General features: G+C 36.0%; 46 protein-coding genes (1 of these 46 running past the window's edge). 15 read left to right on the forward strand and 31 right to left on the reverse strand.

Annotation, left to right across the window (positions count from 1 at the left end; all coding sequences use genetic code 11):
- A protein-coding gene (locus tag ASG31_RS09470) for an RrF2 family transcriptional regulator (RefSeq protein ID WP_056031138.1) crosses the window boundary here: on the reverse strand, positions 1-365 show its 5' portion. 43 nt of this gene lie to the left of the window's left edge; only the first 365 of its 408 coding nucleotides appear in the window; the start codon lies at positions 363-365; the stop codon falls past the left edge of the window.
- A 164-nt stretch (positions 366-529) separates the two neighbouring features.
- Between ASG31_RS09470 and ASG31_RS09475 the strand changes: the two genes are divergently transcribed.
- Both ASG31_RS09475 and ASG31_RS09480 read left to right on the forward strand, forming a co-directional pair.
- Positions 530-958, forward strand: coding sequence for a DUF4268 domain-containing protein (locus tag ASG31_RS09475; protein ID WP_056031145.1), 429 nt, complete (start codon positions 530-532; stop codon positions 956-958).
- 91 nt (positions 959-1,049) lie between these two features.
- Positions 1,050-1,919, forward strand: coding sequence for a tetratricopeptide repeat protein (locus ASG31_RS09480; protein ID WP_056031149.1), 870 nt, complete (start codon positions 1,050-1,052; stop codon positions 1,917-1,919).
- Between the two features lie 61 nt (positions 1,920-1,980).
- Here ASG31_RS09480 and gldG read toward each other — a convergent pair whose 3' ends face one another.
- The 6 genes from gldG to ASG31_RS09510 form a co-directional block, all read right to left on the reverse strand.
- Positions 1,981-3,648: a gliding motility-associated ABC transporter substrate-binding protein GldG gene (gldG, locus tag ASG31_RS09485; protein WP_056031152.1), complete on the reverse strand. Its 1,668-nt coding sequence runs from the start codon at positions 3,646-3,648 to the stop codon at positions 1,981-1,983.
- A gap of 3 nt (positions 3,649-3,651) precedes the next feature.
- Positions 3,652-4,380: an ABC transporter permease subunit gene (locus tag ASG31_RS09490; protein WP_056031154.1), complete on the reverse strand. Its 729-nt coding sequence runs from the start codon at positions 4,378-4,380 to the stop codon at positions 3,652-3,654.
- A gap of 321 nt (positions 4,381-4,701) precedes the next feature.
- Complete coding sequence (locus tag ASG31_RS09495; protein ID WP_056031157.1) at positions 4,702-5,259, reverse strand: CopD family protein; 558 nt, start codon at positions 5,257-5,259, stop codon at positions 4,702-4,704.
- Between the two features lie 94 nt (positions 5,260-5,353).
- On the reverse strand, positions 5,354-6,553 hold the full coding sequence (locus ASG31_RS09500; protein WP_131725527.1) for a hypothetical protein: 1,200 nt from the start codon (positions 6,551-6,553) through the stop codon (positions 5,354-5,356).
- Between the two features lie 201 nt (positions 6,554-6,754).
- On the reverse strand, positions 6,755-7,951 hold the full coding sequence (kbl, locus tag ASG31_RS09505; RefSeq protein ID WP_056031162.1) for a glycine C-acetyltransferase: 1,197 nt from the start codon (positions 7,949-7,951) through the stop codon (positions 6,755-6,757).
- 580 nt (positions 7,952-8,531) lie between these two features.
- A complete protein-coding gene (locus ASG31_RS09510) occupies positions 8,532-9,209 on the reverse strand; it encodes a TIGR02117 family protein (protein WP_056031164.1) in 678 nt (225 codons plus the stop codon).
- A gap of 424 nt (positions 9,210-9,633) precedes the next feature.
- Between ASG31_RS09510 and ASG31_RS09515 the strand changes: the two genes are divergently transcribed.
- From ASG31_RS09515 to ASG31_RS09530, 4 genes are all read left to right on the forward strand, one after another.
- Positions 9,634-10,092 carry a hypothetical protein gene (locus tag ASG31_RS09515; RefSeq protein ID WP_056031167.1) on the forward strand — a complete coding sequence of 153 codons (459 nt, stop codon included), beginning with the start codon at positions 9,634-9,636 and terminating at the stop codon, positions 10,090-10,092.
- A gap of 110 nt (positions 10,093-10,202) precedes the next feature.
- Positions 10,203-11,288, forward strand: coding sequence for an efflux RND transporter periplasmic adaptor subunit (locus ASG31_RS09520; RefSeq protein ID WP_056031169.1), 1,086 nt, complete (start codon positions 10,203-10,205; stop codon positions 11,286-11,288).
- A gap of 15 nt (positions 11,289-11,303) precedes the next feature.
- Entirely contained in the window at positions 11,304-14,465 is a 3,162-nt protein-coding gene (locus ASG31_RS09525) for an efflux RND transporter permease subunit (protein WP_056031172.1), read from the forward strand.
- A complete protein-coding gene (locus tag ASG31_RS09530) occupies positions 14,458-15,927 on the forward strand; it encodes a TolC family protein (RefSeq protein ID WP_056031176.1) in 1,470 nt (489 codons plus the stop codon). Before ASG31_RS09525 ends, ASG31_RS09530 begins: the two co-directional genes overlap by 8 nt.
- 396 nt (positions 15,928-16,323) lie before the next feature.
- Here ASG31_RS09530 and queG read toward each other — a convergent pair whose 3' ends face one another.
- Complete coding sequence (gene queG, locus ASG31_RS09535; protein ID WP_056031179.1) at positions 16,324-17,262, reverse strand: tRNA epoxyqueuosine(34) reductase QueG; 939 nt, start codon at positions 17,260-17,262, stop codon at positions 16,324-16,326.
- Positions 17,263-17,371: 109 nt separating this feature from the next.
- On the opposite strand from queG, the gene ASG31_RS09540 reads away from it, so the two are divergent.
- Positions 17,372-17,650 (forward strand): rhodanese-like domain-containing protein, encoded by a 279-nt coding sequence (locus tag ASG31_RS09540; protein WP_056031182.1) that lies wholly within the window; start codon positions 17,372-17,374, stop codon positions 17,648-17,650.
- Positions 17,651-17,993: 343 nt separating this feature from the next.
- Here the strand turns inward: ASG31_RS09540 and ASG31_RS09545 are convergent, their stop codons facing one another.
- The 3 genes from ASG31_RS09545 to ASG31_RS09555 form a co-directional block, all read right to left on the reverse strand.
- A complete protein-coding gene (locus ASG31_RS09545; protein ID WP_056031184.1) occupies positions 17,994-19,988 on the reverse strand; it encodes a S9 family peptidase in 1,995 nt (664 codons plus the stop codon).
- 236 nt (positions 19,989-20,224) lie between these two features.
- Entirely contained in the window at positions 20,225-20,569 is a 345-nt protein-coding gene (locus ASG31_RS09550) for a phage holin family protein (protein WP_056031432.1), read from the reverse strand.
- 202 nt (positions 20,570-20,771) lie between these two features.
- Positions 20,772-21,194: a PaaI family thioesterase gene (locus ASG31_RS09555; RefSeq protein WP_056031189.1), complete on the reverse strand. Its 423-nt coding sequence runs from the start codon at positions 21,192-21,194 to the stop codon at positions 20,772-20,774.
- 112 nt (positions 21,195-21,306) lie between these two features.
- On the opposite strand from ASG31_RS09555, the gene ASG31_RS09560 reads away from it, so the two are divergent.
- Positions 21,307-21,861: a hypothetical protein gene (locus ASG31_RS09560; RefSeq protein ID WP_056031191.1), complete on the forward strand. Its 555-nt coding sequence runs from the start codon at positions 21,307-21,309 to the stop codon at positions 21,859-21,861.
- Positions 21,862-21,922: 61 nt separating this feature from the next.
- Positions 21,923-23,230, forward strand: a complete 1,308-nt coding sequence (locus ASG31_RS09565) for a DEAD/DEAH box helicase (protein WP_056031196.1) — start codon at positions 21,923-21,925, stop codon at positions 23,228-23,230.
- Between the two features lie 57 nt (positions 23,231-23,287).
- Here the strand turns inward: ASG31_RS09565 and ASG31_RS09570 are convergent, their stop codons facing one another.
- Positions 23,288-24,178, reverse strand: a complete 891-nt coding sequence (locus tag ASG31_RS09570; protein WP_056031199.1) for an SMP-30/gluconolactonase/LRE family protein — start codon at positions 24,176-24,178, stop codon at positions 23,288-23,290.
- A gap of 183 nt (positions 24,179-24,361) precedes the next feature.
- Here ASG31_RS09570 and ASG31_RS09575 point away from each other — a divergent pair, with 183 nt between their 5' ends.
- From ASG31_RS09575 to ASG31_RS09595, 5 genes are all read left to right on the forward strand, one after another.
- Positions 24,362-24,706 (forward strand): MerR family transcriptional regulator, encoded by a 345-nt coding sequence (locus tag ASG31_RS09575; protein WP_056031435.1) that lies wholly within the window; start codon positions 24,362-24,364, stop codon positions 24,704-24,706.
- Between the two features lie 72 nt (positions 24,707-24,778).
- Entirely contained in the window at positions 24,779-26,071 is a 1,293-nt protein-coding gene (locus ASG31_RS09580; RefSeq protein ID WP_056031202.1) for a helix-hairpin-helix domain-containing protein, read from the forward strand.
- A gap of 47 nt (positions 26,072-26,118) precedes the next feature.
- Positions 26,119-26,553, forward strand: coding sequence for a hypothetical protein (locus ASG31_RS09585; RefSeq protein WP_131725528.1), 435 nt, complete (start codon positions 26,119-26,121; stop codon positions 26,551-26,553).
- 67 nt (positions 26,554-26,620) lie between these two features.
- Complete coding sequence (ade, locus tag ASG31_RS09590; RefSeq protein WP_056031214.1) at positions 26,621-28,249, forward strand: adenine deaminase; 1,629 nt, start codon at positions 26,621-26,623, stop codon at positions 28,247-28,249.
- Positions 28,250-28,414: 165 nt separating this feature from the next.
- A complete protein-coding gene (locus ASG31_RS09595; RefSeq protein ID WP_131725529.1) occupies positions 28,415-28,960 on the forward strand; it encodes a hypothetical protein in 546 nt (181 codons plus the stop codon).
- Positions 28,961-29,036: 76 nt separating this feature from the next.
- Here ASG31_RS09595 and ASG31_RS09600 read toward each other — a convergent pair whose 3' ends face one another.
- From ASG31_RS09600 to ASG31_RS18555, 19 genes are all read right to left on the reverse strand, one after another.
- Positions 29,037-29,651, reverse strand: a complete 615-nt coding sequence (locus tag ASG31_RS09600) for a PH domain-containing protein (protein WP_056031220.1) — start codon at positions 29,649-29,651, stop codon at positions 29,037-29,039.
- 135 nt (positions 29,652-29,786) lie between these two features.
- On the reverse strand, positions 29,787-31,175 hold the full coding sequence (gene lpdA / locus ASG31_RS09605) for a dihydrolipoyl dehydrogenase (RefSeq protein ID WP_056031223.1): 1,389 nt from the start codon (positions 31,173-31,175) through the stop codon (positions 29,787-29,789).
- 159 nt (positions 31,176-31,334) lie between these two features.
- A complete protein-coding gene (locus ASG31_RS09610) occupies positions 31,335-31,607 on the reverse strand; it encodes a hypothetical protein (RefSeq protein WP_056031225.1) in 273 nt (90 codons plus the stop codon).
- 132 nt (positions 31,608-31,739) lie between these two features.
- On the reverse strand, positions 31,740-33,050 hold the full coding sequence (locus ASG31_RS09615; RefSeq protein ID WP_056031228.1) for a PQQ-dependent sugar dehydrogenase: 1,311 nt from the start codon (positions 33,048-33,050) through the stop codon (positions 31,740-31,742).
- A gap of 109 nt (positions 33,051-33,159) precedes the next feature.
- Positions 33,160-35,823: a beta-glucosidase gene (locus tag ASG31_RS09620; protein WP_056031231.1), complete on the reverse strand. Its 2,664-nt coding sequence runs from the start codon at positions 35,821-35,823 to the stop codon at positions 33,160-33,162.
- Positions 35,824-36,094: 271 nt separating this feature from the next.
- Complete coding sequence (locus tag ASG31_RS09625; RefSeq protein WP_056031234.1) at positions 36,095-37,537, reverse strand: alpha-L-fucosidase; 1,443 nt, start codon at positions 37,535-37,537, stop codon at positions 36,095-36,097.
- 371 nt (positions 37,538-37,908) lie between these two features.
- Complete coding sequence (locus ASG31_RS09630; RefSeq protein WP_082504525.1) at positions 37,909-38,892, reverse strand: TIGR01777 family oxidoreductase; 984 nt, start codon at positions 38,890-38,892, stop codon at positions 37,909-37,911.
- A gap of 131 nt (positions 38,893-39,023) precedes the next feature.
- Positions 39,024-39,482 carry an SRPBCC family protein gene (locus tag ASG31_RS09635; protein ID WP_056031237.1) on the reverse strand — a complete coding sequence of 153 codons (459 nt, stop codon included), beginning with the start codon at positions 39,480-39,482 and terminating at the stop codon, positions 39,024-39,026.
- Between the two features lie 94 nt (positions 39,483-39,576).
- A complete protein-coding gene (locus ASG31_RS09640) occupies positions 39,577-40,389 on the reverse strand; it encodes a DCC1-like thiol-disulfide oxidoreductase family protein (protein ID WP_056031241.1) in 813 nt (270 codons plus the stop codon).
- The gene (locus ASG31_RS09645) at positions 40,389-40,754 is read right to left on the reverse strand and encodes a hypothetical protein (protein WP_056031245.1); all 366 of its coding nucleotides are present in this window, start codon (positions 40,752-40,754) and stop codon (positions 40,389-40,391) included. The genes ASG31_RS09640 and ASG31_RS09645 overlap by 1 nt, the downstream gene beginning before the upstream one ends.
- A gap of 197 nt (positions 40,755-40,951) precedes the next feature.
- Complete coding sequence (locus tag ASG31_RS09650; RefSeq protein ID WP_056031248.1) at positions 40,952-41,254, reverse strand: hypothetical protein; 303 nt, start codon at positions 41,252-41,254, stop codon at positions 40,952-40,954.
- Between the two features lie 80 nt (positions 41,255-41,334).
- Positions 41,335-41,838: a GbsR/MarR family transcriptional regulator gene (locus tag ASG31_RS09655; RefSeq protein WP_056031251.1), complete on the reverse strand. Its 504-nt coding sequence runs from the start codon at positions 41,836-41,838 to the stop codon at positions 41,335-41,337.
- Positions 41,839-42,060: 222 nt separating this feature from the next.
- Positions 42,061-46,587 carry a TonB-dependent receptor plug domain-containing protein gene (locus ASG31_RS09660; protein ID WP_056031254.1) on the reverse strand — a complete coding sequence of 1,509 codons (4,527 nt, stop codon included), beginning with the start codon at positions 46,585-46,587 and terminating at the stop codon, positions 42,061-42,063.
- 3 nt (positions 46,588-46,590) lie between these two features.
- Entirely contained in the window at positions 46,591-49,359 is a 2,769-nt protein-coding gene (locus tag ASG31_RS09665) for a hypothetical protein (protein ID WP_056031257.1), read from the reverse strand.
- A gap of 67 nt (positions 49,360-49,426) precedes the next feature.
- The gene (locus tag ASG31_RS09670; protein WP_056031260.1) at positions 49,427-51,997 is read right to left on the reverse strand and encodes a vWA domain-containing protein; all 2,571 of its coding nucleotides are present in this window, start codon (positions 51,995-51,997) and stop codon (positions 49,427-49,429) included.
- Positions 51,998-52,009: 12 nt separating this feature from the next.
- Positions 52,010-52,528 (reverse strand): RNA polymerase sigma factor, encoded by a 519-nt coding sequence (locus tag ASG31_RS09675; protein WP_056031263.1) that lies wholly within the window; start codon positions 52,526-52,528, stop codon positions 52,010-52,012.
- A gap of 244 nt (positions 52,529-52,772) precedes the next feature.
- Positions 52,773-53,582, reverse strand: a complete 810-nt coding sequence (locus tag ASG31_RS09680; protein ID WP_056031265.1) for a DUF4249 domain-containing protein — start codon at positions 53,580-53,582, stop codon at positions 52,773-52,775.
- Positions 53,583-53,585: 3 nt separating this feature from the next.
- Positions 53,586-55,919 carry a TonB-dependent receptor gene (locus tag ASG31_RS09685; RefSeq protein WP_056031268.1) on the reverse strand — a complete coding sequence of 778 codons (2,334 nt, stop codon included), beginning with the start codon at positions 55,917-55,919 and terminating at the stop codon, positions 53,586-53,588.
- A gap of 163 nt (positions 55,920-56,082) precedes the next feature.
- On the reverse strand, positions 56,083-56,241 hold the full coding sequence (locus ASG31_RS18555; RefSeq protein ID WP_157844457.1) for a hypothetical protein: 159 nt from the start codon (positions 56,239-56,241) through the stop codon (positions 56,083-56,085).
- Positions 56,242-57,125: 884 nt separating this feature from the next.
- Between ASG31_RS18555 and ASG31_RS18730 the strand changes: the two genes are divergently transcribed.
- Positions 57,126-57,281, forward strand: coding sequence for a hypothetical protein (locus ASG31_RS18730; protein ID WP_157844458.1), 156 nt, complete (start codon positions 57,126-57,128; stop codon positions 57,279-57,281).
- The last annotated feature ends 390 nt before the right edge of the window (positions 57,282-57,671 follow it).

Below are 57,671 nucleotides of genomic sequence, written 5' to 3' on the forward strand. Positions count from 1 at the left end.
AGTGAAGCGTCTCTTACTTCAATTAAAACATCGTGTAAACTGCAGTGATCTTCGTTGCAGTCGGCACATTTTTCATAAAAATTGAGACTTACACACGGCAGCATTGCAATTGGACCGTTGACAAGCCTGATAATTTTTGCAAGACTTACATTCTGAGGATTTTCTTTAAAAAGATAACCGCCACCTTTTCCTTTTTTACTGTCGAGGATGTCTGCTTTTTTCAGTTCGAGGAGAATATTTTCCAGAAATTTCAATGGAATTTTCTTGTGATCTGCAATTTCTGAAATAAGAATTGGGCCTTCATTTCTCTTTTCCACGAGATATGAAAGTGCCTTAAAAGCATATTGAGATTTTTTTGACAGCATTACAGCAAAAATAGGAAAAAAAGTTGGATGTTAGGAGGTGGAAGGTTGAAGATGGGAGCACGAAGCATAAGGGAGCTTAGATTAATCCTGTGAATTTTATTTACAATTATTTTCACTTCAAGCTTCCAGCTTCCCTCTTCCAGCAAAAATATTATCTTTGTCTCATGTTCAGTAAAGAAGAAGCACAGCAATTAAAGAAAGAATTTTGGACGGCATTCGGGAAATCATTTCCGCGAAAATGGATTTTGTACAATACCAAAATCAAGGATTTTTCGTTTAAATTTTCCGCCGACAATAAAAAAGCCGAAGTTTCTCTGGATATCGAAATGAAGGATGAAGTTTTCAGAGATGCGTATTACAACAAGATCTGGTCGTTGGAAGACATTCTGAAAGATTTCATCGGCGATTTTCATAAAGAAGAATTTTACACTCTCGAAAACGGAAAAGTCATCAGCAGAATCTGGGTAGAAAAAGAAGGAGTTTCTGTTTTTAACAAAAATACATGGCAGGAAACCTTCGAGTTTTTTGTTGAAAAAATGGATGGTTTTGAAAGGTTTTATTATGAGTATGAGGATTTTATAAAGGATGTTTAATAGTTAATTTTAAAAAATAAAAGCAAAACACAAATGAAAAAACAATTAACAATATTGATTCTGTTGGTATTCAGTTTTCTGTCTGCACAGAATGTATTTAAATCAAAAAAGCAAAATATACTTAGCGAAGTATTATGCTCATCAAAATGATGATAAGAAAGCCTTGGCTAATTATCTAGAAGCTATTAAAATCAATCCTAAAACTCCAACCAGCTACGAATATCTTACCGCTGCCACAATTGCATTTAAGTTAAAAAATAATAAAACTGCAAAAAAATTGCTTGCTCAAAGTATTTCAAACCAGTTAGCTCCTATCGATTTCATTAAGGAATTTGAAAGTCTTCAACGTTATAAAGATTATGAAGAATTTAAAGATGTTTTAGCTCAATATGACGATTTAGAAAATCAGTATTTCCGTACACTTAAAAATCCTAAAGCATACATGGAAATTCAAAATCTTATTGCTAAGGATCAACTTGTAAGAGAAAATGATGAGCTTTTCAATAAATTAGCTAGAAAAACCGATTCAACAAATATCACAGAGCTGATGGAATTAACCAAAAAATATGGTTGGGAAAAACGCGGTTGGGTTTTATTATGGCATCACCGCGGAATTTCTAATGATCGAAAATTTGTCTGGGATTTTTTTAAGCCTTATCTGGAAAATGCAATTAAAAAAGATAATGTGAATAAAGATTTTTTTGTTGATTTTGAAGAGTTCGACAAGTCATTTGATGCATATCTAAACAAAGAGAGCAAAGGAGCGATATACACTTTGCGTAGTTTGGGAAATTTAAATGGAAATACAGAATATTATGATATACAAAATCTTGATAAAAGAAGGAAATCGGTAGGTTTGCCACCCTTATATTTTGAGTACTTTCTTGACAACAATTCAGAACTTCCAGAAGGTTACGAGTATAATCCCGAAAATTTACTGAAAGATCTAGAAAATCTATAATTATTATTTTTTTTATAACACAAAAAAAGAGAAACCCGCAAGTTTCTCTTTTTCTATATAATTATCCAAATTTCTTCTTTCTCAGCCAGAAGAATAATCCTCCTAAAAGTCCGATGATTGCTAATGGAAGCAGCAAATTCAGCCACTGCCATTTTGCTTTTTCTTCTGTGATTCTGTACCTGTCTAGAAGACGCTCTTCGATGTTTCTGTTTCGCAGTTCTATCAGATTGCTGTCATCCAGGAGATAGTCGAGGGCATTTCTGAGGAACTGCTCGTTTCCGAACTGTTCATCTGTCAGCCTGTCGATTCCAAGCGGTAATGGCTGACCTTTTACAATTTTGTTTCTTGCTAAATCTCCGTCTGCAATCACGATCATTTTGTTTTCCGGACTTTCAGATTTAAAATTAGGATAGCCTTTTCTTTCAATTCTTGAAGCGTACGCGGAATTGAATTTACCTTCCAAAGCCACCGCAAAAATCTTCGGTGTACTTGGTCTTTCCATCTGCCCGAGGCTGTCGACACTCGCAATTTCCTTTAACTCAACATAGTTTGGAACCTGTTTCAGTAAAGTTCTCTCGCTGGATTCAAAAAGAACCTTTGTTTTAAACTTTTTCCCGCCCAAAGTATCAATCGATGTCGGAAATTCAAATTTTACGGGATTGATATTTTTAGTAATCGGATTGTTGTTTTCAGCAATTCCCAAAGGAAAATAAGGCCACGGAAGACTGCTGAACTGCGGGTTTCCATTAATTTCACCCGTAACAATTTTCATCAGAGCATACTTTTTAACATCTTTCACCAAAGCCGGATTTAATCTTAAACCATAATTGAAAAAGAAGTCTGTCATATTAATATCTACAGGGAAAGGCATGAGTTTTTTAGACCTCGTCAGTGTATCCATTTCAGCATTTACAGCATCAATCATCCACAGCGTTTTTCCGCCGTTCATAATGTATTGGTCGAGGATCAGCTTTTCGCCGTCTGTAAAGGCTTTCCGTGGTTTGGCGATTACTAAAGCATTCATCTGTTTCAGCATCGGCAGATCTTCCAGTGAAAGTTCTTTTGTATTTTTTGGAATAACCGGCCCTGCCTGATAATTTTCATTGGCAATCTGCATGAAACTTTCAAATTCAGACGGACTCAGCTCGTCCTGATTCACCAAAACACCAATTTTCTTTCTCTCATCCGTTGCAACAGCTTTGATGTTTGATGCAAGATTATACTCCAGATTTTCTATTGATTTTCTCAACTGATCCTGAGCATTGATATTACTCTGGTGTACAATTAAAGGAATCGAAATCCCTCTTCCCTGATACTTTACAACAGCATAAGGATAAACTTCAATCTGCGTAATCTTTCCTTCTTTTTCGTCCGGAAGAATAGATTTCTGCATTCCCATGGCCATCAGGGTGTCTTCAGGAATTCTGTTTTTAATAGGATCTGTAAACCTGAAATCTACGTTTGAATTAATTTTCCTGAACTCTTCCAGCATAAATTTGGTTTCATTCTGAAGCTGTCTGAAACTTGCCGGAAAATCTCCTTCAAGGTAAACTTCCACCATCACAGGTTTTTTGATGGATTCCAAAACTTTAACGGTGCTGTCTGAAAGCGTGTATCTTTTCTCTTTGGTAAGGTCTAATCTGATACCTGAAAAAGCAAGTACAATTACCAACGGCAGAATTACAAAAAGTAAAATTCCGAGGTGCGATTTAAATTCTATCTTCTTCATGTTCTACTTCTTTTTGGTGATAAAATAATTAGACAAAAACAATGTAATTCCGATAATCAAAATAAAGTAGGCAACGTCTTTAAAGTCGATCAAACCTCTTGTAAAACCCAGGAAGTGTTGGTAAAAACCTACATTCTGAAGAATAAAATCTGCACCTCCTAAAAGTTTATAGCTAGCCAATTGTTCGATTCCGAAATACAAAATGAAAGACATGAAAACCCCCAGTAAATAAGCCATAATCTGGTTCTGGGAAATGGATGAGGCCAAAATCCCGACTCCTGCGAAAGCTGCGATCAATATGATTAAACCCAAATAACTTCCCATCGTCATTCCCATATCGATATTACCGGTGGGCACGCCTAAAACATAGACTGTATAAAGGTAAATGAGTGAAGGAATTAAACATAAAATCCCGACAACCCAAACCGAAAGAAATTTTCCTGTAACTAAATCTGATATTTTCAGCGGTTGTGAAAACAGCCAGTTTAATGTTCCGGTTTGCTGCTCCTCAGCAAAAGTCTTCATCGATAATGCCGGAATAATAAACATTAAAAGCCACGGCACCAAAACGAAATAGCTCTGCAGCGAAGCAGAACCAATGTCGAAAATATTGGAATCATTCTCGAAGAAAAACAGAAACAGCGTCGTTATCAGACTGAAAGCAGCGATGATAATCCACGCGCTCCAGTTCCCGAAATAACTCCAAAGTTCCTTTTTTAAAATTGCAAACATAAATTAATTTGATATTTGAGGTTTGATATTTGAGATTATTGCGGCATTACGAGGAATGTGGCATCTCAATTTTAACCATTTTCTTTACTTATTAAATCATCTTCGATACTTTTCAGATCGAAAATCAAAATTTTTACTCGCTATTGAGTTTTTTTGATTCAAAATTGAATCCTTTATACTCAAATTTGAATATTTGACAGTGAACGTTGAATATTTTTGATTCAAATCTGAATCTATTTTGCTCAAGTTTGAGCCTTTTACATTAAACATTAAGTGTTTTTGTGTTGTCAGCAAGACTTTCAACTTGGTTCTTTTTCCTTTTTACTTGTCTCTTTTTCCTTTTCCTTTATTCACCAACTTCACCGTCATCATAATCAAAAATACAAGAACGAAAAATCCGCAGATTAATTGCCACCAATATTCGATAACCATTGATTTTAAAATTACTGTGAACACGACCAGAAACAATATAAAAGTGGCTATTTCATTGGCCTGTCTCAGTTTTATATTTGCAGTTTCAAGCGTATTTCCGTTGAGGGCTTTTAATTTTAATACTTTTTTCCAGCACCAGAAATGGTAAACAGCCAATCCGATGAGGAATGTTAATTTCAAATGAAACCACGGCGTTTTCATTAAATTAAAATTCAAAAAGATCATAACTAAACCGCATACAGTCATGATGACACCAGCCGGAACGGTAATAATATTCCAGAGTCTTCTCGCCATGAAGGTGTATTGTTCTCTGAGAATATTTCTTTTCGTTTCATCAAAGGCATCGGTATCTTTATAGTACACAAAAATTCTGACGAGATAAAAAATTCCCGCAAAATAAGAGACCATAAAAATAATGTGCAAAGCCTTGATGATGGTATACAGCATCGTAAAAATTTGTGGGCAAAGATAAGTTATTTCAGAAAAAAAGCGAATTTAATCTGAAATCTTTAGGATAAAATAGTAATGATTGAAGAATTTTTCAGGTTTCCCAACCACCAACTACTGTAACAATATATCCTTTTTTACTTTTCTTTATTAAATAAGTTTTTCCATAAGCAACTTCATCAAATTCTAAAATATAAGTATCTTTCAAATCAAGACATTTAAACATCTTACTGTAACGTTGGACAAGTATGTTAAAAGGACTTGTTTTTTGAAATTCCTGATATTCTTTTGATGTTAAAAAAACTACTTTTTCACCATAAGTATTTATTCTCAGTAAATTTTCGTCGTCAGTAACAATTATTCTCACTCTTAGCTTATCTACAAAATCTTTCGGCCTAGTAGAAGATTGTTTGTTTAACTCCTCCTGCTGTTTTTTAATATCATTTTTGAAATTTTCAATATCTACTTCGAAAGCATCTTCCCACGCTTTTTCTGTTTCTAAAAGAGTGTAGTTTCCATAAATAATAGCTTCAAAAATTTTAGTAAAATCATTTTCGACGGTAGCATACTTAGGATTTAAATCTTCAGAATCGGAAATCCCATCACGATCAGAATCTTTCGAAAAAGGATTTGTAAAATAATTCATTATTTCATCCAAATCATTCCATCCATCTTCGTCACTGTCTTTTAAAATTTCTTTTAAATTAATGACTACTAACGCATTATTTTTAACCGTTTCATAAACCGGACCGCCACCCGGAAGAGATAACGGCTCTGTCATTCTTACAATATCTGCCTCAATCTGAAAATGATTTTCATCTTTCCATAACAGAAAATTTGAATTAGATTTAAAAACAAAATTACTTTCTTTATACAGACCTGTAAAATAATTCTTCCAAGTCTTCCCTTCGTCATTTGAAATTTTCAAATAATATGCAGGATTGAAAGAATGTTTTAAAACATAGAGAATTCCGATTTTTCTACCAATTTTTCCTGTCTTAATAATTAAAGGCCTTGGTATCTCATAATATTTTCTCTGAAAAGCAAGTTTAGAGAGTGAATCTTCTATTTTATAAAATCCAAGTATTGAATCGGGTACTTTATTTAAAATTGCTTTATTGTACTCCAATTCCAAAGAATCTACAACAGCGTCTATTGAAGCAGGGTTTTTCACTGTTTGCACTTTTATAAAATCGAATCTTTTTTTAAGTGCATTGCTTTTCAATTTTGTATTTTCAATAAGTTTTTCCGAAGTTGAGTAGCTTGCCTGAACACTGTCTTCGTATTTAGTCAACAAACTGCATTTACAAGCCGAAGATCTTTGTGACTGCGCTGTATTGAAGACGATTAAGAAGGTTATCAAAAACAGTTTTTCAATCATGGTGTTTTTTATTTTTTATAACGATAATTATAGCTTAAATATTTAAAATCGAAGAAATAAAAAAACGGAATTTCAAAAAAATGAAACTCCGTCAAATATCTTTAAATTAAAAGTTTAGGAAATCACTCCCAACTCCTTTCCTACTTTCTCAAAACCTGCAATTGCTTTATCCAAGTGTTCTCTGGTATGAGCCGCAGAAAGCTGAACTCTGATTCTCGCTTTTCCTTTGGGAACAACGGGATAGAAGAATCCGATTACGTAAATGCCTTCATCCATCAGCTTTTCAGCCATTTTCTGAGCCAAAGGTGCGTCGTACAGCATCACCGGAACAATCGCAGCATCACCATCAGGAATATCAAAACCTTTGGATTTCATTTGAGTTCTGAAATATTCTGCATTTTCCATTACCTTGTCACGAAGCGATGTATCGTCTGAAATCATATCCAAAACTTTCAAAGCTGCCCCAACAATTCCGGGCGCCAATGAATTTGAGAATAAATACGGTCTCGAACGCTGTCTCAGCATATCGATGATTTCTTTTTTACCCGACGTAAATCCACCCAAAGCACCGCCCAAAGCCTTCCCTAAAGTGGATGTAATGATGTCTACTCTACCCATTACTTCATTGGCTTCGTGTGTTCCACGACCTGTTTTTCCGATAAAACCTGTTGCATGAGAATCGTCTACCATTACCAGAGCATCGTATTTATCTGCCAAATCGCAAACACCTTTTAAATCAGCAACAATTCCGTCCATTGAAAAGACGCCGTCTGTAACGATGATTTTGAATCTGTGATTTTTTTCTGAAGCAGCAATTAATTGAGCTTCCAAATCTTCCATATTATTATTTTTATAACGGTATCTCGCTGCTTTGCAAAGACGAACGCCGTCAATAATCGATGCGTGGTTCAATTCATCTGAAATAATCGCATCTTCTTCAGTAAAAAGTGGTTCGAAAACTCCGCCGTTGGCATCAAAACACGCTGCATACAAAATGGTATCTTCAAGACCTAAAAAGTCAGCAATTTTTTGCTCCAAATGCTTGTGAATATCCTGAGTTCCGCAGATAAAACGTACAGAAGACATCCCGTAACCGTGAGACTGTATCATTTCCTGAGATGCTTTTATCACATCAGGATTGTTTGATAAACCAAGGTAATTGTTGGCACAGAAATTCAGAAGTTTCTTGCCGTTGGCTTCTATTTCGGCACTTTGCTGTGACGTGATGATTCTTTCCTTTTTAAAAAGACCATCAATTTCGATATTCTGTAATTCGTTCTGTAGGTTTTCAAGATACTTTCTAGAGATCATTTTTTGATAAATTTTAGGTGTGCTAATTTAACAAAAAAGACCTCTGTGCGGAAGTCTTTGTAAGTTTAATTTTTCTCTATCTTACTTCTGTCTTGTAAAAACAGCTTCTTTAAATGTATTTGCCCGGTTCACACATTTATCATCAACAGATGAAAAATGGATATTTTCTCCCATAATCTCAAAAGTGTAATTTCCTTTTGCACCTACTGCGCAGGGCGGTCCGCCGGAAACCTTTTCAAAAAAAATATCATTTCCATTTTGAGTCTATTTCATACTTTCAATCATCGCATCTTTTAAATAAGCTTCGCAATGTGTTTTGGTAAATTTCACCACAATTTCATTCGGTTCGGGGATATTTGCCATCCCTTTCCAGGAGGTCTCTTCTAAAGATTTTGTTTTTTCGGAATTACAGGAGAGATTGAATCCCAACGACAGGAAAAAAAGCCGAAATAATTAATAATTTTAAAGTTTTCATAGTATTTTTTTTAAAATTAATTGAATAAAAATATAATTAATTTCTTTAAAAAACTATTTATAGAAAAATTAAATTATTCCACAGCAAATCATTTGACTTTATAAATTATTGATAATGCTGGAAAATTCCCCGATCGGAAGCCGTCCAGAATGCAGCTTTTTGTCCGGCAGCTTTCAGGGCATCATTTGACCACGTGTTGCAGGTGTACAGAAAACTGTAAGTTCCTTTTGCATCGTAGAAGGCATCATTATCATCGTAAACTGCATCGGTTTTTATAAACATATAATTTCCTTTGGCATCTTTATCGAATTTAGCATCAACAAAATTCACCAAATCCTGATATTGTTTTTCAGAAATCATTATTTTTTTGCAGTCGTCTGCTTCTTTCATTTCATTGTAAAAACTGCAGTGCATAGCAGATTCACTCAACCAGAAAGCTGCCTTGAAAGCCGTTGAAGCTTTAAGGTCTGCCCACGTTGGCGTATCCAGATAAAAACCCTTGTCACCCCATCCTATTCCCACATATTTATAGTCAGTTTTCTTTGATTTCACGTTTTCAAAACTGATTTTTTCGCTCCAGTCTTTAATATTATTTTTCACAGGCATCACAATATCTGTATGCACGCCGTTGGTGTAGATGTAGATCGGGATATTTTTAGGATCGTTGGTTTTCTTTTCTGAAATTTCAATGTATGGTAAAAGCCACGCCAACATAGCATAAAGGACAATAATACCTAACAATATTCCTATTACTTTTAACAGAATAAAGATCATTTTTTTCATCTTGAATTATTAATAAAATTTCACAAATAGTTTTACACGAAAAGTTTTGCGAAAAGATGAGAATTTTTTATCTTTAGAAAACAAATCTCCACAAATATGCAGAAAAAAAGCAAATCTCAGAAAAAATTTAAGTTAAGAGTGAAAATTGCGCCAAAAAGAAAGCAGACAAGACGCTGATTTTTTTCTTACTTAATTCTTTACCTGGCCAGATAAATTCTTTTTTCTACGTTCTCTGAAAGGGAACTGACAATATCAAAAAATATTGTCAGGAATTTTAACCCCTTTTATTTTTACACAAAAAACTGTCTTTCAGCAGTTTTCAGGGAATTGTCTCCCTAAAAATCTCCGCAATAATCATTTTTAATATTTTTTTAATCTTTAGTTTAAATTCAAAATTAAAGCATTATCTACCTTTGTCCCCGGAATGAAAAGAAGTCTCTACCAATATTTTTTCTTTTTACTGCTTGTGATTCTGGCTTGCGGAGGCACGGGTTCTCTGCACAGTCGCAAACACGTCGCACAGGCATTTTCCAAAAAAGAGATTCCTACTTTCCGCAGTGCATCTGCAGAAAAAAAACAGCATTCCCAACACAATAAATTTGCAGTTCCGCACAGAAGTTCTTCTCAATACACACGAGATTATCCTCAGCAGCAGAACATTTTAGGGGAACCGACAGACTATGATTCTGAGGAAGAAGATAGTTCTGAAACAGAATCCAATTCCGAACTTTCAAAAATTGCAAAAGCAGATCTGCGGACTGCCATTTTTGCATTTGTCAATACATTTCACACCAACAAAAGTGCGGTTTACTTTGCACATTCAGATTTTCAAAACTTTCCTGTAGATCCACTGTATATTCAGTACAGCGTTTTCAGATTGTGATTTCATGAGTATTTTTTACTAAAACTTTCCTGCACATCAATATCTGGTGTCGCAGAAGTATTCTCAATTTATTTCAAATAATTTACCGTAAAAAAAACTTACTCATGATAATGGTTAAGAAAAGTCTTATGTATGTAAGCATGTGTCTGTCTTTGGTTTTGGCAAGCTGTCATTCTGAAAAAGAGGAAAAAACCGAAGCGACGACCTACAAAATTACAAGTCCTCTCGTACAGGACACACTCATCGATAAAGCCTACGTGGCGCAGATCCGTTCTATCAATCACATCGAGCTTCGGGCTCAGGAAAAAGGTTATATTCAAAAAGTGTACGTTGACGAAGGTCAGTTTGTACAGAAAGGTCAGATCCTTTTTAAAATTCAGGCAAATCTCTATCAGGCAGATGTAAGCAAAGCTCAGGCAGAAGCCAGATATTCGCAAATTGAATATCAAAACACTCAAAATCTTGCCGATAAAGATATTGTTGCTCCTCAGGAAAAGGCAATGGCAAAAGCAAGATACGAAAAAGCTCAGGCAGAAGTTGCCACGATGCAGACGCACCTTCAGTTTACAGAAATCCGTGCTCCGTTCAGCGGAATCGTTGGTCGTTTTCACGTGAGAGTAGGAAGTCTTGTCGATGACGGTGATTTGATTACCGAACTTTCAGACAACAGCAAAATGTGGGTTTACTTTAATGTTCCTGAAGCTGAATATTTAAGCCAGTTGGGAAACAGTAAAAATGGAGAAAAGCTTCACGTAAAACTTCAGATGGCAAATGGTGAAATGTTTCCGCAGGAAGGAATCGTGGAAACCATCGAATCAGATTTCGACAATGAAACCGGAAATATCGCCTACAGAGCAACATTTTTAAACCCAGAAAAACTCCTGCGTTACGGACAGACCGGAAACATCATGATCACCACTCCATTCAAAAATGCGATGTTGATTCCTCAAAAAGCAACTTATGAAGAGCTTGAGAAAAAATACGTGTACGTCATCACAAAAGACAACGTTGTAAAAGCCCGTGAAATCAAGGTTGCTGCAGAACTTCCGCATATCTACGTCGTACAGTCCGGATTGCAGAAAGATGACAGAATTTTACTGGAAGGTTTGAGAATGGTTTCAGAAAACCAGAAAATCAAAACCCAGTTCATCGCTCCACAGAAAGTATTGTCAAATCTTGATCTGTACGCAGAGTAACCAAATCAGAAAATCATGTTTAAAAAAATAATACACAGACCGGTATTTGCAATAGTAATATCGGTGATCATCCTCTTTGTAGGTGGTCTTTCTATAAAACAGCTTCCCACTGAACAGTTTCCGCAGATTGCCCCGACTACCGTTGCTGTAACTATAGCTTATCCAGGTTCAAGTGCTGATGTCTTGGTTAAATCTTCTTTAATTACCATAGAAAACGCCATCAATGGAGTCCAGGGAATGCGTTATGTAACGAGTGACGCAACAAGTGCCGGTGAAGCTACCGTCAACGTAGTTTTTGAGCCGGGAACAGATCCCAACCAGGCGGTAGTTTTGGTTAAAACAAGAATTGATCAGGTGATGCCGCTTCTTCCTATTTTGGTACAGAAAGAAGGTGTTGTGGTAAACCCGATTCAACCAAGTATGTTGATGTATGTGAATCTTTACAGCAAAAACAAAAGCATGGACGAAAAGTTTCTTTACAACTATGCTACAGTCAATATTATTCCTGAAATCAACCGTATTCACGGGATTGCAAAATCCCAGATTTTGGGAAGCCGAAGATATGCGATGCGTATCTGGCTTAATCCCGACAGAATGCGTGCTTATGATATTTCGACGGATGAAGTGATGAAGGCTATTGGCGAACAGAGCATCATCGGACGTCCCGGAAGAATTGGGCAAAGTTCGGGAATTGAAGCCCAGTCTTTAGAATATGTTCTAACCTACAAAGGTCAGTACAACACTCCTGAACAGTACGAAAACATTATCGTACGAGCCAATTCTGAAGGTGAAAATGTAAAATTAAAAGACGTTGGAAAAGTTGAGCTGGGAAGTGAATTTTTTGATATTTATTCTAATCTTGACGGTCATCCTTCCGCTTCAATCGTTTTAAAGCAAAACTACGGAAGTAATGCCAATGACGTTATTAAAGAGGTAAAAGCCAAACTTGAAGAAATGCGTCCGAACTTCCCACCAGGCGTAGATTACAAAGTTTCTTACGACGTTTCTCAGTTTCTTGATGCTTCTATTGAGCAGGTTGTTCATACCTTGAGAGATGCATTTATCCTGGTTGCCATCGTGGTTTTCATCTTTTTAGGTGACTGGAGATCAACTCTGATTCCCATTATCGCCGTGCCGGTTTCATTAATTGGAGCATTCTTTTTCATTCAGTTGTGTGGATTATCAATAAACTTAGTAACACTTTTCGCACTGGTTTTAGCCATCGGAATTGTGGTGGATGATGCCATCGTCGTCGTCGAAGCCGTTCACGCGAAAATGGAAGAGAAACATCTCACACCGTATCTGGCTGTAAAAGAAGTAATGGGAGAAATTTCGGGAGCGATTATCGCAATTACTGCAGTAATGGTTTCGGTATTCTTACCGATTTCATTTATGACAGGACCTGTGGGAACTTTCTACCGTCAGTTTTCAATAACGATGGCGAGCGCAATTGTGATTTCAGCAGTAGTTGCTTTAACGCTTACTCCTGTTCTTGCAGCAATGATTTTAAAGAATAATCACGGTCAGGAAAAGAAAAAGAATCTCTTCACAAAATTTATAGATTCTTTCAACAGAGGTTTTGATAAACTGACAGGAAAATACACTTCATTCCTGAGAAAAATTGTGAGCCGAAAAGGACTTACCTGGGGAATTCTTGCCGTTTTCTGTGTTGGAATATTTATCGAAAACAAAACGTTACCGGGAGGATTTATCCCAAGCGAAGATCAGGGAACCATTTATGCGATTATCCAGACGCCGCCGGGTTCTACTTTAGAGCAGACCAATAAGGTTTCGAGAGATTTACAGGCCATCTGTATGAAAGTTGACGGTGTAGAATCTGTTTCTTCACTTGCCGGTTACGAAATTATGACGGAAGGTCGTGGTTCGAATGCCGGAACGTGTCTGATCAACCTGAAAACATGGGGCGACCGTGAGCATTCTGTGAAAGAAGTAATGGAAGAAATGGAAGAAAAAACCAAAGGCCTGGGCGCCACTATTGAATTCTTTGAACCTCCTGCTGTTCCCGGTTTTGGATCGTCTGGCGGTTTTTCGATGAGACTTTTAGACATGAACAGAACTACAGATTATCAGGATTTTGATAAAGTTAATAAATCTTTCATTAAAGAACTTAAAAAGAGAAAAGAACTGACCGGAGTTTTCACTTTTTTCGCAGCCAACTATCCGCAATATGAATTGGTTTTCGATAATAATGCAGCGATGCAGAAAGGCGTTTCTATAGGAAAAGCGATGGAAAACCTGAATATTTTAGTGGGAAGTACCTACGAACAGGGCTTCATCAGATTCGGGCAATTCTTCAAAGTTTATGTACAATCCGGGCCGGAATTCAGAAAACTGCCTACAGATATTTTAAATCTTTATGTAAAAAACGACAGAGACGAAATGGTTCCCTACTCCGCCTTTATGAGCATGAAAAAAACGCAGGGTCCGAACGAAATCACACGCTACAACATGTACAATTCCGCAGCGATTCGTGGACTACCTTCTGATGGTTACACTACCGCAGATGCAATTAAAGCAATCAATGAAGTAGCCGCAAAAAATTTACCTCACGGTTATAAAGTGGCTTGGGAAGGACTTTCTTTTGACGAAGCTAAAAAAGGAAATGAATCTGTCTACGTCTTTTTAGTCGTTCTGATTTTCGTTTATCTGGTTTTGGCGGCGCAGTACGAAAGTTTTATTCTTCCGTTTGCCGTGATTTTATCGCTACCCGTCGGAATTTTCGGTTCCTTCTTTTTACTTAAAGCGATGGGACTTCAGAACGATATTTACGCACAGGTCGGGCTCATCATGTTGATTGGTCTCCTGGGTAAAAATGCAGTTCTAATCGTAGAATTTGCCGTCCATAAAAGGCAGGAAGGACTATCCATTTTTGAAGCAGCAATCGAAGGATCGAAAGCACGTTTCAGACCAATTTTAATGACCTCATTTGCATTTATTGCTGGTTTGATTCCCCTAATCTTTGCACACGGAGCGGGAGCCATAGGAAATCACACCATCGGAGCATCTGCAATGGGCGGAATGGTTTTCGGAACCGTGCTCGGCGTTGTCATCATTCCTGGATTATACTATATTTTCGGAAAAATGGCTGATGGCAGAAAGATGATTAAAAATGAAGAATCATTACCTCTAACAGATGATATGATCCATTATGAATAAGAAAAACATATATAAAAACGCAGGTCTTGCAGTCCTGATGTTAAGTTTAGCTGCCTGCAAACCGATGGAAGTTGCGAAGCATGTTGAAAACAAAAACGTTCCGGAAAACTTCGGGACAGCAGTGAGCGACAGCACCAACACCGGAAAACTAAGCTGGAAAGAATATTTCGCTGACGAAAAACTGCAGAGTTTAATTGAAACAGCCTTGCAAAACAATCAGGAACTGAATATCACTCTTCAGGAAGTGGAAATGTCGAGAAATGAAATCCGTGCGAGAAAAGGAGAATATTTACCTTTTGTTGGCGGAAAAGCCGGAGCTGGCGTCGACAAAGTGGGTCGCTACACCAACATTGGCGCCATGGAAGCGAATACGGAAATCAGACCCGGAAAAGAAATGCCGGAACCACTTTTTGATTTCGGAATCGGTGCTTATGCCCATTGGGAAACCGATATTTGGGGTAAACTTCATAATGCAACGAGAGCACAGGTTCAGAAATACCTTTCAACGGTTGAGGGACGAAATTTTATGGTCACCAATATTATTTCTGAAATCGCCAATTCTTATTACGAACTTTTGGCCCTTGATAATGAATTAAAGATTCTGGAGCAAAATATTAAAATTCAGAATGATGCTTTTCGTGTTGTGAAAATTTTAAAACAAAATGCCAGAGGAAACGAGCTTGCCGTAAAAAGATTTGAAGCTCAGGTTTTGAAAACGCAAAGTATGCAGTTTGAAATCCGTCAGAAAATCACGGAGACTGAAAACAAGATTAATTATCTGGTTGGAAGATTTCCTCAGCATGTAGAGCGTTCTGAAGATCAGTTTGATAATCTTGTGCCACAGACTGTTTTTGCAGGAGTTCCATCAGATCTACTGGAAAACAGAGCAGATATCAAACAGGCTGAATTCCAGCTGGCAGCATCAAAATTTGATGTGAAATCTGCAAAAGCGAGATTTTATCCTTCATTAGATATTACTGCCGGAGTTGGTTTTAATGCTTACAATCCTGCTTATCTGTTCGATATTAAATCTTTGATTTTTAATCTTGTAGGCGACCTCACTGCACCGATTATTAACAGAAATGCGATAAAAGCGGGTTATGCGAATGCCAATGCGAGACAGATCCAGGCAGCATTTGAGTATGAGCAGAAAATACTGAATGCTTATGTGGAAGTAACCAATCAGCTTTCTAATATCAAAAATCTGCAGAGCAGTTATGAGCTGAAATCTCAGGAAGTGGACGCTTTAACCAAGTCTATTGACATTTCAAATGACCTTTTCAAATACGCAAGAGCCGATTATATGGAAGTTTTACTTACCCAAAGAGATGCGCTTGAAGCTAAGTTTGAACTGGTAGAAACTAAAGTTGAACAGCTGAAGGCAACTGTAAATTTATACAGAAGTTTAGGTGGCGGATGGGATCAGCAACCCGTTCAGAACCCGAACATTATCAAAAGGTAATTTCATCATTATCATTGTTTTTTTTTCGTAGCTGTCCTGATGTATTGGGGCAGCTTTTTTATGTTCTTTTGTCTTGAAACAAAAGAACCAAAAGTTCAAGACTTGGAAACTGCGGCTAAAATTTCAAATTATTTTCTAAAATTTCCAAACTCGGCCGGAAACAACGTCTTGAAATCATTAAGAAATATTTTTGCCGCCACTCAAACAGTGGAAATTTCTTAACGAAAATAATTCAAAATTTCTTAACGCCTTCGCTTCCTATGTCGTTAAAACTACGTGAAAAGACTTGAGAATTTGAATCTTATATACTAAACTATATTTACACCTCACTTAAAATTTGCTCGTAAACCCTTAATAAAACTTAAGAATTTAATGACCTTAATGGTTTAAAATTATTCAAATTGAATTACCATTTAAAAACTCAATATTCCTTTTCAGACCCGCAAATTTTGTACGTTTTACGGGAGATTTTCTGAAGATTTCAGAGAATAATTCCTGAGTAATTTCCTTCCACTCGCCTTTTTTCAGGTTTTTAAGGAAATCATTCGGTTTAAATTTAGGCTGACTGTGCGGAGCGGCAAAACGGTTCCACGGACAAACATCCTGACAGACATCGCAGCCAAACATCCAGTCATCCATTTTATCTTTAAAATAATCGGGGATTTCGTTTTTTAATTCGATAGTCGCATAGGAAATACATTTGCTGCCGTCAATAAGTTTTTCAGAAATAATAGCATCCGTTGGGCACGCATCGATACATTTTCTGCAGCTTCCGCAATGATCGGTGGTTGGATGATCAGATTCAAGTTCGAGATCGCAGATAATTTCAGCTAAAAAGTAAAACGAACCGCTTTGTTTTGTTATTAAATTCGCATTTTTCCCCACCCAGCCAATTCCTGATTTTCTTGCCCAGCTCCGTTCCAAAACAGGCGCTGAATCTACAAAAACACGAAAAGAAAATTCACCTATTTGTTCCTGAAGTTCAGCAACCATATCCCTTAAAATTTCCTTGATTACTTCGTGGTAATCTTCAGCATATGCATATTTTGAGATTTTAAAATTGTCTAAAGTGGAAATTTTTTCTTCAGGAAAATAATTATAAGACAATGAAATAACAGATTTCGCACCCTCCACCAATAATCTCGGATCAAGCCTTTTGTCGAAATGATTTTCCATGTATTTCATCTCGCCGTGGTAGTTATTTTTGAGCCAGTTTTCGAGTGGTCTGGCTTCCTCTTCAAGAAATTCTGCCTTCGAAATGCCACAATCCTGAAAGCCAAAACTTTTTGCTTTGGATTTGATGAGCTGACTGTATTTTTCGGCGTTGGCATTCATTATTTACCTTGCAAAACTAAGATTATTTTATAAATTTGTGTGACTTTGATTTTACATAAATTAAAGCATCCACAAAAATCATTTTATCAACATTAAATATACTAAAATTATGTCATTAGAAGAAGTAATAAAATCCGGAAACTACGCATTAATAGACGTTCGTGAACCTATGGAACTGGAAATGGACGGAAACATCGAAGGTGCTAAAAATATCCCTTTGGGCGAAGTGGAAGACAGACAGGATGAAATTCTTTCTATCGAAAAACCGGTCATCCTTTTCTGCAGAAGCGGAAACAGAAGCGGAAAAGCTTTGGAATACCTGAATTCTCAGGGTTTGAAAGAAGGTTACAACGGTGGCGGATGGGCTGATTTGAAATCGGCTTTGTAAAAATGTAAAGGGAATTGAAAGGTTCCTTTTTTTGTTTAAAATACCCGCGATAAACCTTGTCAAGATTAATCTACAGACTGATTATAACCTTGACAAGGTTTTTTAAAACCATAACTTCTTTTCAATGAAAATCCACACAAGTCTGATGAAAATAATCTACAGGGTTCAAAAAAATCATTCCTGAAATTTTATTTTTGACTTGTCAATAACAATATTTAAATTCTGTGGTTCTACAGCTTCCAAACTCAGCTGAACTTCTGCATCGCCAAATCGGTTTAAGGCACTTTTCACAATATAGAACAAAAGCGGATTTATGAAAAAAAACCGCTTTTTAAGCTTTTAATTACAAAGTTTCTTTCAGCCAGTCAAAAAATTCTCTCTGCCAAACCAAACCGTTTTGCGGATGAAGTACCCAGTGGTTTTCGTTCGGGAAATAGACGAATTTTGATTTTAACCCTCTCAGTTTTGCTGCCTGGAAAGCTTCCTGACCTTGCTCATATCCAACTCTGAAATCAATTCCGCCTTGGAAAATCATGATGGGTTTGTTCCATTTATCTACAAAATTGCTTGGATTAAATTCTGTGTAGGCTTTTGGTAAAGGTTTTTCCCACGGAGAGCCTAAATCCCAGTTGGCAAACCAAAGTTCTTCGGTCGTTAAATACCATGATTTCATATCAAACAATCCGTCGTGAGCAATGAATGTTTTAAATCGGTTATTATGAACTCCTGCCAACATAAAAACGCTGTAACCACCGTAACTTGCGCCAACTGCCGCTACTCTATCACCGTCAACATACGGTAAAGTTTTGGCAAAATCTGTCGCTGCCAAATAATCTCTGATCGGTTGTCCGCCCCAGTCTCTGGAGATTTCTTCGTTCCATTTTGTTCCCCACCCCGGCATTCCGCGGCGGTTTGGTGCTACCACGATGTATCCGTTGGCTGCCATTAATGCAAAATTCCATCTGGTGCTGAAAAATTGTGTTAATGCTGATTGTGGCCCACCCTGACAATACACTAAAGTTGGATATTTTTTGTTTGGATCAAAATTCGGCGGGTAATGAAACCATACGCCCATTTCTTTTCCGTCTGTGGTTTTCACCATTTTCAGTTCAGATTTTCCCTGTGCTAATTTTGTATAAGTATCTTTATTGGCGTCGGTAATCTGCTTTAATTCTCCGTTTTTAAGGTTGACCGAGAAAATTTCTGACGCGTGATTGATGTCTGTTTTAGAAACTAAAAGCGAACTCTTCTGGTCTGCAAAAATTTCATTCACATCAAAATCACCTTTAGTAATCTGCTGAACTTTTGAATCTTTAGGATTTAAAGAAAACAACTGCTTTGTACCTCTGAAAGCCGCTGTAAAATAGATTGATTTTGAATCGCCGCTCCAGAACACATCTCCCGTCACAGATTCGTCCCAGGCTTTTGTAAGGTTTGATAACTTCCCTGATTTCCAATCCATCATTTTGATATCGTTTTTATCAGCTTCGTAGCCATCTCTCTCCATACTCTGCCAAAGCAAAGATTTTCCGTCCGGACTGAATTTCGGATTCACATCATATCCTTTATTCGTTTCAGTTAAATTTTTAGTTGTTCCTGAAGCCAAATCGTAGGCAAAAATATCAGTGTTAGTACTGGTAGAATATTCTTTACCGCTTTTTGGTTTTGTCACATATAAAAGTTGAGTAGAATCCGGACTGAAAACGAAATCTTCAGCTCCACCGAAAGGTCTTTGTGGTGAATCCCAGGTTTTTCGTTCCAGCAAATCTTTTGCTGAATCTACAGTTGCAGAAGTATTCACTACAAAAACATGATTGTATTTTCCTTCATTGAAATAATCCCAATGCCTGTGATTCAAATCGGTATACACCTGCGCAGTCGTTTTTGGAGTATCGGAATATTTATCTTTTCCCATTAATTTTTCAACCAAAACCTGTTTGCTGAACGCAATCTTCTTGCCGTCCGGAGAAATAACAATATTGTCCACCTCGCCGATGGTGTAAAATTCTGTCCATGTTTTTCCACTGTCTTTAGAAAGGGATATTTTGTCACCTTCCTGAGCGTACAAACCGTTTTTATCCCACTGCACGAGTGCTTTTTTACCTAAATCAATTTTGGAAGACTGATTATTTACGGCATTCAAAAAATAGCTTTCGTTTTTTGTTTTTTCAGTTTTTAAATCGACCTGTCCGACTTTGTACATCAGTGAATTGTGGTCCGGAGAAACTGCCTGAACTCCAACTTTCTTTAAAGTCCAGAGAATTTCAGGAGTCATTACTTGTTGTGCATTCATTAAAAGAGGTGCTGCCAAAGCGAGCAGACTGTGTTTTAATTTCATAAAAGAATCATTTTAAAAGAATTTCAGAATTTTCATTCATCAATTCATATTAATTTCAAAGAAGGCCAAAGTTAATGTTTAAAATAAAATTGAGCGAGGAAATTGTGGATTTAGTTTAGTTTGAACATTAATTTCAACCAACCATATTCGCGAATATTACTGACAAATTTAAAAAACCCTGCCAGCGTTTTGATCGCTGGCAGGGTTGTATCATATTAGAAATGTATCTAAATTATTTAATCCTTGTCAGCAAACATTGAATTCGCCAAAGATGTAATGATAGAAAGCAAAATACTGAAAATAAATGCCCACCAAAAGCCATCGACTTTCATGAAATCAATGAAATAATCAGCAACTAAAATAATAATTGCATTAATGACCAAAGCGAAAAATCCGAGTGTAATAATCGTTAACGGAAGACCGAAAAGACTGAGAATAGGTTTTAAAATTAAGTTTAAAACGCCTAAAACAATGGCAAATATTACCGCCCCGCCAAAACCGTCAAAATGCACACCTGATAGCACTTTTGTCAGTAGAAATGCTACGATTGCGGTGATGAAAAGTCGGATGATTATGTTCATATTTTTATGTTTAAATTTATTTTCAGTTAGCCAAAATTTCATCAAAATTAATTACCCCAACCCTAAAGGGAGTAATTTTGATGAAATTTTTTAAGATATTTTTCCACCCTTTAGGGTTGGGGTAAAGAAAAATGTCTTGAAAATTTGTTAAAGATTTTTTTGACAGTCTTAACAAGATTTATTCCAATAGTCTGCTTTAATTTTATTTAATTTTCATCATCGTAACCAAAGACGTTGCGACATGGCTTTCAGTAGAATCATCTTCATTCACGGTATAAATTTCAGTTCGGATGACACTTATTTTAGTTCCTCCTTTTACGACAAACGCTTTTGAAACCAACGCATCGCCGATCGCAGGACGAAGATAATTTACTTTCAATTCGACTGTCACCACATAGGCATCTTCGGGATAATGGCTTACCGCTGCGTAACCAGAAGAAACATCTACCAAAGACGCAATCATTGCACCATTGAACATTCCGGCAGTTCGGGTCATCATTTCCATTTTTGGAATTTTAATGGAGACGAAATCGGTTTCTACTTCCAGAAGTTCGGCATTGTAGAATTTCAACGTTTCTGAACGGTTGAAACTGTCGGTGATGAGTTTTATTTTTTCGGGAGTCATGCTGGGTTGGAGTGTTTGAGTATTAATGCAAATTTCTATAATTTATTTTAAAATAGTTTACTTATTTTTGTTGAATTCCTAAAAATTTGTTTCACTTGAACCAAAACTTTAAATGAAAAATTTACTTTTATTATTTTCAGTATTCACTTTAATCGGTTGCAAAAAAAATCCAAATAGAATTGAAGAGATGAATGCAAATGGTGGTAAGAATTATATTAAAAAACACTTCAAAAATAATTCAAAAGTAAAGTTGGAAGTGTTTGATAAGGAAACAGATTTAGTAATAACTGAAACTGATTTTAAAGACAGTCTTATCGTAAAACTTATTGAATATTATCCAAATAAAAAACCGAAAATCATTGCTAAAATACTTAAAAATCCAAATGTTTTTAATGGAGAGTGCTATTTAGAAAATGGAAAAAAGGAAAGCGAAGGTTCATTTTTCTATAATTATAAGAAAGGAGAATTAGTTAGGGTAAGTGATTGGATTTTTTACAATCCGAATACACAAGAAGCAGATTCAATCTGTAATTATTTCAGTAATGGAGACATTTCTGTTCTCACAAAGGTTGACAGAGTGTCCAGTGACAAAATAGTGACAATTCAATATTTCAAAATTAAAAATTCTAAAAATTCTAATGAATTGGAAATTGAAAAAGTACAATAACCCACTAAAAAGATAACTGGCGCAAAATGCAAGCTACAACAAAATCCCCTACCTTTGCAAAATGGAATTAGAAGCTATTTACAAAAAACTGCAGATTCAGGATATGAATCAGATGCAGAAATCTACATATAAAACTACCGAAAACAATACAGATGTTGTTTTACTTTCGCCTACCGGTTCGGGGAAAACGCTTGCTTTTTTGTTTCCGGTTCTTAGAAATTTGAAGAAAGAAGCTACGGGAATTCAGGCTGTCATTCTTGTTCCGTCCAGAGAACTGGCTTTGCAGATTGAGCAGGTTTTCAAATCGATGGGTACCGATTTTAAGGTGACGGTTTGCTACGGCGGTCACGATAAAAAGATTGAAATGAATAATCTAAAAGAAGCTCCTGCTGTATTAATAGGAACTCCCGGTAGAGTTGCATATCATCTTAAAAATAAAAACATTGAGGTAAAAACCATTAGAAATCTGGTTTTAGATGAGTTCGATAAAGCTTTGGAATTAGGCTTTCATGAAGATATGGAATACATTATCGAAAACATGTACAATCTTTACCAAAGAATCCTGACTTCAGCAACCTCAATGGATGAAATTCCGAAGTTTACAGGTTTAAAAGATGAAAAAATCGTTGATTTCTTAAAATTAGGAGAAAATAAACCTGATATTCAGCTGAGAAAAGTGATGACGCTTTCCGAGGAAAAACTCGAAACTTTATTTCATTTGATCTGTAAAATCGGAAATAAAAGAACGCTGATTTTCTGTAACCACAGAGAAACCGTTGACCGTATTGCCGATCTGCTTTTGGATAAAGGAATCGCCAGAGAAACTTTCCACGGGGGTATGGAACAGGACGAAAGAGAGCGCGCTTTGCTGAAATTCAGAAATGATACGGCGAGAGTTTTAATCACAACCGATTTGGCTGCACGAGGTTTAGACGTTCCTGAAGTTGAATCAATTGTTCATTACCAGTTACCGACCACAGAAGACGCTTTTATTCACAGAAACGGCCGTACTGCGAGAATGAATGCCAAAGGTTTTGCCTATTTGGTGATAACAGAAGATGAAAAATTCCCTTTCATCAGAAAAGATACGCCTGAAGAATCTGTAAAAGAATTTTCTAAAGTTCCTGCCAATCCGCCATTTCAGACGATATACATCAGCGCCGGAAAAAAAGATAAAGTAAACAAGGTAGATATCGTAGGATATTTACTAAAAAAAGGCGAACTGCAGAAAGAAGATTTAGGTCTTATTGAAGTGAAAGACACAACGTCTTATGTTGCAGTTTCCAGAACGAAAGTGAGAGATTTGCTTAAAAAATTAAGCACTGAAAAACTGAAAGGTAAGAAAGTGAAAATGGAGGTGGCTTACTAGGTTTAGTCTAAGGTTAAGGCTGATTAAAAGAACCTTAACCTTAACCTTAACCTTAACCTATTTCATAGCAGATGTTTTTGTAGGCAGAGTATAAACCGATTTTGAAGCTGTAATAAACAGAATATTATTTTTTTCTCCGCCAAAAGTTACGTTCCCTGTCCAATCTTCAGGAATTTTGATGTGGTGAACTTTTTCTCCCTTGTTATTAAAAACCGTAACGCCATCACCGGTCAGATATAAATTCCCTTGTTTGTCTAAAGTCATTCCGTCTGAACCTATGTCGCAGAATAATTTCTTTTCAGACAATTTTCCGTCTCCTAAAATATCGTAAACATAGATTTTTCCGGCATCAATATCTGAGACGTAAAGTTTCTTCAATTTGACACTTCCAATAATCCCATTGGGTTGTACATAAGTTTCCAGCTTAGAAATTTTTCCGCTTTTATTTCTGTAATATAAATTTTTCTCAGGAATTTCGACTTTGAAGTTTTCCCAGTAATCTCTTTTGTACAAAGGATCTGTAAAATAAATTCCTCCATTTCCATCCAGCCAGAGATCGTTTGGACCGTTTAATCGCTTTCCTTCAAAACCTCTGGATAAAACTTGAACAGATTTATCTTTTTTGATTTCCCAGATTTCACCTTCGTTATCTGAACAGGTAATTAAATTGTCGTTCTCATCAAAATAAGTTCCGTTGGCACGACCTGTTTTGTCTAAAAAGAGTTCGATTTTGTCTGTTTTCCAGTTCCATACAAAAATTTTGTCGTTAGGCTGATCCGTGAAATAGACATTTCCTGATTTATCGGCTGCGGGACCTTCGGTGAATTTAAACTGATCTGAAATTAATTTCGGTTCGGTGTTTTCAAACATAGCATTGTAATTTGTTGATTTGCAACTGAGAAATGCTAAAAACAAACCAATCAAGGCCGCTTTCATTATATTTTTCATTCTTCTGAATTTAAAGTTTACAATTTACGACTTGCGAAGTGGATTAAAAAATAATTACCTTTGAAAATTCTGATTCAGGCAAAAGAAGTGTTTCCCTTGAAAACTTTGTCAAAGTTATCAGCATCATGCAGAAACTTTGACAAAGTTGACAACGGCAGGAGCTCAAAAATCAAAATTAAGTTAATGAAGATCAATTTACCAGACAAACTCTACTACTCTATTGGCGAAGTCGCCAAGGCTTTTGACGTAAACACTTCATTGATAAGATATTGGGAGCAGGAATTCCCGATTATCAAACCCAAAAAGAACAAAAAAGGGAACCGCTATTTTACGCCTGAGGATATTAAAAATCTGCAGATCATTTACCATTTGGTTAAAGAAAAAGGATATACGCTGGATGGAGCAAAAATCGCACTGACGACCAATTCAAAAATCTCTGAAACCGTCACGCTTATCGACCGTCTGGAATTTGTAAAGGCTGAACTTTTGAAGCTCAAAGACTCTCTTACAGAAAAAGACGAAAGCTAAAATCCTGATATTTCCCGAAAATAAATCATCAGATAATGATTTTCGAATTAAAATAATTCTTAAATTTATTATATGATGCGAAAAAACTATTATACAAAGATTACAATTCTTGCAATGCTTCTGGCAATCCTTTCGATGTACAGTAAATACGCCGAAAGTAAGGATGAAAAATTCCCCGAACTTAGATTTACGACTGAAACTCCGGAATCAATACCTCTTTCTGAGTTTGATCCAAACGAATTATCAGCGGATCAGTGGCAAAAACTGGGATTTTCTGAGAAACAGACCGCTACAATTTTAAAGTATAAAGAAATTGTTGGCGGAAGATTTATTTCAAAAGAACAGCTTAAAAAATGTTATTCTATTTCTGAGGAAAAATTCAGTGACATTGAACCCTTCATTCAGCTTCCAGAAACCAATAAAGAGGGAAAACTCACCAAATTTGAAAACGGAAGTTTCAACAGGAAAGAGCTGAACATTACTGAAAAATTCAATCCTGATCATTATTCTCAATCGAATTGGGAACAAATGGGCTTTTCTGAAAAACAGGCTTCGGCAATTTTAAAATACAAAAATTATCTCGGCGGAAGTTTTGTGAGCAAAGAGAAATTCAAAGAATGCTTTATCATCAGCGATGAAAATTATCAGAAACTTGAGCCCTATCTCATTCTTCCGGCAAAAACTCCCGAAAATTTTGCTAAAAACAGATTTAAGAAAGATACCATTAGAGAAAAAATTAACTACAAACCTTTCAATCCCAACGAACTCGACCGTGCAGGCTGGGAAAATTTAGGTTTTTCTGAAAAACAGGCGAATGTAATTGTCAATTACCGTGACAGAAATCTCAAAGGCAGTTTCAAAAGTTTGGATGATATTAAAAACTGTTTCGTCATTAATGAAGATAAATTCAATGAGATGAAACCTTACATCAAGCTTTCTCAGGTAAAAAATGATTCAAAATCTGAAAATTTTAAAGAGACCGATTTCACAAAAACAGATTTAAATTCAATTACATTTAAACAACTTCTAGAGTACGGTTTTGATGAAAAAGCAGCCGGTTCGCTTGTCGGTTTTCGAAAAAAACTTGGCGGATTTGTTACGAAAGAACAAATTCTAGACACTTATAATATTGATAAGGAACTGACTCACAAACTGGTGACTTCAGCACCTCTTGATGTTTCTAAGGTGCAGAAATACTCACTTGCAGAAGCACCGGAAGAATGGCTGAAAAATCATCCTTATTTTAAATATTCTGCAGATAAGATTATCTATTACCGAATAAGCAATCCCGACGACAGGAAAATCTGGAAATTCATCAAAGTGAAACCTGAATATGAAGCGAGGATGAGGCTTTACGTAAAATAAAATTGGCTTTAGATTTGATTTCATTTTTCAACTCACAATCAAACAATATGATTACGAAAATAATTTTATGCTTAGGCATTTTACCTGGTATAGCTTTCTCAATGCCAAGTGACTTTAAGACAACTTCAAAATATGAAGTTACCACTCAGAAACAGGAGAAAGTACCCAAAACGGTTATTATTAAAACTAAAAAGTTTAAAATAAAAATTGACAAACAACCCAATGGAAATTATCTCTATCAATCCTGGGGAGCTAGTACGAAAATATCTGCCAAGCCAGCGATGATTATTTCCGACGGAGATGTCATTCCGGATGGATCAGGAGGAAATTATTATTTTGAATTTAATAATAACGGAACACTTTATCAGGTTTGGAGAAATTATCTTACAAGTTCATCTAAAAAAGCACCGTACACATTGGTTGTAATAGATAACAACGGTGAAACCATCGTAAGACAGCATGCGCAGGTTGTAAAAAATTAATTTTAAACAAAATCAAATAATAATTCCTAATTTCACGATTAGGAATTATTTATTTTAATCAAATCAAATGAATTTTACATTAAAGGCAAATTTAATAGACATCATTTCCAGGGAAATTTTTCCTGCAGAAATATCTGTGGATAACCGAAGAATAGCTTCAATACAAAGGATTGACGAGCAATTAGACTCGTACATTCTTCCTGGATTCATCGATGCGCACGTTCACATTGAAAGCAGCATGCTCGTCCCTTCAGAATTTGCCAGAATTGCCGCAAAACACGGTACTGTAGGAACTATTTCTGATCCCCATGAGATTGCCAATGTCTTGGGCGTTTCGGGTGTTGATTATATGATTGAAAATGCCCGGAAAGTTCCGTTTCATTTTTATTTTGGAGCTCCGTCCTGTGTACCGGCAACGAATTTTGAAACTGCGGGAGCTGTAATTGATGCTGATGACATTAACAAATTATTGGACAGAAAAGAAATCGTTTACCTGGCTGAAATGATGAATTTCCCTGGGGTAATTTATAAGGATGAAGAGGTTTTAAAGAAAATAGATTTTGCCAAAAAAAATAACAAACCTATTGACGGTCACGCTCCAGGACTAATGGGTGAAGGTATGAAAACATATTTCGATGCCGGAATTACTACAGACCACGAATGTTTTGGCCACACCGAAGCTTTGGAGAAACTGAAACATGGTGTAAAAATTATGATCAGGGAAGGCAGTGCGGCAAAGAATTTTGATACTTTGATTCCACTTTTGAAAGATTATCCCGACCAGATCATGTTTTGCTGTGATGATAAACATCCCGATAATTTAATTGAATCTCATATCAATGACCATGTAAAACGCGCTTTAGCAGCTGGTCATAACTTATATGATGTACTTCGTGCTGCATCTTACAACGTAATTCAACATTATAATTTACCTATTGGCTTATTGCAGGTTGGTGACAATGCAGATTTTATTGAAATTGATAATCTGGAAGATTTTAATATTTTAAAAACCTACATCAAGGGAAAATTGGTTGCAGAGAACGGACAATCTTTCATTCAGTCTGTTGAAGCTCCGATTGTGAATAATTTCAACTGTAGTGTAAAGCAACCCTCTGATTTTAAAATTAAAACTCAAGGAGATATAATTCGGGTGATAGAAGCACTTGACGGGCAGTTGATCACGCATGAAATTCACGCACAATCACTTGAGAAAAATGGTTTTGCGGAATCCAATATTGAAGAAGATATTCTTAAAATTGCTGTAGTCAACCGATACAGTGATGTTCCTGCAGCCATAGCTTTTATTAAAAATATTGGTTTAAAAAGCGGAGCTATTGCATCTTGTGTTGCCCACGACTGTCACAATATTGTTGTCGTTGGAACGAATGATGATGACATTTGTAAAGCTGTGAACGCGATCATCGAAGCAAAAGGGGGAATTTCTTTAGCTACAGAAGCCGAAGAATTGGTCTTAGAATTACCCATTGCAGGAATAATGACTGACCTTCCTGCTGAAGAAGTGGCTGAATTGTATATTAAATTGGACAGAAGAGCCAAAGAATTGGGAAGCAAATTGAGAGCACCTTACATGAGTTTGTCTTTCATGGCACTTTTAGTTATCCCTGAACTGAAACTTAGTGATAAAGGTTTATTTAATGGTAAAAGTTTTGAGTTTACTGATGTTTTTGTGAAGTAAAAACTGATTTAGTAAAGTAAATAAAACACACTTACTCTCATCATACCCAGTTCAATAATAAAAAAATAAGAAATTATGCTAAAGTATTCATCGGTTTTTAAGTATGCGAAATATTGTTTGATTCTATTTTTTACTGCTTTGATATCATGTAAGCAAAACAAGAAATTGGAAATAATAAAGTCTATTCCAGAAGATGAAATATTATCATTAAAGTATGAAGTTTTAAATCAATTAATTAAAGAAGATAGTATTGCTTCACACTTTAATAATTTTGTTTACAGTAAAGGTACACTGCCTGTAACTATTATTAATGATATTGATGAAGAACGACCATTAGGACTAGACTTAAAATATGATTCGTTATTTAAAGCTGAGGATTCATCTTTTTACAAAACTCAGGAAAAAACTGACTACCGTTTTAAACTTGATTCATCAAAAATACATTCAAAAATACAATACGTAACAGCTGAAGAACTTTACAACATGAGAAGCAATGGAGTAGAAAAGTTTTGGACGAATTTTAATAAAAGATTTGAAGGTAAATGTGTGAAAGTATATTCAGTTCCTTTCTTCACGAAGGATAAAACTATTTGTGTAGTTCAAAATTCAACATCATGTGGAATTTTAGCTGCCGATGGATCTACTGCTATTTATAAAAAAGTTGACGGAAAATGGATAATCATCCGCTCTTACGACCATTGGGTAAGTTAAAAGAATGGTAGGATAAAATATAAAAATCCATTTCAAAATATTTGAAATGGATTCTTTTTTGTAATTACTTACAAACTTAATTATTAATATACTTCTCAAAAATTTTAGAAAAATCTTTCTGAGTATATCTGTCGAAACTGTTGGTGTTCCAGGCAAAAATATATTCGTTGATTGCCTTTAGTTCCTGACTTTTTGAAACGTTTTCCTGCTTTCCTGAAGCGACACTACCGATGGCTTTCAAAATACTGTCATTGGAAAAATTCAACAAAGAATGATTATGATGAACTTCCTGCTGAATCGCCAACAATGCCTTATACAAATCTTTCAGCTGATCAATCTGACCTTTCGCAACGCTGATCATTAAAGGGACATTCCCGATATTAAATGCAATTTCAGCATCCAAATCGATGGTACCCGCAGTTTGTAGAGTCACATTCGAGAATGGAAATTGATAGTATTCATATCTTCTCAGAATTCTTTTTCTGTCAATCGCACTTGCACCATCTATATGGATTAAAGCACGGTTGGTGAAGCAATATTCGTCTCTACGGGATTTAATCAAAAAGAAAATTTTCTCATTATCTTCAGATAGAATATAATCATCAGAATCTACTTTGTCATAATCCTGAGCGGGAATAATCTTACCAATATCTCCCAGTCCTAAAGCTTCCGCAGCTAATTTTTTAAACATAATTTTATTATAATTTGCAGTTTATTGATGGATAAAATTAAGAAAATATGTGAAATAAAAGAGAAAAATTGTTTAGGAAAAAACAAAAACCACAGACGAATCTGTGGTTTGAATATTTAGAATAAAAATTTCTAATTAAATGTGAATCACTTCACCATAAGCAGCTGCTGCAGCTTCCATAATCGCTTCAGAAACCGTTGGGTGTGGGTGAATAGATTTGATGATTTCGTGACCTGTAGTTTCCAGTTTTCTTGCTACAACAGCTTCAGCAACCATATCGGTAACGCCTTCACCAATCATGTGGCAACCTAACCATTCGCCATATTTAGCATCAAAAATCACTTTGATGAAACCATCTGTATTTCCGTTGGCAGTCGCTTTTCCGCTTGCAGAAAGAGGGAATTTACCAACTTTGATTTCATACCCTTTTTCTTTAGCCTGCTTTTCAGTAAGACCAACAGAAGCAACTTCAGGGTGACAATAAGTACATCCAGGAATATTGCCGTAGTCGATTTTCTCAACGTGCATTCCCTTAATTTTTTCTACACAAGTTATCCCTTCGGCAGAAGCAACGTGTGCCAAAGCCTGAGTCGGGATGATATCTCCAATTGCATAATAACCAGGTACTGAAGTTTCGTACCATTCGTTCACCAAAACTCTTCCTTTATCTGTCTGGATGCCCACTTCTTCAAGACCGATGTTTTCGATGTTGGCAGCGATTCCTACAGCAGATAACAATATGTCAGCTTCAAGGGTAATATTTCCTTTTGCTGTTTTTACAGTCGCTTTCACACCATTTCCGCTTGTATCTACGCTTTCAACAGATGCATTGGTCATAATTTCGATCCCTGTTTTTTTCAAAGATTTCTCTAAGTGTTTTGAGATTTCTTCGTCTTCCACAGGAACGATATTTGGTAAGAATTCAACAACAGTTACTTTCGTACCCATTGTGTTATAAAAATCAGCAAACTCAACTCCGATTGCTCCAGAACCTACAACGATCATAGATTTTGGTTGCTCAGGAAGAGACAATGCCTGTCTATATCCGATTACTTTTTTACCATCCTGTGGAAGGTTTGGCAATTCTCTTGAACGCGCTCCTGTAGCCAAAATAATATTAGTTCCTGTATATTCAGTTACTTTACCATCTTTATCTGTAACAGAAACTTTTTTACCTTTCTGAACTTTAGCAGTTCCAAGAATTACGTCGATCTTATTCTTTTTCATCAAGAATTCGATTCCTTTGCTCATTTTAGAGGCAACACCACGGCTTCTCTGGATCACATTCGGAAATTCAAAACTCGCTTCCACTTTGTTTAAACCATAATCTTCAGCATGATTGATGTAATGAAAAACCTGAGCAGATTTCAACAAAGCTTTCGTTGGAATACATCCCCAGTTAAGGCAAATTCCTCCTAAATTTTCTTTCTCAATAATTGCGGTTTTAAAACCCAATTGTGCCGCTCTGATTGCTGTAACATATCCACCAGGACCACTACCGATGACAATAATATCGTAATTCATTAGTTTAAAATTTTATGCGAATTTACGGAAAAAATATTGAATTTTTAGGTTTCTCAAAACAGTTCTTACAATGCTTTATTATTATGATTTTAATTTATTTAATTGAAAAAAGAGAACACATCTGCATTCTCTTTTTTCTGTTTTCATTTTAATTAAAAATTATCTAGCCGCTTTGAGTAATTTTTTCTCGTTCTGATATCTCAGATTTAGAGCTTTTATCTGCTCGGCTTTCATTTTTTTTGTTGCAACCGGATGACTCATAATTAACCGTTTTTCGTTTCTGTAACGCTTATTGAGTTCACTCGCTTTGCTGTTCGTAAATTGAGTTTTTGAAGGATGCACCGGCGCCGCAGGACGAGGTGGATGTCTCTGTGCTAAAGCTGTAGTAGATAATCCTACGATTAAAAGTGCTGATATTAAATACTTTTTCATGACTTTACATTTTAATAATTGAATCTCTTTTAAAGAAAATCAATCGGATTTTAATAGAAGTACTACAGATTTCATACCACATTTTAATTACCAAATCTGATTATTTTATCCAAATTAAAATAAGCAGTGAAATTATTTTTTATTGTGTGCCACTCTCCATACAATCCCACTTACATCATCAGCAACGAGAATCGAACCGTCTGCGATCTGAAGAACTCCAACAGGTCTTCCGTACACGTCACCTTTCTCTTCATTCGCAATAAATCCGGTTAAAAAAGGCTGATACGGTCCTGAAGCTTTTCCATTCGCAAAAGGAACAAATGCAACCTGATAACCCACCAACGAGGAACGATTCCAGGATCCGTGCTGTCCGATGAAGGCACCGTTTTTATATTTTTCAGGAAACTGATTTCCTGTGTAAAAAGTTAAACCTAAAGAAGCAGTGTGTGACCCCAAAGGAACATCCGGAACGATGGTTTTTGCAACCAAATCAGGTTTTTCACCCTTTCTTCTCGGATCTTCATTTTTACCGAAATAAGCATAAGGCCAGCCATAAAACTGATCGCGTTTTACACTGGTCAGATAATCAGGAACGAGCTCATCGCCCAATTCGTCTCTTTCATTTACGACCGTCCAAAGCTCTCCGGTGGCAGGATTCCAGCTCATTCCAACAGGATTTCGCAGTCCCGCTCCGTAGATTTTTTCACCGCTTCCATCAGGATTGACTTCCAAAATATTGGCTCTTCTTACCTCATATTCCATCCCGTTTTCACCAACATTGCTTCCGGAACCAACGGAAATATAGATTTTAGACTGATCTTTATTGGCAATTAGATTTCGCGTCCAGTGATTGTTATAACCTCCTGCTGGCAGATCCACAATCTTCTTTCCGGCCTGTGTAATTTTCGTATCACCTTCTTTGTAAGGATAAACCCAAAGGCCATCAGTATTGGCGACATAAAATTTATCTTTAATGATCAACATTCCGTACGGCTGATTTAAATTATCAAGGAAAACGGAAGATGATTCTGCCACTCCGTCTTTGTTCGCATCTCTGTACAAAATAATGCGGTTGGCCGATTTTCCACCAACTTCAGCATCGCTTTTTCCGCTGATGTCATTTTTAATTTTTTCGGTTTTTGTTCTTTCAGAGTTGGAAAGTACGACAAAGATATCACCGTTTGCAGCCTGAATCATGTTTCTCGGACTTTTAATATTTTCCGCAAAACGAGTTACCGTAAATCCTTCCGGCGCTGTTGGCGTCTTTCCTGCAGGCCATCCGATGACGTTGCTGAATTTGTTTTTCGCACCTTTCTCGTCGGGCGCGGGAAGTTTTAAAGTATCTGTTTTGGTCACCACTTCGGTTTCTGAAGTATTCGGATTTTTCTTTTCCTTACAACTGAAAAACAGCACAGCGACTGCCGGTAGAAGATATTTTTTCATAAAATAATGATATGATGTGTTAGAAATATTTTGCCTCAAAAGTTGCAAAAACCGTTCCCTAAAAAGAAAACGGTTTTGAATTATTCTGATTTTAAGTTCATCTAAGACCTTATTCTACCTCGATATTTTGTTTTAGCGCAAGATTTTTTGATGAATTTCCAACCATAATTCTGTAAGTCCCTTTTTCTACGATCCTGTTCATTTTTTCGTCTAAAAACTGAAGTTCCTTGACCGGAATTTCGATTAAAACTTCTTTTGTCTCGCCGGATTTTAAATATACTTTTTGAAAACCTTTCAATTCCAGAATCGGTCTGGATACGGATGCCAGCAAATCTTTCACATACAACTGAACGACTTCACTTCCCGCTTTTGAGCCTGTATTTTTAACTTTAATCTTAGCGATAATGGTTTCATTTTCTTCAAATTTTAATTTGTTTAAATGCAAATCAGAAATTTCAAATGTCGTATAACTCATTCCAAAACCAAACGGGTACAAGGGCTCGCCACTCAAATCGTGATAATCATTTCCCCGACCGGTCGGGTGATGATTGTACGTCAAAGGCAACTGCCCCTCTTCGATCGGAAACGTAACCGGCAATTTCCCTGAAGGATTTTCTGCTCCAAAAAGCACTTTTGCTACTGCATTTCCACCTTCTTCACCAGGATACCAAACATCCAAAATCGCTCCGACCTTATCTTTCCAGTCCGTCGTTTTTATTGCTGAACCACCGATTAACACAACTGTTGTCGGTTTATTTAATTTTGAAATTTTATGTATAAATTCTTCCTGATTTCCAGGCAGACTCAATGAAGAACGATCCTGAAATTCACCTTCATGAATTCCTGCTGTAACAATGATGTAATCTGCGTTTTGAGCCAGTTTTAATGCTTCATCAAAATCTTTTTGATAGTCATTCAAACCAAAATTCCAAATCAGTTCGACATTGGCTTCACCTCTGTTTTCATAAAACTCAACGGCGATATCATAGTTGTTACCTTTAACAAAATCAACATCAACGGTTTTAGTTGAATAACTCAGCTTTTCCCACTTGTCGATGACTAATTTTCCATTTACATACAATCTGAAACCATCATTTCCTCTTAAACCCAGCTTATATTTTCCTGAATTTGGAGCTTCCAATTTTCCTGTCCAACGAATGCTGTAATTGTCCGGCTGCAGTTTTTCAGGATTCGGGGAATATAAAGTCCATTTAAAATTTAATTGCTCATCCAGTTTTTCAAAAGCAGGATTTCCTTTTAAATCAGAATTCGAAAAGTAAATTCCTTTCAAACCTTTTTGATTTTCGGAAGAGAGAGATTCGGACGGAATCGTTTTAAACCCCTTTAAATTCCAGTCGAAACCTTTAGAATAAATAATTTCAACATTTTTATTTTTAACGAAATCTTTTATTCCGTCCAAAATGCTCACCTTTTTATTACCAGGTCCGGAATAACCGCCCAATCTCGCATCTACAGCATCAGTTCCGACAATTAAAATCTTCTTTATATTATCAGAAATAGGGAGTGTCTGATCATTATTCTGAAGCAAAACAAAAGATTCAATCGCTGCTTTTTCAGCTATAGGTTTGTGATTTAATTTCTTTAACTTATTTATATTTTTATCTGAAACGTACGGATTTTCAAACAAACCCAGTTCAAATTTCGCTCTCAAAACTCTCGAAACCGCGTCATCAATTCTCTCTTTCGAAATTCTTCCATCCAAAAAAGGTGGTATAAACAATTTATAATGATTGTATTCTGTCTGGAAAATTACGTCAAGACCCGCATTCATTGCCTGTGCCGAAGCATCGTCGTAATCTTTTGCCGTAAAATGAAGCACATTTGCTCCTCCCACCGCACTGGCATCGCTGATGACAAAGCCTTTAAAATCCCATTCTTTTTTTAATTTTTCGGTCAGTAACCAGTGATTTGCCGTTGAAGGTCTTCCATCCAGCAAATTATAAGAAGTCATTACAGAACGACTTTTACCTTGATTAAAAGCTTTCTGGAACGGAACCAAATGCGTTTCCTCCAGATATCTCTTGCTCCAGTGAATCGGATAAGAATCCCTTCCACCTTCACCAACATTCGCTAAAAAATGTTTGGGAGTAGTAATAATTCCCTGATTTTCAAATGAAATGACGAAATTTACGCCCATCACGGAAGTCAGAAACGGATCTTCGCCGTACGTCTCTTCTGTTCTCCCCCACCGAACATCACTTGCCAAATTCACCACCGGAGTCAGAATCTGCCGGATTCCTCTCAGTTTTGATTCTTTTGCAATCGCAGTCGAAACTTCTTTCATCAGATCAGAATTGAATGTCGCCGACAAACCGATCGCTTGTGGAAAAGCGGTCGCTCCTTCCCGCATTAAGCCATGCAAAGCCTCATCAAAAGGAATGATCGGAATTCCCAATCTTGATTCTTCCACAAAATATTTCTGGATGGCATTGATTTTTTTCGCCAGTCTTTCCGCATCTTCATTGGCATTGTATTTCAGCAATTGTCCGGCAACTCCGCCGCCCTGATTTCCTGCACTCACCTGCAATCCGAAAATTCCGTGAGCATATTGACCTTTTGGAACATGATCCAAATCGCCGGGAATCATGAAGCATTGCCAGAATTTTTCTTCCGGCGTCATGCGTTGCAGCAAATCCTGAACTCGTACTTCTAGCGGTTGTTTTGGATCTTTGTATAATGGTTTTTGAGCGGAAATAAATACCGAACTCAGCAATGAAATTGTTAAAATTTTAAATCGAAGTTTAAAACACATTTTAGATAATTTTATTTAAAGTATGCTCTTTTGTCTTGAAATCGAAGATTCGACGAAGTCAAACAAAAGAACCAAAAATTCAAGACTTGGAACTCTCCGCTAAAATTTTGAAATACTTCCTAAAATTTCCAAAACTCGGGCGGGAATAATATTTTTCAATTTAAGATTAATCTTTGCCGCCACTCGAACAGTGGAAATTTCTTAACGGAAGTTTTTCAAAATTTCTTAACGCTCCGATTTCCTATGTCATTTTTAAAGCATTAATAATCAACTATTTATTTATTTGAATTACAGTTGAATATTTCAATTGAGCTCGTTCTTTTGGTAAAGTAATTTCTATTGAATTACCGGATTTTTTCCATTGAATTTTATGTTTTAAACCTAAAACTTTTAAAGATTTTGGTTTAAAATTATCAGGAACTGCAAAGCTTAAAGTTGATGGCGACTGATAGTTTGCTTTTTCATCCAAATGAAAAACATTCAGTGTTTTACCGTCTTTGCTTTGGGTGTAATAAAAATTCCCGTCGTGGTAAGGTGCGACTGCTCTCGTCGCAAAAACCGCAGACTGATTATGATCCATCCAACCGGAAATTTCCTTCAATCTTTCATAAACAACCGGATCGTAATCGCCATTCGGTCCGGGCGCAATGTTCATCAGATAGTTTCCACCTCTTGAAATGATTTTCACTAAAGTTTCAACGATCTTTTGAGACGATTTATAATTGTCATTTGGAACATAGGAAAAGGAATCTCCCATCGTAATGCAGCTTTCCCACGGAATCGACAACGTTTTTTCCGGAACGGCCTGTTCAGGCGTCACATAATTTTCCCATTTTCCGGGAACGGTGCGGTCTACAACGATAATTCCTGGCTGATTTTGCCTTGCCATCGTTCCGATTTTATCCATGTCAATGTCCTGTTCGACCTTGATGGTTCTCTGCCATTCTACACTTTGGTCGATGGTGTGAAACGGACGAACCCAGCCTCCATCCAGCCAAAGAATGTCGATTTTACCGTATTTGGAAGTGATTTCGTTAAGCTGATTGAATGTGAAATTTTTAAAACTGTTCCATCTTTCAGGATATTTTTTGGGGTCATAGTTTACATTCCTGTCTTTTGGTGGAAAATATGGCCACCAGTAATCGTCAGAATGCCAATCGGGTTTTGAAAAATAGGCTCCGATTTTAAAACCGTCTTTTCTGAAGGTAGTGAAAATTTCCTTCGTCACATCTGCTTTGGGATTTTTTGAAAATGATGTTTTGGGAGAAGTTATTTTGTAATCAGATTCTTTGGTATCAAACATCGCAAAACCATCGTGGTGCTTGGTTGTAAAAACCACATATTTCATTCCCGCTTTTTTTGCAGCATCAGCCCATTTCTGTGGATTAAACTGAGTGGGGTTGAAAGTCGTCTGCAGATTTTCGTAGTTTTCTACGTATTCACTGTATGATTTTCCATGTTCGGGTTTTCTTTTCGTCCAGTCTTCATCTTCCGGACAAAGGCTCCAACTTTCAACAATTCCCCACTGGCTGTACGTTCCCCAGTGCATAAAGAGTCCGAATTTTAAATCCTGCCAGTTTTCAAGGTTTTGAATAACAAGCGGATCAGTTGGTTTTTGGTAACCATCTGAAACGTTGTGAGCCTGTGAAAAAAAAGTGGAGGAAAGTAATAATGATGAGAGAAAAAGAGTTTTCGTTTTTGGTGTGTTGAACATTAAGTTTAGTTTTTGCTAAAATAATATTTAACAGGAAATTTTCTACCACAAAAGGCACAAAAGTTTTTTGACACACGAGTCACATTAGTTTTAGTTTAAATGATCGACAATATTTTAGAGCACATAAGAGTGAAAATCTGAGATTTTCTGTGAATGCAAAACAGCAGGAAAATCAATAGTGACAATCTAAGATTTTAACCATAAGAGGCGCAAAAGTTTTTTGACACATGAGTCACATTAGTTTTAGTTAAAATGATTGAGAATATTTCAGAGCACATGAGAGTGAAAATCTGAGATTTTCCCGGAGAGTGCAAACAGCGGTGTTTTAATTCAAACATAATTGTGGGAAAGGACTAACAACCCTGGTTATATTAAAACGGATTTTTTTTCAGTGAAAAACCCTGTCTTAATTTAAACAGAAATGCCGGATGGGACAAACAGTGCTGTTTGAATAAAAACGGGTTTATTAAATTATGAAAAGCCGTTTCCACTGTTGGAAAATTGAATGTAAAGCCGCTCCGAATGAGCTTTTCGGGATAAACATTTCTGCTTTTTAAAAGCAATTCAGTTTCGGTTCCCAAGAAAACTGAAGCGATTTCAAATTGCCAAACCGCTGCGTTTAGACCGAATGGGATTTTCATTTCTTTTCTCAATTTCCGCATAAATTCTTCGTTGGATATAGGGTTTGGTGCGGTGACATTGATTTTTCCTGAAAGATTTTCGTTTTCAATGATGTAATCAACTGCCCGGCAAAAATCATCGATATGAATCCAGCTTATATTTTGATTTCCTCTGCCCTGTTTACCGCCTAAGCCAATTTTTGTAATCATTTTTAGTTTGGTGAAAGCGCCGCCGTAGTTTCCCAAAACAATTGATGTTCGCAATGCTGTTTTTCGGACATTGTCTGTTTGAACTTTAAAAAATTCCGTCTCCCAGCTTTTACAGATATTCATTGAAAAATCGTCGCCGATGACACCGTTTTCTTCTGTGTTCAAATGGGTTTCGGAATGGGTGTAAATGGTTGCCGAGCTGGAATTTAACCATACTTTAGGCTTGTTATGACATTGATGAATGGCCTGTTGAAGCACTTTTGTACTGTCGATTCTTAAGGAATAAATTTCTTTTTTATTGTTTTCCGTATATCTGCAGTCGACAGATTTCCCTGTAAGATTAATTAAAACATCCGCGTTTTCGAGTGAGTTTTTCCAATCTCCTAATGTTTCAGCATCCCAGTAAATATGATTTTTCTTTTTAGGATTTCGGGTTAAAATATAGACATCATTTCTTTTGTCTGTAAAGTATTTTTCGAGATTTTGCCCGAGAAATCCGGTTCCGGCGGCGATGATTATTTTCATTTTGATTGTTGGTATATAGTTTATGATTGTTATTTTCTAAATGTTAAATGCTTCGACAGGCTCAGCATGACATCGCTGATACTGAATGCTTCGACGCTCGCTTTGCTCTCGTTCCTATGACATTTTACAAATTAAATTTCAATATTTTCTGCAGTGGATTTTATGAGCTTATTTCTTTCCAGCAAAAATTCAGTCATATAATTTTTGAGGAAAAAATAATTAAATAATTGACCGATAAGTCCAGCGGGAGATTCAAATTCAAGTATATCTGTCATAATTGTGTTTTTACCTTCTGTTTTAAATAAATGCTGATGTATAAAGGATTTAAATCTTCCTTTCAGCATGACGTCTGTGAATTTAAATGGTTTTTCCATTTCGGTAATTTTTGAGGTGTGAGTTTGATAAAAACCTAAATGCTTGGCTCTCCAGGTTACAGTTTCTTCCAATTCAATCAAGCCGGATGTGCGGCCGGCAATGGCTTTTTCTCCTGTTTTGAAAGTTGATTTCTGATGAAGATCAATATCTCTCGACAAATCGAAAACGGTTTTTATATCGGCGTTGATGGTTGTTGTTAAAAGGATTTTTGACATTTTTGCATTTTGTTTAAGGACACATGATGAATACAATTGGATCTGATAGGATTACATTCTATACTTTGTTAAGCCGTCCCGTTGGGACTTTATTTTAGTAATTTAAGTAAATTAAAATTACCAGAACAGTCATTCTGAAAATCATCCAGAAAATTGTTGGAAGAAAATTTAGTTTTAAAACTTCGCATCTTCTTATATGTTCCAAAAACATGACGAAAACTACAAATCCGAAGTAAATTATTGATGAAACCGGATTTATATTTAAAAATAAAGCCGGCAATAAAAGTAAAGTACCGATGAGGGAAACGGTCATCAGATTTCCGAGATAGTTCCAGATTTTGTCTTTTAAATAAGATTTTAAAAACAGAGTTTGCCAAAGGATTTGACATAAACAAATTACAAATTCCCACCAGAAATTCTGATTTAAATTAAAACCTGATTTGTTTGTAAATACACTTAAAATATAAGAAGAAAAGATGACCACAAATGTGATGTAAAACAATCTGTATTTCAAATTAAAATCCGGTACACAGGCTTCTGCTGAACTGTCTTTTGAGGAGGGAATAATCTGTTTTCTGTTGTACGAAACAAAAGAATACAGCTTTTTGAAAAACCAATATAAAGGTTTTATTCTCGCAATTTTTTCCAATATCGGAAACGAATTCCCAATGATTAACAGCAAACTGTCTAAACCGTAAAAGACTTTATTTTTAGTGTGATCGACCAATGCAATTTCGTTTTTTGCGCGGTTGAAATCAAGTAGGTTTCTGTTCTTTAAACTCAGTTCTGTGAAAGCTTCCCTTCCACTTTCATCTAACATTCCGGATTTGATGAAACCTTTAGAATAGATGTTGCACATTGGGCATTCGTTGTCGTAGATGAGGGTGTGGTTTGCGAGGGTTTTCATTATATTTTTTTTGAGGATTGATACAAATCATAAACATAAAAAAAAGAAAGCACAGGGCTGTAGACTAAAGAAATTATCAATACATATCCTAAAAAATTTGCTATTCCATACTCATTATTAAGTCCAAAAACTATTAATAAGCTTAACCAAACTGGTAGAATAAAAATTCCATATACAATATAAACTACTGACTTGTTTTCCTTTTGAAATGCTCTAACTGTAAAACTTAGCAATTGCGGAATACCTACAACGAAATAAAAAAGCATGAATCCAAAGTCGAAAAAGCATCCAATTACAGCTGATATAATTCCTGCAATCAGAAAAAAAAGCTGGGTGTAATAATCTAATTTTAATGAGTTATTCATAGTAATATGTTTTAAAAAGTTGACTTTTTATTTCTTCCGAAATAAAAAATAAGAAATAAATGGATGATTAAATTTTTCATAATTATAATATTTTCAGTAATTTTTGAAATTTAATTCTAAATAAAAAAGAATGATTTCAGATTATTCTTTTGGGAAATTCTTTGTTAGGTATAAGCCATAGCTCACGTAAAAAAGATTTAAACAAAACCGCCGACTTGCATAAAGTGCATTTCAAAATCACCTGTTTCACATAACTTTATCAAAGCAAACAATATTAGAAAAAAAAGGACAACGCCATAAAAATAATAATGGTTAAGTGTGCTTTTAACGAGTGAAATTCTTATTAAAAAACCCATTACATTAGCTAATCCAAATAAAAGCAGTGATGATAAAAAATCTGTATCCTTATAACTGTGGTAAAAATTTAGGTTATAAATCAATCCTCCAAGAGTGATCAGACTTTGGAAAATGGCCTCCAATTTAAAAATTTGAAATCTCATTTTGTTTAATTTAAATCTTACTATACTTTCAGTAATTTTTGAAAGTTTATACTAAATAAAAAAGGATTTTGAAGTCCTTTCTATTTTAACAAGTTGGTAATCTTTCCTACTAGCCAGTGGTCATCGCTTTTGATGGCAAGATCCATAATATTATTGATTTTACTCGTCACGCTGCTGAAATCGTTCATCAGTTTAATAAACTCTTTAGCTTCCGCTGAGTCGTTGTCTTCGATGTTTTTCAGTTCATCTAAAAATGCTACAACCGGCTCAATTTCACGTTTTCTGCGTTCTTTTGTGATTTGTTTAAACAGAAACCAAACATCTTTTTCGGCAGTAAAATATTCTTTTCTGTCGCCTTTGATGAATTCTTTTTTCACAATTCCCCAGTCCATCAACGCACGGAGATTCATGTTGGCGTTACCTCTCGAAATCTCCAGAAGTTCCATCACCTCATCGGTTGAAAGTGGTTTCCCGTTGGCCAAAAGCAAGGCGTGAACCTGTGCCATCGTCCGGTTGATTCCCCAACTCGTTGCGAATGTTCCCCAGGTCTGAATGTATTTTTCTTTGGCTTCTGAAAGTTTCATTTTGTTTTCTTTAAATTTCTATTACAAATATAATAATAGTTTTTGAATTTTCAATAATATTTGAAAGTTAATTTTCAAATTATTGATTTTTATTGTTTCAAAAAAAAATATAGCGCTCCGATGGAGCGCCATTTTGTAAAGAATTTTCCTGCTGCAAAAATATTGTTCAGCTGGAGGAAAGCAAATATGAAAGTTTCAAGATATATTTTTTTTCATATTAAGCTAAGGCTCAATCTTAGCCTGAAGTCCCTGATTCCAAAACTTAGCTTCCGGCATATAATAAAGATAAACATTACTTGCTTTCCCCGTATATTCACCGGCAAATTCTACTTTTAAATCTAAATTTATAGTCTTCGTTTCATTCGCATCGAAGTGTTCCCAATACAAAACCAAATAATTATCAAAAATTTCATAGTAAGATACCTGCTTTTTATCAACCATATCTTTCAACAAAGCATTTTGTAAAGTCAATCCGGCCGGAATTCCGATTTTTGCAGTCGTCATGGGTAAATCTCCGTTGATTTTATTTTTTACGGTGACTGTCATTCGGTTGGTCTCTCCTACTTTTGAAGTTTGAGATTTCAGTTTTGTTTCTAATATAACAGGAATATCAACGCTTTTCGGCGGTTCTAAAGTGTAGTATTGATAATCTAATTTAAAAGGCAGACCTTTTTTACCTGTATATTCCACTTTCAAATCATTGTCTCCTTTTCTGAAAGCCGATGAAAAGCTGATATTTTTGTCTGAAACAACAGCACCATTTACTTTAATGACCGGTTTTTCAGTTCCAAATAATTTTTCATTTTTGGCAAAGAAACCTGACAGTGATTCCAGAGCAAGAGCAGTTGCCTGAGTAGAGCCAAATCCGTAATATCCGTTATAATCAATCAATTCATCGGCAACTTCAGCGATTTTCAGCTGATTCGCAGATTCATTTTTCTGTAAAGCCATGAGGTAAAGGGAAAGCGTTTCGGCATTTGCAGAAATACCTCCCGAACCAGTGAACGTAGTTTTGGTTTTTACATTTTTGGTTGCATACTGCTCGTTCAGGATTGTAAGTAAAGTGCTGTAATCTTCAGTTTTATCTAAATTTTTCGCCGTATTTGCCATCAATGCCAATTGGTAAGAATCTTTTGTTGCCAGAACTCTTTTCAGGCTGTAGTCATAGTTTTGAAGCAGTTCATTTTTGTAACCAAGTTTCGATAAAGCATACAAAACATACATATTTCGAGACCATGAATATTCTGAATAAGAAGTTTTCATTTCATAGCTTTTTCTTACTTCAAACAGGCCGTTTGCACCTTTTTTAGACAAAATAAATGAGCTTAAATTCTGAATTAATTTCGCATCAACATTCACATATTTTTTCAGATCTCTGAATTCCAGCAAAGCAAAGGCAGAAAGTGCAACATCAGAATCCGTCGACCCAAAATAAGAGAAACCGCCATCTCTATTTTTATAGGAAAGCATTTTCTGATACCCTTTTTTTAAGTTTCTGATCACTTTAGACTCAGTATCAGCATCAATTTTTTTGATTGATTTTAAATAATCGAGAATGAAAATATTCGGATAAACTGTTGAAGAAAGCTGTTCAAAACAGCCGTGAGGTTCTCTTTTAAGTCTTTCCAGATCTTCAAACATCTGTAAAGCAGAATTTTGATACACATAATATGAAGACATAAAACTTCCATTCACATATTCCGGAACATCAATTCTGTAGGTTTCGTTTTTATTGTTGATGATTGAAAAATAATGTGGAAATCCTTTTTCTTCAACGTTCACTGGCAATATCACTGTTTCTCTGAAATCACCGGATTTTACTGAAAACTGAATATTAGAATGAATCAGTTTATCGGTTTGCATCGTTACAAACAATCTCCCTGATTCCAAAGGTTTTAACGTGATCAAACTGTCTGTTTTCATCACATTGATATGATTCGGAACAATGACGTTCATCGTTAATGTTCTCGTTTCAGACGAATTATTTTTAATCACAACCGGAATCGTCATTTGATCTGTCCGCGTCAGATATTGCGGAATTTTGGCATCAATTGAAATCAGACTTTGTGCGGAATAAGTCGTTTCATCTCTTCCAATCAAACCTTTTGCAGATATTCCTTCGGTCATAATTCTGAAAGCAGAATTGGCATCAGACTGATAAAATTCTATCTGAGCTTTTCCGTTTTTGTCGGTTTCAACGATGGGGTTCCAGTATAAAGCTTCACGGTAATCGTGTCGGTAAGCTGTGTTGGTGGTTTTGTATTCAGGATAGGCAAAATTACGGCTGTAAGCGTAGTTTTTGAGGCTGTCTCGCGGCACACTTTTGAGAGCATACTGAGAAATTGGGGTAATATCAAACTTCAAAAGCGCATTCTGATATTTTTTTGAGTTGATAATCACAACTCCAGACATTCCGCTGCTTCCATACACAGAAGTTGCTGCAGCATCTTTCAATATTGAAATATCGCTGATATTTTTCGGGTTCAAAGCTTTTAATTCTGCAGAATTCGAAACCACCCCATCAATAATATAAAGAGGTTCATTTTGACTTCCAATTGTTGCAGCTCCACGAATAACAATAGATTGTGTAGAAATTCCCGGAGTTGCGGATTCATTAATTCGTATGCCGGATGCCTTTCCCGCCACTGCAGAAATTATGTTTGAAGAATTTATTTCGTCTGACCAGACAGTTTGAACTGCCGATGTTTGATTTGTTTTTCTGGAAATCGCTCCCACATAAACTACTTCTTCAATTCTGGTTTCTTTACTGATTGTATCTGCTCTTGCATTTACATACGCTTTATTTTTGATTAATCCTTCAATTCCCTGATTGGCATTTTGAGGTTTTTCCTTGATCTCTGCCTCTCTGATAATCTCCTCAACGTCAATATTTTTCAGAATTTGTTTTTCTAAAGGATTGAGTTGAAGTTTGTAGGATAAAAATCTTATTTTGACTTCTTTTTTTGGTTTCAAAGCTTTTGCAATCACTCTGTTTCCCTCTCCGGCATTAAGGTCTGAGAAGTAAAACAATCCATTGTCTGAGGTGATTTGTTTTTTCAGAGATTTTCCGTTGAAAAGATAAACTTCAGCGGCAACAGGCTTTTTATTTTCGTCTTCCACAATTCCGTAGATCGGATTTTTCCTTTCCGGAAGATATTTGTATTTGCCTGATTTTTCGACTTCGGGAATGATTTCAAAATACCGGTAACCGTTCGTCAGCATTACCAAATCTAAACTTTTCGTCGCTTTCTCTTCTTTTTTATCAAAATAAAACTGTGGTCTTTCAATTTTACCTTTCAGTTCAGAATCTATCAAAAGCCATGACTGAATGTGATTTTGCTTGTCATCAGCATACGTCCATAATTTATCGTCAACAACGCTTACAGCGAGGTTTGCAGGAATGGGTTGGTCATTTTCGTCAGTTGTTTCAATATTAACCACAGCTTTTTCTCTCGGCAAATAGTTTTTCTTAACAGGCGTAACTTTCACCTTCATCTGTTTATTTTCATTGGCGAAAACAATTCTTTCAGCCAACGGAATATTATTTTCTGAAACCGTAAATCTGCAGATCCCAATCGGGAGTTCTTTTTCTGAAATTTCAATTTTATTTAAACCTTTTTTTAAACTTAAATTTTTAGAATAAATCTCCTTATCACGGAAGTTTCCTGAGATTAAAACGTTTCTTTCTGACGTGGAATTGATGTTTAAACTGATGATCTGATTTTCTTTTTTAAGATTTAAAACAATTCCATCATTTTTCGCTGTCGGTAAAGGATAAATTTGATTAATATTTTCCGGGTTTAAAACCTTTGCATAATACGTTTCGCCATTTTTTGGATTTAAATTAAAGCTTCCCATTCCAAAATTGTAGGCTGAAACTTCCAATATTTTCTGATGATTCTGATTGTAAATTCCCAAAACGGCGTCAACAGGTTTTTCAAATTCGTCCAAAACTTTAAAGGCAATATTCTGTTCGATTCCGTTGATGAAAGTTCCGCCTTCAGGCATAAATTTTAAATCAAGATCATTCAAAACAATCGGAATATTTCTTGAAATTGATTCTGTGAAACCATCAAAATCGACCTTAATATTTAACAAAGCATCAGCAGATTTTAAAACATCCGGAAGCTTAAATTTCAGTAAATATTTCCCTTCTTTATCGGTAATCAAAGTGCCTTCATTAATTTTTTCACCCTGATGCATTACAGTAAAAGCCGCTTCATAAAAAGGAATCGGAAGATTGCTCAGACTTCGCATTGAGAAATCAGCCAGAACTTCATCGCCTGCTCCATACCCTTTTTTAGGAAAATCAAGTTTCATTAAAATTCTTGGCGAAACAATTTTCTGGAGTGTAATTTCTTTTTCAAATACATTTTTTCCGTTTTCATTCTGCATCCAATCGGTGTACGCTCTCAGTTTGTAAATGCCGCCTTTCATATCATTTTCAAAATAAAAATATCCTTCTGCGTGACCGTTTGTTATTTCGTATTTGTCTTTTTTAACGACCGTTCCACTTGGATCTGTCATTTCAAAATTCACAATCTTGGACTGATCTGCCGGAAGCTGGTTTTCAGCCTGAACGACATAAATTTTAAAGTACATTTCCTCACCTGGTTTATAAAAAACGTGATTGGTCTGGATGTACGTTTTTTCTTTTTTGAAATCGCTGAATTTCTGCTGTGCGTTGAGATTTAAGCTCATCAAAACTAAAATCAGAAGCGAAATATATTGGGTAAATCTATTTTTCATAATTTAAAATTGAAATGAAACCACGCATCCAAAACTTTTGTACGACGGAAGATTGAAGAAATCTAAGCCACGACCTCTATCCAGATCATAAAAATTCTGGTTCGGATCTGCACCGGAATTGGCCTGCCAAAGCATAATGTTGTTGACAAACAAAGAAACTCCCAAACTTCGTCTGAAATTCCCGACATCGAACTTTGCTCCCAGAGAAACTGAATTGATTCTTACATAATCTGCATTTTGCACATAGTTTTCTGCAACACCAGTGTAACCATATCTCGTCCAGCGGTTTTCAAAAACGGTCTGATTCGGATCGTAAAAATCAACCGGAGTCTGATTAACATTTCCGTTCGCATGAACTCCCGAGAATACATAATTTTTCAGATTTCTGTCATCGCCAGAGGTCTTGGAACGTCCGTAATAATCGAGTACAGCCTGAGTTCCGTTCCAGAGTTGTCCGCCTTTTTTCCATTCCCAGTTGATATCGAGCGTGAACATTTTATAGTTGAGCGTGTGCGTAAATTTCATCACAAAATCCGGCGTGGGATCTGCAATTATTTTTTTGGTATTTGATGCTACCGGAAATCCAAAATCATCGATAAGGTTTTGTCCGGCAGCATTCGTTTCATAATAATTTCCGACTACAGAACCTAAAACCTCGCCTTCGGATAATGTTTTGTAAACATCCTGAAAGCCGGCAACAGCAAGATTATTGTATCCAGATGCAACTTTATCAACCACATCACGGTATTTATAAAATGAAGCACGGTTCGTCATCGTAAAATCTTTTGCGATCTTGAAATTCTCGTAGGAAGCATTCAGTTCAACGCCGCTGTACGTATGATCTGCGAGATTCTTCAGCAACAAACTGTTATTTTCAAACACCGGAAAAATATCGTTTATAATCTTTCTCGAAAAGTATTCACCGCCAAAATTGAATCGGCTGTAAATATTAAAGTTAAATCCTGCTTTGGATTCTGCAATATCGACGGTTGAAAGATTTTTAAAACTTTCTACCTCCCGTACTGGAAAATACTGACTTGCGTTCTGAGCCAGAAACTGCGTGGTCGAATATGACGAAAAAGAATTGGTAATATCAGGTTCTGAACTCTGATGTGTGTATGCTCCAAAAAATTTCAGGCGTGTGCCTCTCCAGTCGAAAATACTGTTGAACTGAACGTACCCATTGGCCTTTGGGAGCCAGAATTTATTATTCAGAGAAGTGTTTGAGACGTAAAATGAGTTTCCAAGATTAGCACCAAATTCAAAATCGCCGTCATCAAATTTCAGATCATAATTAAAAATATAATCCTGTGAACTTCTTTGATACAAATATTTTTGGTTCTGTGAGCTGTGAAAAATATCAGATTCCCTTTCATTTAAAATAAAATTCAGATTGAATTTACTTCTAAAATCATAGCTGCCAAAAGAGTAATTGGCAGAGACATTGGCATTGTAAAGGATGTTGTTCTGAAGTCTTTCATTGATCAAACCACTTAAAAAGCCGTTGGTAGTGGGTTTATAAATATCTGAATTACTGAATTTGTGATTTTCGTACGTTTGACTGATGCTGAAATTAAAATCATCAAATGTTCTGGAAATATTAAAGCTGTACGTTTTCTGATTGGAAAGGAAATTATACCTGTTGTCCTGCGCAAAAAGAAATTCCGGATTATCGCCCAGCTGACTGTAACTTCTTTGCTGGCCATTGGTAAGAAAGCCTCCCTGATTATTTGAAAACGAAACCGGCGTGAGCAGAGATTCCTGATAAGCACGGTTGAAAAGTGCCGCACGATTTGTATTTGTCGCTTTCGTTTCATCAAAATCAAACAGTGCCTGAATTTTAAATTTTAAAACATAGGCATTGAGTTTAGCCTTAAAAGTATTGTTGATGTCGTACTGACTGATGAAGTAGGTTTGGTTTTTATGTTGGCCTAAATCTAATGAGAGACGAACTTTTTCGTTATAGTCATCTCCTTTAATAAATGTATTGATCTGCAGTTGATTATGAAAGCCTGCAGTCGTAGAAAACAAAGAATTATCATACGGTTTCGCAGAGTTCATTCCTCCTGAAACAGGAATCAACTGACCATTGACATCGTAATCATAAGGCTGAAAATTGTAGGCTAAAGTTGAAATATCAGGTCCATAACTGAAAATTTCATTGGTCTCCGGACCTCTCCAGATGAGATTTCCGTTCTGAGATCTTCCCTGCACATATCGGTTTTGGGTTTGCGGAATTGAATTTCGGTTTCTGACCTCAAATGATGTATTGAAACTCCCGTTGATGATAAGTTTGTTGGGGTCCTGCCTTTTAATTTTTACCGTATCGCCCTTCTTCTGCTTCAGCTTTCTGATTTTGTCGAAATAAGAATCTGAGTTTTTAGAAATATAATAGTCCGGCTTGGAAATACTGTATTCATCTGACTGGGTTTTTGTAATCAGACTGTTGTAATCTTTAGATTTTATAGCTTCAACTGATTTTCTGGGAACACGGCTTTCCAGAATATATTTCAGTTCCTGAACTCCATACACAACCTGCGTGTTTTTACCGTTGTTCCAGACTAATGTGTCATAAACCTGTGCAGGAATAATGGCAAAACCTTCTTCATCGGTTTCCTCGTAAACGCCAGTATTTTTATTAAAAACTTTGAGAAAGGATTTAGGTTTTTTGTCTTTATCTAAAAATTTTCCGGAATAATACTGCTGCGAACTCTGAGCAAAAAAAAACTGAGTCGCTAAAAAAGGAAGAAACAGGTAGATTTTTTTCATCATGTATAATATGTCTAAAAATAGAGAAAAAAACAGAAATCTCCGAAGAAATTTCTGTTTTAATGTTCATTTATCTATTTAAATTTCTGTAAGCCTCAACCAATCTCACAAACTCCGCTCTATATCCCTCTTCATCGTTTCCTCTGCCCTTTTTCGCAAGGTTTTGGACATCTTTTAAATCTTTATTTTTAATTAAATCTGAATTTCTCAAAACCAAACCAAACCACGCAACAGCAGAAGCGAATTTAAAATCCTCACTCGCCGATGAAAAGCTTTGATTAGAATTTTTCACGACCTGTATAATTTCCGAACTCGTATTGCCATCATTTTTTTTGTATCTGAATTTTACGGTCGCCACTTCATCACTGAAATTTCCGTCATTTGTGTTTTTGGTGTATCTTAAATCAGATTCTTTCGGTAAAAACTCAGATTTTACATCGGCTGGAATGATTTCATATAACGCAGTTACCGTTTGACCGCTACCTAATTCTCCGGCGTCAATTTTATCATTGATAAAATCCTCATTTCTCAGTTTTCGGTTTTCATAGCCAATTAAACGATAAGACTTTACATACTTCGGGTTAAATTCAATCTGAATTTTTACATCTTTTGCAATTGCATACATATTTCCGGCAAACTCTTTTCCGAGAAACTTATTGGCTTCCTGCAGATTATCAATGTAAGCGTAGTTTCCGTTGCCTTTATTGGCTAAAGTTTCCATCCGGTTGTCTTTAAAATTTCCCATCCCGAAACCTAAACAGGTCAGAAAAACGCCTGATTTTCTTTTTTCTTCAATCAAAGTCTGCAGGTCGCCTGTGGAAGAAGTTCCGACGTTGAAATCTCCGTCTGTTGCGATAATCACACGGTTGTTTCCGTTTTTAATGAAACTTTCCTGAGCGAGTTTGTAAGCCAATTCAATTCCGGCACCGCCTGCTGTACTTCCTCCCGCTTCGAGTTTGTCCAAAGCTTCGATGATTTTATTTTTCTCTTTGGCTGAAGTGGGTTGCAAAACCATTCCGGCGCTTCCGGCGTAGACTACAATTCCCACTTTATCCGTTGGTCTTAACATATCTAAAAGCACTTTAAATGACGATTTCAATAAAGGCAATTTGTTTGCAGCATTCATCGATCCTGAAACGTCAATCAAAAAAACAAAGTTCGAATTCGGTAGTTTTTCCATCGGTAAATCTTTGCCTTGAAGTCCTATTTTCAATAATTTATGTTGAGAATTCCAAGGAGAATCATTGTATTCTGTGTTGATTGAAAACGGCTGATTGTTTTTAGGCTGAGGATAACTGTATTTAAAATAATTAATCATTTCCTCGATTCTCACTGCATTTTTATTCACATACTCACCATTATTAATCATTCTTCTGATGTTGGAATAGGCCGCCTTATCCACATCAATTGAAAACGTAGAAAAAGACTGATTTTTCGTCAATTCAAATGGATTTTCAACAAAAGCATCGTATTCTTCAGAATTCTGTTGTTGAATCTGCCTTGCACGGTTGATGCTGTCCTGAACTTTCTGCAGCTTTTTAAATGCTTTTTTCTCTTTTCTTGAAAGTTTTTTAGTCGTAATGATTACTACTCCGTTTGCTGCCCTGCTTCCGTAAATTGATGTTGCAGAAGCGTCTTTCAAAACCTGAATGCTTTGAACACTTTTGGGATCTAATGTGCTTAAAACATTCACACTTTGAACTACACCATTCAAAACATATATTGGCTGATTGCCTCTCGTGATAGATCTCGAACCACGGATTGTGATATTTGGAGCGATTCCACGATTGATTTCTAAACCTGAGACTGGTCCTCGAAGGGAATTTAAAGCATTATTGTTATATGGAGTACCATCAAAATATCCACGATTATTTCCTGCAATATAATCTCCAGACGAAAAACCTTGATCAACTTTATTCCCAATATTAGAATTAGTTTGGTTGATACGTACTCCAGAAGCACGTCCAGCCAAAGCACTAATAGAATTAGGATTGGAGGCCACTGTCAACTTTTCTGTTACCGCAACTTCATTCATTGATTGAACATTATCTTTCACTTTCAGTCTGCCAGTAACGGGTTGTTTAAATTCTATAGAAACTTCGTTTTTATTTTCAGTATTTGCCACAATCATACCTTCACTTACCTTATCTTGAGAAGTGTAAACTACAAGCGGATTATTTACATTTCCAAGTTTATTTCCTCTTTTTCTAAATTCATCATTAGTTTTTAATTCCTTATATAAATCATCAAACTCACCTTTTTTAGTTGTCTCAATTGGAGAAACGGCAATATTTTTTTTCTTATTAGAAACCTCAATTTCCCTTTTAATATTTGATAATACTATACTATCAATCTCAGTGATAGGCTTTTGGTTATATTCTTTGGTGATTTGAACAATTTGAGATTTTACAGGCTCATCAGAATTTTTATCAATAAAATAAAACACTCCCAAACCCATAATCAAACTCGCAGCAATTCCATAAGGAAACCAGATTGGCACAATTCGTTTTCTGTCTTCTTTTTGATCTAATTTTTCTTCAACTTTTGCCCAGACTTTATCAAAACCCGGAAAAGCCACAGGTTCTTCCAGATATTGAGAAGCTTTATTGAATTTTTTATCTATATCGTGATTGTTTTCCATTGTGTAAAAGTTTTAAATGTTGTGATTAACCAGAAGTTCCTGCAGTTTTCTTCTTGCGAAATTGAGCTGAGATTTTGAAGTACCCTCGCTGATGGACAGCATTGTCGCAATCTCTTTGTGAGGATATCCTTCGATGGCGAACAGATTAAAAATCGCTCTGCAACCTTCGGGAAGGAAATTCAGCAGCTTCAAAATATCCTTTTCAAACGAAATACTGTCGGTGGGAGCATCCTTAGATTCTACAAAATCATCTTCTAAAGAAATATGAAGTGCTTTCATACTTCTCAGCTTCTGAAGGCATTCATTCACAGCAATTTTCCTTGCCCATGCTTCAAAAATTTCAGGATTTTGAAGCTGGTTCAGTTTTGTGAAAATTTTGTAGAAAGTATCGGCCAAAACTTCCTCAATATCTTCATCATTTTTAAGGTAACGCTTGCAGACGGAATACAGTTTACCCGCCATTTTTTCGTAAACCTTCCGCTGGGCGTTGCGGTCGTTCCGCTGGCATTCTATCAGTAATTCGTGTTCCATAGTGTGGCTTTATACCATAATAGATGCAGGAAGTTGGACTGAGGTTGGAAACATGTAAAACTTTTTTTTAAATATAATGTATTTTAGATTTCAGCAAGTAATTTTAAATCAATCCTTAATGATATTTAATGCAAAATGAACACATTTTTTTTGTTTAGATAAAAAACTCATTAATTTTCAGAACTATATTGCACAAAGAAGAGCTTCTGTTTTTACAAAAGCTCTATTCACTATTTTTTTTAATCTAATTGATCACAATACTTTTCGTTCGTACGGTGTGAGCAGAAAAATATCCCAATGCTCCGTTGCTGATGTTACTTGGTGGATTTGCCGGCGTAATTCCACCACCGGGACCGCCACCGGACAGCTGAAGAAGAGCAGAATAAAAAGTATAGACTTTATCGTCGATGCACTGCATTTCTACATAAATGGTATCTCCTATTTTTAGTTTTACATTATCAGGTTCGTCACCATCGTCATTCGGAAGAATTAACGGTCGCTGATTGGGTAAACCATTATTGACATTATCTGAAAATTCTGAGAAATATTTTTTGGGATTATTATTAACCGTGTAGATGAATAGATATCGGTTCCCAAAAGCCTGTGGATCAAGGAAAACAGGTAACAAAGTGTAGCTCGTTTCGCCACCCACCATAAAAGAATCCTGTTCGATACCGTCAAACGAAACTGCCTGAGGCATGGTGCTCGTCGAGGTATATTGTTTGCCTTCTGCCTGCATTTTTAAGGTATAGGTTCTTCCCGACTGTCCCACGAATGTGGATGTTTTGTAAATTCCGTTTCCTGAATACTGTAAGGTTTCCGTCTGCCCGGTATTGTCGCTCAGAATAACCTGTGCATTTTCAATGGCAGGATATTGATTGGTTTGAGTGAAAGCCACCGATTTGGTGATTTTAACGGAATATGGACCGGGCTGATCGGTCACGTTGGCCTCAATTACTATTTGTCCGCTTTGGTCTTCCAGATCAAGATCGATTTCTTTTTCGCAGGAAGTGACAAGAAAAAGTGAGATTATAATTAGAAATATGTTTTTCATACATTAGAATTTGAAGTTATACGTGATGTTCGGAATCCATTTGAACAGTGAAGTCTGCATCGCTCTCGTCGTTCCCGGATTGTTTGGATTGTCTTCAAACGTGATTGTGTAGGCATTTTCTCTTCCGTAAACATTGTACACGCCGAATGACCATGAGCCTTTCCAACGTTTTTCAGAAACCGGTTCGTATGTTGCGCTCAAATCCATTCTGTGGTAAGCCGGCATTCTGTCGGCGTTTCTGCTGCTGTACTGGAAGATGGTTTGTCCGTTCAGTTCGTATTTTCCTGTAGGGAAAGTCACGGCATTTCCGGTGCTGTACAGGAATAATCCTGAGAAGGACCATTTTGGATTCAGCTGATAAGTGGCTACTACAGAAAGATCGTGGGTTTTGTCCTGTCTTGCGTCGTACCATTCGTTATCGTTGATGCCGTTGATCTGTCTTTCGGTTTTGGATAAAGTATAGGAAATCCATCCGGTGAGTTTTCCGCTTTTCTTTTTGGCGATGAGTTCTAAACCATAAGCTCTTCCCTTTCCGAATAGCAGTTCACTTTCTACATCCGCAGCGGTGTCGAACGAGATTTGAGCTCCGTTTTTATAATCGATTTGATTCTGCATTGATTTGTAATACAACTCAGCATTCAATTCATAATTATTGTTGTTGAAATTCCGGCTGTAGCCTGCGCTGATCTGGTCGGCGATTTCAGGTTTCACGGTGTAGCTGCTTCCAATCCACTGATCTGTGGGATTTCCGCTTCCGCTGTTGCTCAGTAAATGTAAATTTTGGGTGTTTCTGGAATATCCTCCTTTAATACTGCTGAACTCATTGATTCTATAGTTCGCTGTAATTCTAGGTTCAAGATTAATATAAGTTTTCCCAAATTTTCCTTTTTCAAGATATTCAGAATCCGTTAAAACTCCGTTCTGATAAGTATTGAAAGTATCGCCGCCTAAGACAGAAAACACTGCAAGTCTGGCTCCGTAATTGATCGTCAGCTTTTCGGTTGCTTTAAAATCATCATTGATGTACACTGCATTTTCCCATGAATATCTCGGATTTCGAGGAAAACTGCTTACACTCGTCCCCGAAGCACTGCTTGGTGTAATGGTATGGTAAATGGACTGTAAACCAAATTTTACAGAATGTTTATTTTCGGCAAACCATGAGAAATCCTGTTTCAGATTCCAGTCTTCAATTTCAGAATCGAGACCGAAAGTATTGTTGTTGCTGCTCAAAGCAACATTGTAGTTGTAATTGCTGTAAATAAATGAGGTGTTTGAGAACAATTTACTGCTGATAATGCTGTTCCAGCGCAAAGTTGCTGTGGTATTTCCCCAATCTGTGGAGAATGTATCACCAAGACCCAAGACATCTCTTCCAAAATATCCCGATAAATACAGACGGTTGTTTTCATTGATCTGATAATTGGCTTTTAAATTCAAATCATAGAAATACAGTTTGCTGTCTTTGAAATCATCGGTTGCTTTTAAAAATACATCAGCATAAGTACGTCTTCCCGAAACAATGAACGAAGATTTTTCTTTCTGAATCGGCCCTTCCACACTTAATCTGCTGCTGATTAAACCAATTCCGCCGTTGACGTTGTAGTCTTTGTTGTTACCGTCTTTCATTTTAACATCAAGAACAGAAGACAAACGCCCGCCATACTGAGCCGGACTGTTTCCTTTTATGATACTTACATCTTTCAATGCATCACTGTTGAATGTGCTGAAAAAACCAAGCAAATGCGATGCATTATAAACCGCAGCTTCATCCAAAAGAATTAAATTCTGGTCTGTGGCGCCACCTCTTACCGAAAAACCGCTGCTTCCTTCACCATTACTTTTAATTCCCGGCAAAAGCTGTATGGTTTTCATCACATCTTTCTCGCCAAACAGAACCGGAAGTTTATCGATTTGTTTAATACTCAGCGTTTCCGTTCCCATTTGTGCAGACGAGAGATTCTTATCTTTTTTCACTGCTGAGATCACCACCTCATCAATCTGTGATGTTTTCTCATAACCTTCCTGAATAAGCTCAATGTTCTGCTTTACATCATTCTCAACGTTGATATTTTGCTGAAAATCTTTAAAACCCGGATTAGAAACCAATATTGTGTAAGAACCTTTAGGAAGGGAAAGCGAATAGAAACCATATTCGTTGGCAACGACTGAGATGGAGGGATTTTCGGCTACTTTTACAGTAACTCCTATTAATAACTCGCCGTTTTTCTGATCTTTTACCGTTCCGCTGACAGAATAATTCTGCTGTGCAAAAACGACAGTACTGAAACAAACTGCCGCAATGGAAACTGCAATTTTAAAGGATGATGTCTGCATTAAAATGATTTACGATGTAAAGATATTGAAATTATACCCAACCACACATAATAGATCAATGACTGAAATGTCTTCTGCTGTGGAGATGACAGATGTTTATTTTCTGATTAAAAAACAAAAAACTGCGTAATGCAGTTTCTGTTTTTTGTTTTGTGTAATGTTGTTATATGGCCGGATTGATGCTTCCTGATGCACCACGTGGCAGAAAAACCACTTTTCTTTTAATACTTTTCGCTTTTTCCAGCACTTTAAGTGCTTTTTGGCGTTCAATTTCTTTATTCATACTTGAAATCGACTGATCGAAGTTGGTAGAAGACTGCATATTTTTGGTGTTTTGGTTAATATTTTTTTTTCAACGAAAACCGTACCGTTTTTCAAAAATATATGGGTTTGCACAATATTTAAGGTAAAATTTTCTGTCATACCTCTCCTATTTTACCACCTAAAAAATATTTCAGTAAAAATACTGTCGTTTGCAGTTTTAAGGCATAATACTTGCAAACTGTGCCATTATAAATTTCTACACCACACTATAATCATTTCATATATGAAAATCCCCTGGTTTGGAAGTCAAACAGGGGATTTTGTTTTTTGCTTATGGAATGCGGTATGGATATTTAGTAAATGTTTTAACCGAAATTTTCAATACTCCAGCTCTACAGAGAGTAAAATTTCTGCGGTGAGTTTTGGTTTTTTGGTAACATATATAAATACAAAATTCATATTTGTTCTAAGAGCCTGTTTAAATTTCATCAAAATTAATTTCCCCGGCCCTAAAGGGTGTAATTAAGATGAAATTTTCGTAGATTTTTTCCTCTCTTTAGGGTTGGGGAAAGAAAAAAGGTTTCTAAAAAATTGTATTCAATAATTTTTAAACAGGCTCTAACTTGATTGAATCTTATTCTAATTTATCACAAAATTTGATTTTACCAATTATCTCAAAATTTACTTTTAAAAGTTTGGTCAGTGATGCATGATTTAAATAGATAGATATAAACATAGTATCAAAATCTTTTTACTAAGTACTATTTATAACATATAAAAACGTCTAAAGGTAAAAAATTACGCTATTATTTTGGCAAACGAATGATTATTTGATTAATTTTATACTAAACTAATAAAACCGAACATCATGAAAATTGGAATTTACATTTCAGGCCTGGGACAGTCTGTAGAAAATGACAGTGTGGAAAGTATGCCGAACGGTTGAAAAATGAATTTAAATTCAATACCCGCGGTACGCATTACCACACAAAATCTGAGAAGGTCTCCTATATCGCAGACCGTGAGGCTATTGTAGTTACCTTATATAAAGGAAACGGTTTCAATACAGTATTATATCGTTTTTACGAATTTACGTAGCACGAATTGCTTACCGAAAAGTTTAAAAAGAAATCGGTGATTTCAAAGAGTTTGTGGTTGCTTAATCTGGTACTTGCGAATTTCCCTGTAGTAATCAAAAGAATTTTTACACCACAGAGCTATGCAAGACCCTTACAGACTTTTTATCTGTTTCTTATTTTTCTGCTAATTTCATTGTTTCTGGTAATTACGCTTGTAGCAGCAGTTGACGTGATAAGAAGTATCCCATTGATACAGAATATTTTTTTGACTCTTGATAAAAATACTTATCATTTATACAGTCAATATGCCATTAAATAAAATATAAATTTTTGGTCTCAAATTACTTTATCCTTAGTTGCGTTTGTACTATTATTCATTCCCAATGCAGATACGCTGATCACTAATCTT

Origin of the sequence: Chryseobacterium sp. Leaf404, assembly GCF_001424145.1 — a bacterium.
Classification (GTDB): Bacteria; Bacteroidota; Bacteroidia; order Flavobacteriales; family Weeksellaceae; genus Chryseobacterium.

What these genes read in the sequence shown, in the direction of transcription:
- ASG31_RS09515 (WP_056031167.1), top strand. Translation starts at nt 9,634, where the DNA reads ATGAAAAGAAGTCTCTACCAATATTTTTTCTTTTTACTGCTTGTGATT.
- ASG31_RS09615 (WP_056031228.1), bottom strand. Translation starts at nt 33,050, where the DNA reads ATGAAAAAATATCTTCTACCGGCAGTCGCTGTGCTGTTTTTCAGTTGT.
- ASG31_RS09620 (WP_056031231.1), bottom strand. Translation starts at nt 35,823, where the DNA reads ATGTGTTTTAAACTTCGATTTAAAATTTTAACAATTTCATTGCTGAGT.
- ASG31_RS09670 (WP_056031260.1), bottom strand. Translation starts at nt 51,997, where the DNA reads ATGGAAAACAATCACGATATAGATAAAAAATTCAATAAAGCTTCTCAA.
- ASG31_RS09675 (WP_056031263.1), bottom strand. Translation starts at nt 52,528, where the DNA reads ATGGAACACGAATTACTGATAGAATGCCAGCGGAACGACCGCAACGCC.
- ASG31_RS09625 (WP_056031234.1), bottom strand. Translation starts at nt 37,537, where the DNA reads ATGTTCAACACACCAAAAACGAAAACTCTTTTTCTCTCATCATTATTA.
- ASG31_RS09585 (WP_131725528.1), top strand. Translation starts at nt 26,119, where the DNA reads ATGATTACGAAAATAATTTTATGCTTAGGCATTTTACCTGGTATAGCT.
- ASG31_RS09510 (WP_056031164.1), bottom strand. Translation starts at nt 9,209, where the DNA reads ATGAAAAAAATGATCTTTATTCTGTTAAAAGTAATAGGAATATTGTTA.
- ASG31_RS09475 (WP_056031145.1), top strand. Translation starts at nt 530, where the DNA reads ATGTTCAGTAAAGAAGAAGCACAGCAATTAAAGAAAGAATTTTGGACG.
- ASG31_RS09600 (WP_056031220.1), bottom strand. Translation starts at nt 29,651, where the DNA reads ATGTTTAAAAAATTAGCTGCGGAAGCTTTAGGACTGGGAGATATTGGT.
- ASG31_RS09480 (WP_056031149.1), top strand. Translation starts at nt 1,050, where the DNA reads ATGTATTTAAATCAAAAAAGCAAAATATACTTAGCGAAGTATTATGCT.
- ASG31_RS09570 (WP_056031199.1), bottom strand. Translation starts at nt 24,178, where the DNA reads ATGAAAAATATAATGAAAGCGGCCTTGATTGGTTTGTTTTTAGCATTT.
- ade (WP_056031214.1), top strand. Translation starts at nt 26,621, where the DNA reads ATGAATTTTACATTAAAGGCAAATTTAATAGACATCATTTCCAGGGAA.
- ASG31_RS09660 (WP_056031254.1), bottom strand. Translation starts at nt 46,587, where the DNA reads ATGAAAAATAGATTTACCCAATATATTTCGCTTCTGATTTTAGTTTTG.
- ASG31_RS09685 (WP_056031268.1), bottom strand. Translation starts at nt 55,919, where the DNA reads ATGCAGACATCATCCTTTAAAATTGCAGTTTCCATTGCGGCAGTTTGT.
- ASG31_RS09635 (WP_056031237.1), bottom strand. Translation starts at nt 39,482, where the DNA reads ATGTCAAAAATCCTTTTAACAACAACCATCAACGCCGATATAAAAACC.
- ASG31_RS09680 (WP_056031265.1), bottom strand. Translation starts at nt 53,582, where the DNA reads ATGAAAAACATATTTCTAATTATAATCTCACTTTTTCTTGTCACTTCC.
- ASG31_RS18555 (WP_157844457.1), bottom strand. Translation starts at nt 56,241, where the DNA reads ATGCAGTCTTCTACCAACTTCGATCAGTCGATTTCAAGTATGAATAAA.
- ASG31_RS09525 (WP_056031172.1), top strand. Translation starts at nt 11,304, where the DNA reads ATGTTTAAAAAAATAATACACAGACCGGTATTTGCAATAGTAATATCG.
- ASG31_RS09655 (WP_056031251.1), bottom strand. Translation starts at nt 41,838, where the DNA reads ATGAAACTTTCAGAAGCCAAAGAAAAATACATTCAGACCTGGGGAACA.
- ASG31_RS09610 (WP_056031225.1), bottom strand. Translation starts at nt 31,607, where the DNA reads ATGAAAAAGTATTTAATATCAGCACTTTTAATCGTAGGATTATCTACT.
- ASG31_RS09555 (WP_056031189.1), bottom strand. Translation starts at nt 21,194, where the DNA reads ATGACTCCCGAAAAAATAAAACTCATCACCGACAGTTTCAACCGTTCA.
- ASG31_RS09495 (WP_056031157.1), bottom strand. Translation starts at nt 5,259, where the DNA reads ATGCTGTATACCATCATCAAGGCTTTGCACATTATTTTTATGGTCTCT.
- ASG31_RS09575 (WP_056031435.1), top strand. Translation starts at nt 24,362, where the DNA reads ATGAAGATCAATTTACCAGACAAACTCTACTACTCTATTGGCGAAGTC.
- ASG31_RS09530 (WP_056031176.1), top strand. Translation starts at nt 14,458, where the DNA reads ATGAATAAGAAAAACATATATAAAAACGCAGGTCTTGCAGTCCTGATG.
- ASG31_RS09490 (WP_056031154.1), bottom strand. Translation starts at nt 4,380, where the DNA reads ATGTTTGCAATTTTAAAAAAGGAACTTTGGAGTTATTTCGGGAACTGG.
- ASG31_RS09540 (WP_056031182.1), top strand. Translation starts at nt 17,372, where the DNA reads ATGTCATTAGAAGAAGTAATAAAATCCGGAAACTACGCATTAATAGAC.
- ASG31_RS09520 (WP_056031169.1), top strand. Translation starts at nt 10,203, where the DNA reads ATGGTTAAGAAAAGTCTTATGTATGTAAGCATGTGTCTGTCTTTGGTT.
- kbl (WP_056031162.1), bottom strand. Translation starts at nt 7,951, where the DNA reads ATGATCTCTAGAAAGTATCTTGAAAACCTACAGAACGAATTACAGAAT.
- lpdA (WP_056031223.1), bottom strand. Translation starts at nt 31,175, where the DNA reads ATGAATTACGATATTATTGTCATCGGTAGTGGTCCTGGTGGATATGTT.
- ASG31_RS09560 (WP_056031191.1), top strand. Translation starts at nt 21,307, where the DNA reads ATGAAAAATTTACTTTTATTATTTTCAGTATTCACTTTAATCGGTTGC.
- ASG31_RS09640 (WP_056031241.1), bottom strand. Translation starts at nt 40,389, where the DNA reads ATGAAAACCCTCGCAAACCACACCCTCATCTACGACAACGAATGCCCA.
- ASG31_RS09550 (WP_056031432.1), bottom strand. Translation starts at nt 20,569, where the DNA reads ATGAACATAATCATCCGACTTTTCATCACCGCAATCGTAGCATTTCTA.
- ASG31_RS09665 (WP_056031257.1), bottom strand. Translation starts at nt 49,359, where the DNA reads ATGATGAAAAAAATCTACCTGTTTCTTCCTTTTTTAGCGACTCAGTTT.
- ASG31_RS09565 (WP_056031196.1), top strand. Translation starts at nt 21,923, where the DNA reads ATGGAATTAGAAGCTATTTACAAAAAACTGCAGATTCAGGATATGAAT.
- gldG (WP_056031152.1), bottom strand. Translation starts at nt 3,648, where the DNA reads ATGAAGAAGATAGAATTTAAATCGCACCTCGGAATTTTACTTTTTGTA.
- ASG31_RS09650 (WP_056031248.1), bottom strand. Translation starts at nt 41,254, where the DNA reads ATGAGATTTCAAATTTTTAAATTGGAGGCCATTTTCCAAAGTCTGATC.
- ASG31_RS09630 (WP_082504525.1), bottom strand. Translation starts at nt 38,892, where the DNA reads ATGAAAATAATCATCGCCGCCGGAACCGGATTTCTCGGGCAAAATCTC.
- ASG31_RS09580 (WP_056031202.1), top strand. Translation starts at nt 24,779, where the DNA reads ATGATGCGAAAAAACTATTATACAAAGATTACAATTCTTGCAATGCTT.
- ASG31_RS09545 (WP_056031184.1), bottom strand. Translation starts at nt 19,988, where the DNA reads ATGAAATTAAAACACAGTCTGCTCGCTTTGGCAGCACCTCTTTTAATG.
- queG (WP_056031179.1), bottom strand. Translation starts at nt 17,262, where the DNA reads ATGAATGCCAACGCCGAAAAATACAGTCAGCTCATCAAATCCAAAGCA.
- ASG31_RS09645 (WP_056031245.1), bottom strand. Translation starts at nt 40,754, where the DNA reads ATGAATAACTCATTAAAATTAGATTATTACACCCAGCTTTTTTTTCTG.